This window comes from Robertmurraya sp. GLU-23 (assembly GCF_052983275.1).
This window is the reverse complement of sequence record NZ_JBRKCV010000020.1, coordinates 1-57,671: the sequence shown is the minus strand read 5'-3', so window position 1 is coordinate 57,671 and position 57,671 is coordinate 1. Positions and strand designations below refer to the sequence as shown.

General features: G+C 39.2%; 54 protein-coding genes, 11 tRNA genes and 1 riboswitch (1 of these 66 running past the window's edge). Of the genes, 51 read left to right on the top strand and 14 right to left on the bottom strand.

Going from position 1 to position 57,671, the window contains the following annotated elements; translation table 11 throughout:
- Positions 1 to 602: the 5' end (the start) of an ATP-binding protein gene (locus ACVBAX_RS22105; RefSeq protein WP_447118876.1), read on the bottom strand. 670 nt of this gene lie to the left of the window's left edge; 602 of the gene's 1,272 nt are visible here — the first part of the coding sequence; it begins with the start codon at positions 600 to 602; its stop codon lies off the left edge, out of view.
- A gap of 707 nt (positions 603 to 1,309) precedes the next feature.
- Between ACVBAX_RS22105 and ACVBAX_RS22100 the strand changes: the two genes are divergently transcribed.
- The 6 genes from ACVBAX_RS22100 (at position 1,310) to ACVBAX_RS22075 (ending at position 8,005) form a co-directional block, all read left to right on the top strand.
- Entirely contained in the window at positions 1,310 to 2,722 is a 1,413-nt protein-coding gene (locus ACVBAX_RS22100; protein WP_447118874.1) for a PTS mannitol transporter subunit IICB, read from the top strand.
- Between the two features lie 142 nt (positions 2,723 to 2,864).
- Positions 2,865 to 3,875, top strand: coding sequence for a DUF1646 family protein (locus ACVBAX_RS22095; RefSeq protein WP_447118872.1), 1,011 nt, complete (start codon positions 2,865 to 2,867; stop codon positions 3,873 to 3,875).
- 189 nt (positions 3,876 to 4,064) lie between these two features.
- Positions 4,065 to 6,158, top strand: a complete 2,094-nt coding sequence (locus tag ACVBAX_RS22090) for a BglG family transcription antiterminator (RefSeq protein WP_447118870.1) — start codon at positions 4,065 to 4,067, stop codon at positions 6,156 to 6,158.
- A gap of 12 nt (positions 6,159 to 6,170) precedes the next feature.
- A complete protein-coding gene (locus tag ACVBAX_RS22085; RefSeq protein WP_447118868.1) occupies positions 6,171 to 6,608 on the top strand; it encodes a PTS sugar transporter subunit IIA in 438 nt (145 codons plus the stop codon).
- 1 nt (position 6,609) lies between these two features.
- Entirely contained in the window at positions 6,610 to 7,770 is a 1,161-nt protein-coding gene (locus tag ACVBAX_RS22080; protein WP_447118866.1) for a mannitol-1-phosphate 5-dehydrogenase, read from the top strand.
- A gap of 79 nt (positions 7,771 to 7,849) precedes the next feature.
- Positions 7,850 to 8,005, top strand: coding sequence for a YpzG family protein (locus ACVBAX_RS22075; RefSeq protein ID WP_430776712.1), 156 nt, complete (start codon positions 7,850 to 7,852; stop codon positions 8,003 to 8,005).
- Between the two features lie 199 nt (positions 8,006 to 8,204).
- On the opposite strand, the gene adhE is transcribed toward ACVBAX_RS22075, so the two are convergent.
- The 7 genes from adhE to ACVBAX_RS22040 all read right to left on the bottom strand — a co-directional run bounded on the left by adhE (position 8,205) and on the right by ACVBAX_RS22040 (position 16,266).
- The gene (gene adhE / locus ACVBAX_RS22070; RefSeq protein WP_447118864.1) at positions 8,205 to 10,808 is read right to left on the bottom strand and encodes a bifunctional acetaldehyde-CoA/alcohol dehydrogenase; all 2,604 of its coding nucleotides are present in this window, start codon (positions 10,806 to 10,808) and stop codon (positions 8,205 to 8,207) included.
- Positions 10,809 to 10,918: 110 nt separating this feature from the next.
- Positions 10,919 to 11,146 carry a hypothetical protein gene (locus tag ACVBAX_RS22065; RefSeq protein WP_430776714.1) on the bottom strand — a complete coding sequence of 76 codons (228 nt, stop codon included), beginning with the start codon at positions 11,144 to 11,146 and terminating at the stop codon, positions 10,919 to 10,921.
- A gap of 278 nt (positions 11,147 to 11,424) precedes the next feature.
- Positions 11,425 to 11,859 (bottom strand): Dps family protein, encoded by a 435-nt coding sequence (locus ACVBAX_RS22060; RefSeq protein WP_447118862.1) that lies wholly within the window; start codon positions 11,857 to 11,859, stop codon positions 11,425 to 11,427.
- Positions 11,860 to 12,018: 159 nt separating this feature from the next.
- Positions 12,019 to 13,800, bottom strand: coding sequence for an ABC transporter ATP-binding protein (locus tag ACVBAX_RS22055; protein ID WP_447118860.1), 1,782 nt, complete (start codon positions 13,798 to 13,800; stop codon positions 12,019 to 12,021).
- Positions 13,801 to 14,051: 251 nt separating this feature from the next.
- Positions 14,052 to 14,513 carry a hypothetical protein gene (locus ACVBAX_RS22050; RefSeq protein ID WP_447118858.1) on the bottom strand — a complete coding sequence of 154 codons (462 nt, stop codon included), beginning with the start codon at positions 14,511 to 14,513 and terminating at the stop codon, positions 14,052 to 14,054.
- Positions 14,514 to 14,735: 222 nt separating this feature from the next.
- On the bottom strand, positions 14,736 to 15,914 hold the full coding sequence (gene rodA / locus ACVBAX_RS22045) for a rod shape-determining protein RodA (RefSeq protein ID WP_447118856.1): 1,179 nt from the start codon (positions 15,912 to 15,914) through the stop codon (positions 14,736 to 14,738).
- Between the two features lie 154 nt (positions 15,915 to 16,068).
- A complete protein-coding gene (locus ACVBAX_RS22040) occupies positions 16,069 to 16,266 on the bottom strand; it encodes a hypothetical protein (RefSeq protein ID WP_430776719.1) in 198 nt (65 codons plus the stop codon).
- Between the two features lie 152 nt (positions 16,267 to 16,418).
- Here ACVBAX_RS22040 and ACVBAX_RS22035 point away from each other — a divergent pair, with 152 nt between their 5' ends.
- From ACVBAX_RS22035 to ACVBAX_RS22025, 3 genes are read left to right on the top strand one after another with little or no spacing between them, the layout of a single operon-like run.
- Entirely contained in the window at positions 16,419 to 18,050 is a 1,632-nt protein-coding gene (locus ACVBAX_RS22035; protein WP_447118854.1) for a spore germination protein, read from the top strand.
- Positions 18,047 to 19,261, top strand: a complete 1,215-nt coding sequence (locus ACVBAX_RS22030; RefSeq protein WP_447118852.1) for a Ger(x)C family spore germination protein — start codon at positions 18,047 to 18,049, stop codon at positions 19,259 to 19,261. The genes ACVBAX_RS22035 and ACVBAX_RS22030 overlap by 4 nt, the downstream gene beginning before the upstream one ends.
- Positions 19,261 to 20,376 (top strand): GerAB/ArcD/ProY family transporter, encoded by a 1,116-nt coding sequence (locus ACVBAX_RS22025; protein ID WP_430776722.1) that lies wholly within the window; start codon positions 19,261 to 19,263, stop codon positions 20,374 to 20,376. The genes ACVBAX_RS22030 and ACVBAX_RS22025 overlap by 1 nt, the downstream gene beginning before the upstream one ends.
- A gap of 29 nt (positions 20,377 to 20,405) precedes the next feature.
- Here the strand turns inward: ACVBAX_RS22025 and mgtE are convergent, their stop codons facing one another.
- Entirely contained in the window at positions 20,406 to 21,764 is a 1,359-nt protein-coding gene (mgtE, locus tag ACVBAX_RS22020; RefSeq protein WP_447118850.1) for a magnesium transporter, read from the bottom strand.
- 251 nt (positions 21,765 to 22,015) lie between these two features.
- Between mgtE and ACVBAX_RS22015 the strand changes: the two genes are divergently transcribed.
- The gene (locus tag ACVBAX_RS22015; protein WP_430776724.1) at positions 22,016 to 22,780 is read left to right on the top strand and encodes a hypothetical protein; all 765 of its coding nucleotides are present in this window, start codon (positions 22,016 to 22,018) and stop codon (positions 22,778 to 22,780) included.
- Between the two features lie 68 nt (positions 22,781 to 22,848).
- Here ACVBAX_RS22015 and ACVBAX_RS22010 read toward each other — a convergent pair whose 3' ends face one another.
- On the bottom strand, positions 22,849 to 24,426 hold the full coding sequence (locus tag ACVBAX_RS22010; protein ID WP_447118848.1) for an aminotransferase class V-fold PLP-dependent enzyme: 1,578 nt from the start codon (positions 24,424 to 24,426) through the stop codon (positions 22,849 to 22,851).
- A gap of 207 nt (positions 24,427 to 24,633) precedes the next feature.
- Complete coding sequence (locus ACVBAX_RS22005; RefSeq protein ID WP_447118846.1) at positions 24,634 to 25,191, bottom strand: glycerol-3-phosphate acyltransferase; 558 nt, start codon at positions 25,189 to 25,191, stop codon at positions 24,634 to 24,636.
- A 246-nt stretch (positions 25,192 to 25,437) separates the two neighbouring features.
- Positions 25,438 to 25,625, top strand: a riboswitch (cobalamin riboswitch).
- A 143-nt stretch (positions 25,626 to 25,768) separates the two neighbouring features.
- Between ACVBAX_RS22005 and ACVBAX_RS22000 the strand changes: the two genes are divergently transcribed.
- The 10 genes from ACVBAX_RS22000 to ACVBAX_RS21955 all read left to right on the top strand — a co-directional run bounded on the left by ACVBAX_RS22000 (position 25,769) and on the right by ACVBAX_RS21955 (position 35,618).
- Positions 25,769 to 26,746: a helical backbone metal receptor gene (locus ACVBAX_RS22000; protein ID WP_447118844.1), complete on the top strand. Its 978-nt coding sequence runs from the start codon at positions 25,769 to 25,771 to the stop codon at positions 26,744 to 26,746.
- Complete coding sequence (locus ACVBAX_RS21995) at positions 26,709 to 27,770, top strand: FecCD family ABC transporter permease (RefSeq protein ID WP_447118842.1); 1,062 nt, start codon at positions 26,709 to 26,711, stop codon at positions 27,768 to 27,770. Before ACVBAX_RS22000 ends, ACVBAX_RS21995 begins: the two co-directional genes overlap by 38 nt.
- Before the next feature lies 1 nt (position 27,771).
- Positions 27,772 to 29,250, top strand: a complete 1,479-nt coding sequence (locus ACVBAX_RS21990; RefSeq protein ID WP_447118840.1) for an adenosylcobinamide amidohydrolase — start codon at positions 27,772 to 27,774, stop codon at positions 29,248 to 29,250.
- Positions 29,196 to 30,074, top strand: a complete 879-nt coding sequence (gene cobS / locus ACVBAX_RS21985; protein WP_447118838.1) for an adenosylcobinamide-GDP ribazoletransferase — start codon at positions 29,196 to 29,198, stop codon at positions 30,072 to 30,074. The genes ACVBAX_RS21990 and cobS overlap by 55 nt, the downstream gene beginning before the upstream one ends.
- Positions 30,023 to 30,619, top strand: a complete 597-nt coding sequence (locus ACVBAX_RS21980; RefSeq protein ID WP_447118836.1) for a histidine phosphatase family protein — start codon at positions 30,023 to 30,025, stop codon at positions 30,617 to 30,619. The genes cobS and ACVBAX_RS21980 overlap by 52 nt, the downstream gene beginning before the upstream one ends.
- 13 nt (positions 30,620 to 30,632) lie before the next feature.
- The gene (locus ACVBAX_RS21975; protein WP_447118835.1) at positions 30,633 to 31,196 is read left to right on the top strand and encodes a cob(I)yrinic acid a,c-diamide adenosyltransferase; all 564 of its coding nucleotides are present in this window, start codon (positions 30,633 to 30,635) and stop codon (positions 31,194 to 31,196) included.
- A gap of 26 nt (positions 31,197 to 31,222) precedes the next feature.
- Positions 31,223 to 31,606 carry a VOC family protein gene (locus tag ACVBAX_RS21970; RefSeq protein ID WP_447118834.1) on the top strand — a complete coding sequence of 128 codons (384 nt, stop codon included), beginning with the start codon at positions 31,223 to 31,225 and terminating at the stop codon, positions 31,604 to 31,606.
- Positions 31,607 to 31,730: 124 nt separating this feature from the next.
- Complete coding sequence (locus ACVBAX_RS21965) at positions 31,731 to 32,819, top strand: D-alanyl-D-alanine carboxypeptidase family protein (RefSeq protein WP_447118833.1); 1,089 nt, start codon at positions 31,731 to 31,733, stop codon at positions 32,817 to 32,819.
- Positions 32,820 to 33,104: 285 nt separating this feature from the next.
- Positions 33,105 to 34,178 carry a D-alanine--D-alanine ligase gene (locus ACVBAX_RS21960; RefSeq protein WP_447118832.1) on the top strand — a complete coding sequence of 358 codons (1,074 nt, stop codon included), beginning with the start codon at positions 33,105 to 33,107 and terminating at the stop codon, positions 34,176 to 34,178.
- Between the two features lie 63 nt (positions 34,179 to 34,241).
- Positions 34,242 to 35,618, top strand: a complete 1,377-nt coding sequence (locus tag ACVBAX_RS21955) for a UDP-N-acetylmuramoyl-tripeptide--D-alanyl-D-alanine ligase (protein ID WP_447118831.1) — start codon at positions 34,242 to 34,244, stop codon at positions 35,616 to 35,618.
- Between the two features lie 43 nt (positions 35,619 to 35,661).
- On the opposite strand, the gene ACVBAX_RS21950 is transcribed toward ACVBAX_RS21955, so the two are convergent.
- Positions 35,662 to 36,495 carry a Cof-type HAD-IIB family hydrolase gene (locus ACVBAX_RS21950; protein WP_447118830.1) on the bottom strand — a complete coding sequence of 278 codons (834 nt, stop codon included), beginning with the start codon at positions 36,493 to 36,495 and terminating at the stop codon, positions 35,662 to 35,664.
- Between the two features lie 209 nt (positions 36,496 to 36,704).
- On the opposite strand from ACVBAX_RS21950, the gene ACVBAX_RS21945 reads away from it, so the two are divergent.
- From ACVBAX_RS21945 to ACVBAX_RS21925, 5 genes are all read left to right on the top strand, one after another.
- Positions 36,705 to 37,397 (top strand): alpha/beta hydrolase, encoded by a 693-nt coding sequence (locus tag ACVBAX_RS21945; RefSeq protein ID WP_430776738.1) that lies wholly within the window; start codon positions 36,705 to 36,707, stop codon positions 37,395 to 37,397.
- Positions 37,398 to 37,738: 341 nt separating this feature from the next.
- Positions 37,739 to 39,223 carry a DEAD/DEAH box helicase gene (locus tag ACVBAX_RS21940; RefSeq protein ID WP_430776739.1) on the top strand — a complete coding sequence of 495 codons (1,485 nt, stop codon included), beginning with the start codon at positions 37,739 to 37,741 and terminating at the stop codon, positions 39,221 to 39,223.
- A 722-nt stretch (positions 39,224 to 39,945) separates the two neighbouring features.
- Positions 39,946 to 40,908 carry a UV DNA damage repair endonuclease UvsE gene (gene uvsE / locus ACVBAX_RS21935; RefSeq protein WP_447118829.1) on the top strand — a complete coding sequence of 321 codons (963 nt, stop codon included), beginning with the start codon at positions 39,946 to 39,948 and terminating at the stop codon, positions 40,906 to 40,908.
- Between the two features lie 71 nt (positions 40,909 to 40,979).
- Positions 40,980 to 41,456: a PH domain-containing protein gene (locus ACVBAX_RS21930; RefSeq protein WP_430776741.1), complete on the top strand. Its 477-nt coding sequence runs from the start codon at positions 40,980 to 40,982 to the stop codon at positions 41,454 to 41,456.
- A complete protein-coding gene (locus tag ACVBAX_RS21925) occupies positions 41,449 to 42,903 on the top strand; it encodes a PH domain-containing protein (protein WP_447118828.1) in 1,455 nt (484 codons plus the stop codon). The genes ACVBAX_RS21930 and ACVBAX_RS21925 overlap by 8 nt, the downstream gene beginning before the upstream one ends.
- A gap of 8 nt (positions 42,904 to 42,911) precedes the next feature.
- Here the strand turns inward: ACVBAX_RS21925 and ACVBAX_RS21920 are convergent, their stop codons facing one another.
- A complete protein-coding gene (locus ACVBAX_RS21920) occupies positions 42,912 to 43,634 on the bottom strand; it encodes a rhomboid family intramembrane serine protease (protein ID WP_447118827.1) in 723 nt (240 codons plus the stop codon).
- Positions 43,635 to 43,759: 125 nt separating this feature from the next.
- Here ACVBAX_RS21920 and acpS point away from each other — a divergent pair, with 125 nt between their 5' ends.
- From acpS to ACVBAX_RS21850, 14 genes are all read left to right on the top strand, one after another.
- On the top strand, positions 43,760 to 44,116 hold the full coding sequence (acpS, locus tag ACVBAX_RS21915) for a holo-ACP synthase (protein WP_430776744.1): 357 nt from the start codon (positions 43,760 to 43,762) through the stop codon (positions 44,114 to 44,116).
- A gap of 172 nt (positions 44,117 to 44,288) precedes the next feature.
- Complete coding sequence (locus ACVBAX_RS21910) at positions 44,289 to 45,305, top strand: LolA family protein (protein WP_447118826.1); 1,017 nt, start codon at positions 44,289 to 44,291, stop codon at positions 45,303 to 45,305.
- 124 nt (positions 45,306 to 45,429) lie between these two features.
- Positions 45,430 to 46,590 (top strand): alanine racemase, encoded by a 1,161-nt coding sequence (alr, locus tag ACVBAX_RS21905; protein ID WP_447118825.1) that lies wholly within the window; start codon positions 45,430 to 45,432, stop codon positions 46,588 to 46,590.
- A gap of 200 nt (positions 46,591 to 46,790) precedes the next feature.
- Positions 46,791 to 47,072 carry a CopG family ribbon-helix-helix protein gene (locus tag ACVBAX_RS21900; RefSeq protein WP_066060032.1) on the top strand — a complete coding sequence of 94 codons (282 nt, stop codon included), beginning with the start codon at positions 46,791 to 46,793 and terminating at the stop codon, positions 47,070 to 47,072.
- 4 nt (positions 47,073 to 47,076) lie between these two features.
- Entirely contained in the window at positions 47,077 to 47,427 is a 351-nt protein-coding gene (gene ndoA / locus ACVBAX_RS21895) for a type II toxin-antitoxin system endoribonuclease NdoA (protein WP_019156408.1), read from the top strand.
- 311 nt (positions 47,428 to 47,738) lie between these two features.
- Positions 47,739 to 48,572 carry an RsbT co-antagonist protein RsbRA gene (locus ACVBAX_RS21890; protein ID WP_430776747.1) on the top strand — a complete coding sequence of 278 codons (834 nt, stop codon included), beginning with the start codon at positions 47,739 to 47,741 and terminating at the stop codon, positions 48,570 to 48,572.
- On the top strand, positions 48,569 to 48,925 hold the full coding sequence (locus ACVBAX_RS21885; protein ID WP_066060023.1) for an STAS domain-containing protein: 357 nt from the start codon (positions 48,569 to 48,571) through the stop codon (positions 48,923 to 48,925). The genes ACVBAX_RS21890 and ACVBAX_RS21885 overlap by 4 nt, the downstream gene beginning before the upstream one ends.
- A gap of 4 nt (positions 48,926 to 48,929) precedes the next feature.
- A complete protein-coding gene (locus ACVBAX_RS21880; protein WP_430776748.1) occupies positions 48,930 to 49,331 on the top strand; it encodes an anti-sigma regulatory factor in 402 nt (133 codons plus the stop codon).
- An 11-nt stretch (positions 49,332 to 49,342) separates the two neighbouring features.
- Positions 49,343 to 50,353 carry a PP2C family protein-serine/threonine phosphatase gene (locus ACVBAX_RS21875; protein ID WP_430776749.1) on the top strand — a complete coding sequence of 337 codons (1,011 nt, stop codon included), beginning with the start codon at positions 49,343 to 49,345 and terminating at the stop codon, positions 50,351 to 50,353.
- 57 nt (positions 50,354 to 50,410) lie between these two features.
- Positions 50,411 to 50,740 (top strand): anti-sigma factor antagonist, encoded by a 330-nt coding sequence (locus ACVBAX_RS21870; RefSeq protein ID WP_447118824.1) that lies wholly within the window; start codon positions 50,411 to 50,413, stop codon positions 50,738 to 50,740.
- The gene (rsbW, locus tag ACVBAX_RS21865; protein ID WP_447118823.1) at positions 50,737 to 51,210 is read left to right on the top strand and encodes an anti-sigma B factor RsbW; all 474 of its coding nucleotides are present in this window, start codon (positions 50,737 to 50,739) and stop codon (positions 51,208 to 51,210) included. The genes ACVBAX_RS21870 and rsbW overlap by 4 nt, the downstream gene beginning before the upstream one ends.
- On the top strand, positions 51,188 to 51,982 hold the full coding sequence (gene sigB / locus ACVBAX_RS21860; RefSeq protein ID WP_447118822.1) for an RNA polymerase sigma factor SigB: 795 nt from the start codon (positions 51,188 to 51,190) through the stop codon (positions 51,980 to 51,982). Before rsbW ends, sigB begins: the two co-directional genes overlap by 23 nt.
- On the top strand, positions 51,976 to 52,563 hold the full coding sequence (locus ACVBAX_RS21855; RefSeq protein ID WP_447118927.1) for a PP2C family serine/threonine-protein phosphatase: 588 nt from the start codon (positions 51,976 to 51,978) through the stop codon (positions 52,561 to 52,563). Before sigB ends, ACVBAX_RS21855 begins: the two co-directional genes overlap by 7 nt.
- A gap of 113 nt (positions 52,564 to 52,676) precedes the next feature.
- Complete coding sequence (locus ACVBAX_RS21850; protein WP_447118821.1) at positions 52,677 to 54,848, top strand: Tex family protein; 2,172 nt, start codon at positions 52,677 to 52,679, stop codon at positions 54,846 to 54,848.
- A 703-nt stretch (positions 54,849 to 55,551) separates the two neighbouring features.
- On the opposite strand, the gene cmpA is transcribed toward ACVBAX_RS21850, so the two are convergent.
- Positions 55,552 to 55,668 (bottom strand): cortex morphogenetic protein CmpA, encoded by a 117-nt coding sequence (cmpA, locus tag ACVBAX_RS21845; RefSeq protein WP_119706371.1) that lies wholly within the window; start codon positions 55,666 to 55,668, stop codon positions 55,552 to 55,554.
- A 103-nt stretch (positions 55,669 to 55,771) separates the two neighbouring features.
- Between cmpA and ACVBAX_RS21840 the strand changes: the two genes are divergently transcribed.
- The 12 genes from ACVBAX_RS21840 to ACVBAX_RS21785 all read left to right on the top strand — a co-directional run bounded on the left by ACVBAX_RS21840 (position 55,772) and on the right by ACVBAX_RS21785 (position 57,540).
- Positions 55,772 to 56,233, top strand: coding sequence for a SprT family protein (locus tag ACVBAX_RS21840; RefSeq protein WP_430776754.1), 462 nt, complete (start codon positions 55,772 to 55,774; stop codon positions 56,231 to 56,233).
- A 140-nt stretch (positions 56,234 to 56,373) separates the two neighbouring features.
- Positions 56,374 to 56,449: transfer RNA gene (locus ACVBAX_RS21835), tRNA-Asn, on the top strand.
- A gap of 4 nt (positions 56,450 to 56,453) precedes the next feature.
- A tRNA-Ser gene (locus tag ACVBAX_RS21830) sits at positions 56,454 to 56,544 on the top strand.
- Positions 56,545 to 56,576: 32 nt separating this feature from the next.
- Positions 56,577 to 56,648 (top strand) — tRNA-Glu (locus tag ACVBAX_RS21825).
- A 27-nt stretch (positions 56,649 to 56,675) separates the two neighbouring features.
- A tRNA-Asp gene (locus ACVBAX_RS21820) sits at positions 56,676 to 56,751 on the top strand.
- 6 nt (positions 56,752 to 56,757) lie between these two features.
- Positions 56,758 to 56,832: transfer RNA gene (locus ACVBAX_RS21815), tRNA-Gln, on the top strand.
- 32 nt (positions 56,833 to 56,864) lie between these two features.
- Positions 56,865 to 56,940: transfer RNA gene (locus ACVBAX_RS21810), tRNA-Lys, on the top strand.
- 35 nt (positions 56,941 to 56,975) lie between these two features.
- A tRNA-Leu gene (locus ACVBAX_RS21805) sits at positions 56,976 to 57,060 on the top strand.
- A gap of 61 nt (positions 57,061 to 57,121) precedes the next feature.
- Positions 57,122 to 57,207, top strand: a tRNA-Leu gene (locus tag ACVBAX_RS21800).
- Positions 57,208 to 57,282: 75 nt separating this feature from the next.
- Positions 57,283 to 57,359 (top strand) — tRNA-Arg (locus ACVBAX_RS21795).
- 10 nt (positions 57,360 to 57,369) lie between these two features.
- Positions 57,370 to 57,446, top strand: a tRNA-Pro gene (locus ACVBAX_RS21790).
- A gap of 20 nt (positions 57,447 to 57,466) precedes the next feature.
- Positions 57,467 to 57,540 (top strand) — tRNA-Gly (locus tag ACVBAX_RS21785).
- Positions 57,541 to 57,671 lie beyond the last annotated feature (131 nt).

Below are 57,671 nucleotides of genomic sequence, written 5' to 3'. Positions count from 1 at the left end.
TCTGCCTTTTCACTTCGTATTAATCTTAATAATAATAAATGTTGATTTTTTATATGTTCTGCCATATAGATAGCCAGTCCCATCCCAGCAGCTTGAATGCCTGTATACGCTACGGTAAACGAAAGGGTAATGGGTGAATGAAACAAGAGTTTCGATCCTGCCAATACCCAAATAGACATAACAATAAATAGTGAAACTTGAAGGGTGAGCTTTTTAGCTAATGAGTAATACTTGAATTTCTCTCTTATTGAAAAAAATATAAAGAAGAAAAGAATGGCATTACCTATAGCAAACCATGAATGGTCAAATCCATGAATAGCTATTCGTAAGACAACAATGAGTATCAATAGCCACACACCTGTGTATTTGTTTGCATAAAGACAACCAAGAACCAGAGGAATGAATCTAAGGTCGAAAGGAATTCCACCTGGAAGTGTTAATGGATATAACATGCAAAGGGAAACAGATGCAGTAAGGGTAATAAACATAAATATCTCTAATTGGTTTTTTTTAAGGTGATGCTTAATAACGAAGCCCTGAAAAAAGAGTAACGAGACTAATATAATTAATAAATTTATAAGAAAATGTGTCATACTCTCCATGATAGCCTCCGAAAAATTATCTTTCTAATATTATAAAGGGTAGAAAGGGAAAAAGGGTTACAATTAACATAAATTAGGGATTATTACCTAGGTATAAAGAGAGTGGTAAAATCATTGGGGAAAATTGTTACATTTGTATAATAGTACTTGCTGAGGCTAACAGTGTGAGCTGTTGGTGAACTAAGTTGGTAACAAGGGAGTAAAGCCCTGTTCTTATCTTTATTAAGATACGGACAGGGCTTTTTTTTAAAGGAGAAGTCTTTTTTCACGACAATCTAAGAGCCACCTATTATGGTTACGGGTTCAACAAAACAAGCGGAGATTTTCCGGTTATCTTTCAGAGTAGAGCTCTGTTCGGGGTTTATAAGCGGAGGTTTTCCGGTTAAGCAAAAAAAAATTGCCTATTTTCACGTTTTTTGAATAAATAGACGGAATCACTCCGTCTATTCGAGCTATTTTCGGTGCTATTTTTTTATTAAGGGAAAATTCTCCGCTTAATGATCAAACCGTCGCTCATCTGGATCCTTGAGGGGCCGCTCTTTTATGGTTGGGGAGGGAGTGTGTCTCTTATTGACAATTCAATTATGACAACATGGTTCATGACAAAATGCATTTTAGTTTGAATTGAATAGGTGTTGAAAACGCTTTATCATAAAGTTAGAAACAAGGACAAAAGAATTATATTTCTGAAAGGGGAATTATACTATATGTCTAATCAAGTAGCGCAAAAGTCGGATATTCGTGTGAAAATCCAACGCTTTGGTAGTCATTTAAGTGGCATGATTATGCCGAATATTGGTGCATTTATCGCATGGGGGATTATTACTGCTTTATTTATTCCCACAGGTTGGTATCCGAATGAGGATTTTGCCAAGCTAGTTGGACCGATGATCACGTATCTTCTTCCATTATTAATCGGTTACACTGGCGGTAAGATCGTTTATGATACTCGTGGAGGAGTAGTCGGTGCCACAGCAACCATGGGTGTGATCGTTGGTGCAGAGATTCCCATGTTCCTAGGTGCCATGATTATGGGGCCACTTGGAGGATATCTAATCAAGAAGCTTGATGCTGTAATCGTTCCGAAGATCAGACAAGGTTTTGAAATGTTGGTAAACAACTTTACAGCTGGTATTTTAGGTGGAGTGTTAACTTTAATCGCATTTAAAGTAATTGGTCCAGTGGTAGAAGGTTTAAATAAAGTGTTAGCATCAGGAGTAGAAGCAATCGTTGATGCAGGGCTTCTTCCATTAGCAAATATTCTAATTGAACCTGCTAAGGTATTATTCTTAAACAATGCGATCAATCACGGGATTTTAAGCCCACTTGGTGTAGAGCAAGCAGCAGACGCTGGAAAATCGATTATGTTCCTATTAGAATCAAACCCTGGTCCTGGACTTGGTATTCTTTTAGCCATTATGTTGTTTGGAAAAGGTTCAGCAAAAAGAACAGCTCCAGGTGCAGTGATTATTCACTTCTTAGGAGGAATCCATGAGATTTACTTCCCTTACATCTTAATGAAGCCTATGTTAATTCTTGCTGCAATCGCAGGGGGCGTGAGTGGAGTATTCACATTATCCATATTTAACGCAGGTCTTGTAGCTCCTCCATCACCAGGAAGTATCTTTGCTTTAATGGCAATGACTCCAAAAGGTGGTCACTTAGGAGTACTACTAGGTGTAATTGTTGCAGCAGCTGTATCATTCGCAGTAGCATCATTTATTCTTAAGGTTAGCAAAAACAACGAAGAAGAAGATTTAGAAGCAGCTACAGAAAAAATGCATGAAATGAAAGGAAAGAAAAGTTCAGTAGCAGAAGCATTAGAAAGCATGGTGGACTATAAAAAGGTAAATAAAATTATCTTTGCTTGTGATGCTGGAATGGGCTCTAGTGCGATGGGAGCTTCGATTTTACGAAACAAAGTAAAAAAGGCAGAAGTAGAAGGGGTAGAGGTAGCGAACACATCTATCAATAATCTTCCAGCGGATGCAGACATCGTTGTAACGCATAAAGACTTAACTGACCGTGCGAAAGCTAAGCTTCCAAATGCCCATCATGTGTCAGTGGAAAACTTCTTAAATAGTCCTAGATATGATGAAATTGTAAATAACTTAAAATAATAAACGAAAATCAACACCTCTAAATCACTTTAAGATTTAGGGGTGTTTTATGTTTGAATGAAATGGCAAGTTTGTCCCAGATAGAGCATATATATATAAATCCTTACAAAAGGAAATATGCTATTGGAGATGAGATGAAACAATGGTTTTGTGGTTGATAATCATCTTTTTGTTAGTATTACTTTTACCCTTAAGAGTAAGAGTTGTAGAGAATAATATTGAATTATTTATTTTTATTATGGGTGTGATTACTGCGCTTACTAGTGGAAGTTGGAGCAGAGATTTATTTTTAAAAGCCGCGAGTAATCCAATTGGGATCACCATCGCTGTATTAATGGCATCATTACTATTAAAGTGGTTTCACCGCAGTATCGACAAATTCATCAATCGGTTGTTACGTGCGTTATCCTTTAGATGGTGCGTAGCTATAACCGTGATTACCTTGGGTTTAGTTTCAAGCATTATAACAGCGATTATTTCTTCTCTCCTCTTGGTAGCGATTGTCACTTCTATGAGGTTAGATACAAAATCAACCGTCCGTTATGTGGTCCTTTCTTGTTTTAGTATTGGATTAGGGGCAAGTTTAACACCTGTAGGTGAACCTGTGGCTACTATAGCCATCAACAAATTGGGGGAAGATTTTTTCTATCTTATCCATTTATTAGGACCGATTATTATTCCATTAATCATTTTATTGGGTATATTGGCTGCTATATTAGTCAAAAAGCCAAAGTATTTACACGAATTCAGAGAGTCGCATATTAACAATGAAACGTATGAAGAGGTTTTGTACAGAGGAATCAAAATATATTTGTTTGTTATGGGCTTAACATTACTTGGATCGGGATTTAAATCCGTGATTGATCTCTATATTATTCATCTAAACACACCATTGCTGTACTGGATTAATACAGTTTCTGCTGTTTTAGATAATGCGACACTCGCAGCTGCTGAAATGAGTCCTCAGATGGGAGAAGAAAAAGTAAGAGCGGTTCTATTAGGATTGCTCGTTAGCGGAGGGATGTTGATTCCTGGGAATATTCCTAATATCATAGCTGCAAATAAACTGGGCATCTCAAGTAAGGAATGGGCTCATTTTGGGGTGCCTGTTGGATTAGTCATAATGGTTATTATTTATGTTTTCTTATTATAAGTTCAAGAGGGGTCTAGAATAAATCTGGGCTCCTTTTTTGATACATTTATTTAATTTTGTCAACAAATACTATGACGAATGTGTATTTGTAAACGGTTGTTAACCACTATTTGCAAGAGTATCATTAGATATGTAAATATCTTTATTTTAAAATTGTCAGTAAGTTGGACTCTTTAGGAGTTGATGGTCTTGTATATTACAGCGAGAGAAAGAAAAATTCTCGAGGTGATACTTCTTAGTGAAGAGGAAACGACCGTGAGTAGTATTGCCAAAATACTTAATGTGAGTTCTCGGACGGTACACCGTGATTTAAAAGGAGTAGAAGAAATATTAAAGTCCTACGATTTGTCGCTTTCAAAGCAATCTGGGGTTGGAATTCTCGTCAAAGGGAGTAGTGAAAACAAAGAGAAGCTAAAGTTATTCCTGTTTAGTGCTTCCCATAACGAATACAGTCCTGATGAAAGACAAACCATTATTCTCTCTAGTTTGCTGGAGAGCTTAGAACCGGTGAAACTGGTTGTCTTAGCTAATGACCTCAATGTCACGATTGCGACAGTAAGTAATGATCTAAATAAAATTGAAGAAAAAATCAAACCGTATGGTCTATCACTTATTCGGAAAAGAGGATATGGAGTAGAACTGTCGGGATTAGAAACAGCTAAGAGAAAAGTCATGAGCAGTCTGATTTTAGATCACTTGGATGAGTTTGAATTTATTTCTTTTATCAGGGAAAATATCCGAAAGCGTTCCGCTATGGATATGGACACAGCAACCGATCGTTTACTTGGATTGGTGGATAAAAAGAAGCTGATTATCATTGAAAGTATCATTGATGACGTAAAAAAGGAACTGACTTACCCAATAGCTGATAGTGCTTATATCGGTTTGGTTGTCCATCTAGCTTTAGCCACAGAAAGGATTCAACAAGGTGTGGAGATCGTGTTAGATGACAGATTCCCCGATCAGCTATTGGCAACAAAGGAGTATAAAATTGCTGAAAAAATTGTATCAGGATTAGAGAAGGCCTTTCAAATATCTGTTTCTCAAGGTGAAGCAAGTTATATTACGATGCATCTTTTAGGAGCAAAGCTGAGGAATGAACAAGGAGATGTTTTCGAAGAAACGGCTGTACAAGTCGGATATACCGCTCAAAAGCTCATCCAGTATGTGGGGAACAGAATGGGATATCAATTTGAAAATAATATTGATCTATACCAAGGTCTAATTGCTCACTTGCGTCCTGCTATCTATCGGATGAAGCAACATATGAAGATTAGTAATCCATTGCTTGAGCGGATTATGGAAGATTACGAAGAATTATTTAGCATTATTCAGGATGGGGTTGAAATTGTTTTTCCAGACTTCATCGTTCCAAAAGAAGAGATAGGATTTCTAGTCATGCATTTTGCTTCTGCGATGCTAAAGGGAGAAGTAAATAAGCAAATGAATGGACTAGTCGTATGTTCGAGTGGAATAGGAACATCAAAGATTCTTGCGACAAAAATTCAAAAAGAACTGCCGTGGTTAAAAACAAAAAATGTTTCACTATTTGATTTTGAGCAGATCAATCCTGAGGAGTATTCGATTATTATTTCGACAGTCCCTTTAAAGGATTATCAAGGTCAGTATGTTCTTGTAAGCCCTATCCTTTCTCAGGCTGAAATTGAAAGAATAAAACAGTCGGTTCGAGTTGATTATCCGGATCAGCCGAAAAATGATCTCCACTCAGTCCTAAAAAAAGATACGGGGAAAGATTTTTTTTCCAAAATCCAACGAAACAATCGTTTTACATCAGCAGCCATTGACATACTTTCCGGTTATAATATCGAAAAACTACGAGGAGATTGGTCGATTGAATCAGTCTTATTGGACGCGTGTGAAACACTTCGAAAACAAGATGTCATTAACGATGTAAAAAAAGTCGTAAATCACTTAGCGGAAAGAGCAGCATTAGGTGGACTTGGAATACCTGAAACCACTCTCTCGCTTTACCATACAAGAAGCACTGGGGTGAATAAACCCTCTTTCACGATGTATGAACTGGAAAAACCTGTGAAAGTGAGTGCGATGGATGGGACAGAGATTTTTAATAAACGAATTCTCCTGATGCTATCACCACAAGATTCAACTGAGGAGGCACTCGAGATACTAAGTCAAATCAGTGCTTCAATTATCCGAAATGATGATTCGATACACCTGTATGAGAAGGGAGAAAAGGATGCCCTTTTTGATTTTCTATGCAACGAGATAAGAGACATTTTTGAAACAAAAAATATTCACTAAGGAGTGGACAATATGTCAGTACAAATATTAACAGCAGAAAATATCCAATTAAATGTAGCTTTATCAACAAAAGAGGAAGCGATAAGAAAGACGGGACAAATTCTTGTTGAAAAAGGGTACGTTGAAGCATCATATATCGAGAAAATGCTTGCTAGAGAAGAGTTAACTTCCACATACATGGGGAATTATGTGGCTATTCCACATGGTACAGAAGACGCAAAGGACATGGTTAAGCACTCAGGAATCTCAATCATTCAAGCTCCAGAGGGAGTGGATTTTGGTGGTGGAAATATGGTGAAGGTTCTTATTGGAATTGCAGGGAAAAATAACGAACACTTAGATATTTTATCAAATATCGCCATCGTTTGTTCGGAGGAAGAAAATATCGAGAAGCTCGTTCAGGCTAGAACAGAAGAAGAAATTTTAAGTTTATTTGCTGAGGTGAACTAATATGTTTGCTCTACATTTTGGTGCGGGGAATATTGGTCGTGGTTTTATAGGCTTGTTATTACAACAATCAGGCTATGAGGTTTGCTTTGCCGATGTGAATGCAGAAATCGTTGATTTACTTAATGAGCGTAAAGAATACAAAGTGGTATTAGCAAATAAGGAACAAACCGAGACAACGGTAACGAACATATCGGCTATTAACAGTGCAAAAAATGGTGAATTAGTTGAAGAGGCAATTGTTCAGGCAGATCTTATTACCACTGCAGTGGGGCCAAATATTTTAGCCATTATTGCACCGATGATTGCTAAGGGGTTGAAAAAAAGAGCCGCTATTTCTGATAAACCATTAAATATTATTGCCTGTGAAAATATGATCGGCGGGAGTGCTTTTTTAAAAGAGAAGGTATATGAACATCTGACTGGGGAAGAAAGAAATATGTTTGATTCCCTATATGGATTTCCAAACTCTGCGGTCGACAGAATTGTTCCGAATCAATCGAATGACGACAAGCTCTTAGTAAAAGTAGAGCCGTTCTTCGAATGGGTCATTGAGCAAACGGCTTGGGTAGGAGAAAAGCCATCTATTGAGGGAGCAACACTGGTGGATGATTTGGCACCATTTATAGAGAGAAAGTTGTTTACAGTTAATACAGGGCACGCCGCTATTGCTTATGTAGGTTCTGTATACGGGTTTCATCCAATAGCAGAAGCAATACAAAATGATCAAGTTAATCAGATTGTTTCGGGAGCGTTACAAGAATCAGGAAGAGTGCTTGTGAAAAAGTATGGATTTTCCAATGACCAGCACCAAGCATATATTCAAAAGATTATTGGCCGATTCAAAAATGAATACATTATTGATGATGTGAAAAGAGTGGGAAGGTCACCTCTTCGAAAGCTAGGCATTCACGACCGATTATTTGCTCCAGCTGTAGAATATTTCAGCGTGTTTCAGGAAGCACCAGTTAATCTATGTAAAGTCATTGCAGCTGCGTTATTATTTACATCAAATGATGATCAAGAAGCGGTGGACCTTCAAAAAAGCTTGGAGAACGATGGGGTTCTAGTGGTATTAACGAGGTTAACAAATTTAGATTCAAGTCATTCTATTGTCCAGACAGTTGTAGAGGAATATAAACATTTCCAAAATCAGCTATCATAATTATTGGGTAAAAGTGAAAAGCTATTATAGATATTCCTCCGAATATCAGCACGTATCCTGACCAATGAGGTGATTAGAGATGAGTTTTAGAGATCATTTGGATCAACATTCTCAACTTTTTTGTCACACGTGGACGAGACGAAAGCATGCAAGTAGTTCTCAAGTGAATGGGCAAACAAGAAAATCCCAATCAGAAATCATTCTGTTTAGGAACGCGAAAGCCCATCGCTGGTAAGGGATAGTTTGATGATATGAGGAAAAAGGAATAGTGGTTAGTGTTGCTAACCAAAAGAGGGAGAGCCGTTTAGGCTCTCCCTCTTTCCATTTGGAAAGAGTGTATCAAAAATAACCCATCCCCGGGGAAAGGGATGGGTCACTATTATGAATGGGAGATAGGGGAATCTCCTAATGGAAAACACTCTTGGATTTAACGGTTATACACCTTTGAATGCTTCACGGTAAATTTCTGCTAATTCTGTTACTAGCGGTAATTTTGGGTTAGCTGTTGTACATTGATCTTCAAAGGCGCGCTCAGCAAGGTAATCAACTTTTGCTTCAAATGCTTCTTTTGTGACTCCATTAGCTTCAATACTCATAGGGATTTCTAGCTCTTTAGCAAGCTTGATAACCGCTTGGATTAAGCTTTCAACACCTTCTTCAGTTGTACGAGCAGGAAGACCTAATGTTCTTGCGATTTCAGCGTAACGCTGGTCAGCAATAAAGTTCTCGTATTTAGGGAATGCAGCAAACTTTGTTGGTTTTGTTGCATTATAACGAATAACATGTGGCATTAAGATGGTATTAGAACGTCCGTGAGCAATGTGGAATTCTGCACCAAGCTTATGTGCCAAGCTGTGGTTAATTCCAAGGAATGCGTTAGCAAATGCCATACCAGCAATTGTTGAAGCATTATGCATTTTTTCACGCGCTACTGCATCGCTGCCATCACGGTATGCTTTTGGCAGATATTCGAATACAAGCTGAATGGCTTTCATTGCTAATCCATCCGTATAGTCGTTAGCCATAATAGATACATAAGCTTCGAACGCATGAGTTAATACGTCCATACCTGTATCAGCAGTAATGACCTTAGGAACAGTCATAACAAACTGTGGATCGATGATTGCGACATCCGGAGTTAACTCATAATCTGCTAATGGATACTTAATATTGTTTACCTTGTCTGTGATAACAGAGAAAGATGTTACCTCAGAACCAGTTCCAGATGTTGTTGGAATCGCAACAAACTGAGTTTTTTCACCTAACTTAGGATACTTAACAACACGCTTACGAATATCTAAGAATTTTTGTTTTAATCCAAAGAAGTCTGCATCTGGGTGTTCGTAGAATAACCACATACCTTTTGCAGCATCCATTGCAGAACCACCACCAAGTGCAATAATGACATCTGGTTGGAATGCTGCCATAGCTTCTGCACCAGCCATAACTGTGTCGATAGATGGATCTGGCTCAACTGCTGAAAATACTTCAACATGAACTAGACTTGGACGTTGACGAAGGTAACGAGTCACGGTGTCAACATATCCTAGTTTTACCATTCCAGGGTCAGTAACGATAAATGCTCTTGAAATATTAGGCATCTTAGCTAGGTATTGAGTAGAATTCTTTTCGAAATAGATTTTAGGTGGAACCTTAAACCATTGCATATTATTATTCCTCTTCGCTAACTTTTTAATATTTACAAGATGGATAGCTCCTACGTTTTGAGATACAGAGTTACCACCGAATGTACCGCAACCAAGTGTTAATGAAGGCATAAATGCGTTATAGATGTCGCCAATTGCACCTTGAGAAGAAGGAGCATTAACGATGATACGACCAGCCTTCATACGAAGTCCAAATTCCTTCATTACTTCTTCATTTGTTGAGTGAAGAACAGCTGAGTGACCAAGTCCACCGAATTCAAGCATTTCTTCAGCACGTGTTAATCCTTCTTCTAAGCTGTTTACCTTGAAGCAAGCAAGAACTGGGCTTAGTTTTTCACGAGAAAGTGGAGATTCAGGTCCAACTGTCTTAAGTTCAGCAATAAGAATCTTTGTATCTTCAGGCACTTCTACTCCAGCAAGCTTTGCAATTTTAGCAGCAGGCATCCCTACGATAGTTGGGTTAACAGCACATGTATTTTCATTAATAACCAATGCCTCAACCTTTTTCTTTTCTGCATCGTTTAGGAAGTAACACTTATTAGAAATTAGTTCTTTCTTCACTTCATTGTAGATTTCTTTATCGATAATAACCGCTTGTTCAGATGCACAAATCATACCATTATCGAATGTTTTAGATAAGATTAAGTCGTTTACTGCACGCTTAATTTTTGCTGACTTTTCGATATAACAAGGAACGTTACCAGCACCAACACCTAGAGCAGGCTTACCAGAGCTATAAGCTGATTTAACCATTCCAGGTCCACCAGTTGCTAAAATAAGTGAGATTCCAGGATGCTTCATTAATGCTTGAGTAGCTTGAACAGATGGCTTTTCAACCCACTGGATACAGTTTTCAGGAGCACCCGCTTTAACTGCTGCATCACGTACGACACGTGCTGCTTCACTGCTACATTTTTGTGCAGATGGGTGGAAAGCAAAGATGATTGGGTTTCTTGTTTTGATAGCAATTAATGATTTGAACATTGTAGTTGATGTTGGGTTGGTTACAGGTGTTACCCCAGCAACCACTCCAACTGGATCAGCGATTGTATAAACACCTTCATATTGGTTGTCATCGATAATTCCAACGGTTTTGTTATTCTTAATATTGTTGTAAACATATTCTGTTGCAAATATGTTTTTGATCATTTTATCTTCAAAAACTCCACGGCCTGTTTCTTCTACCGCTAGTTTCGCTAGAGGCATATGTTGGTCAAGTCCAGCAAGAGCCATTTCTTTTACAATGTCATCAATCATTTCTTGTGTGAAACCTTGGAATTCTTTCAACGCTTTTTGACCTTTTGCCACTAACTCATCAATCATTTTGGCTACTTCTTGATTTTCAGTTAGTACTTTTTCTTCAACTGCCATGTTAAAGACCTCCGTTTAAACAATTTAGTTTGTGAAACACTTCACATTCGGTAGTAAAAAAAATTAACTTGAAGTATTGCAAGATGTATAGGTAAACGCCTAAATGGACGTTACGCGCAAACTGGATTTCTAGGGATCTTCTCGAAAGAAATATCTGAAATATATTTAGAACAGCTCTTTACGATGACTACGTAGTTAACTGTCCAAATGAATGCTGGAAGGCTTTCATTTTCTTTAAACATCATTGACTCGAATTCATCTCCAATAACTTCCTCAAAAACTTCTATTGTATAAGTCTCAGTGTCTGTAGAAAAGTTCTTCCATTCGCATACCATCATGTTTATCACCCCTAATGTTTTTCTTGAATTAAATATAACATATAAAAACAATAATAGTTTGTGAAATATTGAACAAAGTATGAACAATGATTTTACCCTTGAAGTGATAAAAAAAGACTGTAATTACAAGGATTTTTAGAAAGTGTTTATAAAATAATCGCTATTTATTGAAAACGCTTACAATAAAAACGATATATTAATATAATTTAATTCAGCTGAGCTTATTGGAAAAAAAGAAAGTCAGCGACATTTGTCACTGACTTTCTCTTCTATTAATATTATTCTCCTAAGTAAGCGGTCAACATCCAAATATGTGTATCAAGTGATTCGATGAGTCCTGTTGCCATATCGTTTGTGATGATGTCATGGTTTTCTTCAGCTAGATTAGCTAATGAAGAAAGTTCATCTTTGATTTGTTTGTAATCTGCAACGAGGGCAGCAACCATTTCGCTAGCTTTTGTTTCATTATTTGTCTCAATTAGAGTAGCTGTTTCTAAGTATTGCTTCATGGTAGCAACTGGTTGTCCACCGATGGCTAATAATCGTTCTGCCAATTGATCAACTACTAAACCTGCTTCGTTATATAATTCCTCGAACTTGGCGTGTAGGGTAAAGAATAAAGGACCCTTAACGTACCAATGGAAACGGTGAAGTTTCGTATATAAAACATTCCAGTTTGCGATTTGTTGATTTAATTGAGCTTGTAATTCCATAATATTATTCCTCCTCAGTTATCTTATGAATAAATTATAACATATCTAATATTATAATCAATACTAAATTATAATTATTATAAATAAAGGTATATTATTCATCTAAAATAAAAAAAGTATAGAGAGATCAATCGACCTTTCTATACCTTCATTTAATAGTTAATTAGCCTCTAACTGTTTATTTAAGAAACTACGAAATATCCCTTTCTTATCGTTTGCTAACTGTATATATTCTCCTTTTTGTACAATTCTCCCTTTATCTAATACGATTACTTGATCAGCATTGTGGATAGTAGACAGGCGATGGGCAATGACAATGACGGTCATTTTTCCTTTCAGTCGTTCCAATGCCATTTGTATTTTTGACTCATTATCAGTATCCAAGGAGCTTGTTGCTTCATCAAGAATTAAAATAGAAGGATTTCGTAATATAGCTCTAGCTAAAACAATACGTTGTCTTTCTCCACCTGATAATCTTATTCCTCTATCACCAAGGGGGGTATCTAAGCCGTTTGGAAGTTCTTTTACAAAATCAGCGGCAGCAAATTCTAAGGCAGCCCACAAATGTTCCTCAGGTGCCGTTGGATTCATTAATAGAAGGTTTTGTCTAATGCTTGCGTTAAAAAGGAAGGGGTCCTGTGGAACAAAGCTAATGGTTTTCCTTAAGGCTAGCAATTTATCATCTGTTAAAGGCATATCATCTATTAATACTTCACCAGTTTCCGGACGCTGTAATCCCATTAATATATCAACTAAAGTGCTTTTACCAGCACCTGATTGTCCGACAATAGCGGTCATATGATTTGCTGGAATTTGTAAATTGATATTTTGAAGTGCATAGGACGTATGGTCTCCATTGTATTTAAAGCATACGTTTTTACATTCAATCATCTTATTCATATACAGAATCTCTTCATTATCATCTGATACTTCAATCAAATGTTTAGTTTCATTTTGTAAAGCTAATAACACTTTAAATGCTGGAATGGTTAATGCTAATTGCTGTAAATTTGACTGTATGGTAACAAAACGGGGCCATAATCTAGAAAAGATAATAATGACAATTAATAATTTCTCTGGTTGAGTATAGAACAAATTAGCTGAAAAAAAGATAAAACAAGAAAGAATTAATGCGAAAGCGGTTTTGTAAGACAACTGAGAGCTAGTCTGTAACTCAACAAATTTCACTTGTTCATCAAGCATTTTTATATTTAGCGATTTTAACCAAGTCATCCTCGATTTTTCCAGTCGGTTCGTTTTAATGTCTTTTAAACCATTTAGATGATCAGTTATACCTGCTAGATAGGCTCTCGAAATATCAGTTGACTCTTTCCCGAGATTTTTTGCTTGTCGAACAAATTTCCATGAAAAAAATGCAAGCCCTAACCCACAAACTAGAACAAGGCTCGCTATTTGAGGAGAGAGCCAAAAAGCAATTCCAATTTGAATCAATGTAAATATAAAGTTTGTAATAAACTGCATAAACATTTTAATTCCAGTACTAACTCGATTAATATCTTTTGTTAAAGAATTTATTAAATTGGATTTTCTCGTCCTTATAATAAACTCCCACTTAACATGTAATAAACTCTGATAGATTTCCTCTTTCAGGTGATTAATAAAGCCCTGATGAATCTTAATGTCACGAATGGACAGGTTTCTCTGTAGGAGGTTTTGTCCTAATACCAATATAACGTAAAATCCTAATATAAAAGGTAAACCAATCCCAGTAGGAAGATCCTTCAACAAATCTGAAAACACCCACATTAAAGAAGATTCATTAGCTGAATTTATAATTCCACTTATACTTAATATCGGAATCAATAATAGAATGGCTACACCATCAAGAAAACTGACTATTACCATTCCAAGAAAATTGATATACATAATGTTTCCGGTGTATTGATACAATTGTTTAAAATAGTGCATGAATTCTTTCACTTAAGATCCTCCGTTAGTTTACTTTAATAAATACCAGTAAGGTAGGAAAAGTTTTAATAGTAAAATGGAGAGGGATTACTTAGAGGGATACTCTGAAGGTAATACAGGAAGAGTGTAAAGAATCTTACAATGAATCTCAAACTTCAGAATTGTAGTACAAATAAAATATTCTAATTTTTGGATTATAAGGGATTCTCTACTCAGCCCTTATAATCCAAAATCAAATTAATGTTTATTTTCCATTACCTTTATCATTTCTTCCCAACAATATTAACGTCACTCGAACTTACAAAGTTTTCTCCGTTAATTTTGCCACTGAGATATCCTGTATTATCATCAGGATCTAGCTTAGTATCTTGGAATGGAAAATGATAGACTTTATCCATATATCCATCATTATTAACATCTTCTGTACCAACATTAGGAGAAGCTACTGCCCCTCCGGTTGGACTATCGCCAAACCGAACCGTACTATTATCAACTTTAGAAACATCAAAGTTTGCTGAACCTAATAGAGCTACAGGAATATTTCCTTTTGAGTTAGCCCCGAAGCTACTTGGGTCACTGCCAGGTTTGATATCAATTAGTGGGATGATAGGTTCACCTGGTTCAGTTGGCTCTTCAGGCTCTTCAGGTGGTCCACTTATTAATGTTTCAAATTTAATCACTTGATGACTAATTACCTTTGGACTTGTGTACATTTTTTTAGTCATATTTTATACACCTCTTCAATTAATTTATAAACAGTTCTTAAAAAAGAACGGAGATCCAACTCTTCATGGTATTCTTCATTTGCATATGCTATCCATCCTATTGTACTACCGGTACTGTTCGTTTTAAAGAAAATATTTTCGACAAAATACTAGATAATAGCAAATGCCCCGTTCCTATAAAAGAACGAGGCTTTGTAGTATGAATCTTTAATATTCGTAACATCATTGCTTTCCTTCCGATCCAAACATATAAGTTTTTTTATGGTAATGAATACTGAATATTAAACCCATCGCAAACATATTGCCCATTAACGAACTTCCTCCATAACTGACGAAAGGGAGGGGAATTCCCGTAATTGGCAGAACTTGAATCGTCATTCCGACATTTTGGAAGACATGAAAGGTAATCATTGAGATGACTCCTGCACAAATATAGGTGTTAAACGGATCATTCGCATCTAAGGCAGTTTTTGTTAAATGATAGATTAGTATAAAGAATAGACCAATAACGATGCTTGCTCCTACAAATCCATATTCCTCACCAATCACACTGAAAATAAAATCGGTATGACTCTCGGGTATGTATACTTGTCTCTCCCCAAAGCCCTTTCCGGTTAATAATCCGGAACCAATTGCTCTTAACGAATTATAAAGATGATATCCGGACCCTGCTTGGTAGTTGTCAGGGTCAATCCAGGAGTAAATTCTATTAAACTGGTATGTTTGGACGTTTAAGTATTTTACAAGAACCTCTGGTGCCCAAACCACGTAGTAAATAATGGTTGCTCCAAGTAGCGAGCCAAGTCCATAAATGGTTAGAATAATCTTCCATGTAATGCCTGATACGAAAATAAGTCCAGTAAATATGGCTACAATAACAAGGCTAGTTCCTAAATCAGGTTGCTGCATGATTAACGCTAATGGTAGAGCCGTAGATAAGCTCATTTTAGTGAAAAGCCAAAAATCAGACTGAAAGGTTTTCTTTATGTATTTTTCGTGGTGAGAGGTTATGACCTTACTAAGGGAAAGGATGAGAAAGGCTTTCATAAATTCCGAAGGCTGAATTGTACCAAAACCCGGAATTTGAAACCAACTATGTGCTCCATTTCTTTCAGGCGCAATGCTTTCGGGCGCGATAATCAGAGCGAACAGCAGAAATATGCCGAATCCATATAGATACCAGGAAAGTTTTTTATATTGATCACTATCAAAAAACATAACGACCGCAACAATGATACTTCCTACTACATACCAAAATACTTGCCTAACAAAATAATTTTCGTTGTACTGTCCTGTCGTTTGAGCACTATAGATAGATAAGCAGCTTACTAGAAACAATAAAAACAAAATAAGACTTAAGGTCCAATCAAACTTTTCTGTCGGTTTTTTAACAACTTCCATTCATCTGCACCTAATTCCCTCTACTATTTACAATTTTATCCTATCAAACAAAAATTCCTCATTCAAGATATGCACAAAAGATTATGTTCATTCATTATCATAGTTCTTTTTATATAGACGAAGAAGACTAGGTAATAGTTTCAATTTTGGAGTGTTAAGAGCCATTCAGTTCCTTGTCTTTTTTGTTTTTCATCTTTTTCTTTAATACCTTGGTAATTGGGGTTCCATTCATAATCATCCATATAAAGATCGGAGCAAGAAGGTTTAAAGCCATAATCAAGACAACAAAAGTCCAAATGGCCCATTCCGCATTCAGGATATTCCGGTAGACCCAAGTGCTATAAAACTCCATAAAATCACCCGCCTTTCTCGTAGCCTATTTGGCTACATGTTTGCCAAACCCTTCAGGAAATAAACTAATTTCTGACTAGAATCTGTTTTTGTTGGAAAAATAAAGGAAAGGGTAATGAACGTGGAAATAATCATCTTAGGAGTTTTCAATTTATGACTGAAGTGGAAGAAAAGGATTATTTTTTTAGAGATTTGAAAGATAATGAAGAGTTGATGAATGAGATTTTGGGAACCAGTGTTGACTTAGTCAAACGGCGTATTACCTTTCATGAACATAAAAATGTTCAAGCAATTTGTTATTACACGGATGGGTTAGTTGATGTTATACAAATAGAACTATTTATTAGTGACCTACTTTATAAGGGGAATCTGTTGCTGCAACATTCGACCTTACCTACGGGACCTCCATTCACCTTGCTGAAGGACCATATGCTTTCAAATGCTTCATTTCAGGTAATCAAGGAGGTTAGTCAAGCGGTAGATGGAATCCTTTCTGGAGTCGCAGTCTTGATTCTTGATGGAAGCGATGAAGTGTTTGTTATACAAACAAAAGGATGGGAAAAAAGAGGGGTTGATGAACCGCAAACAGAGCAAGTGGTTCGTGGTCCAAGAGATGGTTTTACAGAAAGCATCCGAACCAATACGGCGCTTGTAAGACGAAGAATTAGAGATCCAAAGCTTCGGATTGAGCAAATGAATATCGGGAAGCGCTCAAAGACAGATGTCAATATAGCCTATATAGAAGACATCGTGAAGGAAGGTTTGGTTGAGGAGGTAAAGAAAAGGTTACGTGATATAAAAATCGATGCCATTTTAGAAAGCGGATATATCGAAGAATTAATTGAAGATGCACCTCGATCTCCTTTTACTACCGTACAAAGTACAGAAAGACCGGATAAAGTAGCATCGTCTTTACTTGAAGGAAGAGTAGCTATTTTTGTTGACAATACTCCTTTTGTATTGGTAGTCCCCAGTTTCTTTTGGCAGTTTTTACAGGCAAGTGATGACTATTATTCAAGATTTATGACGGGTAGTTTTTTCCGTGCGATACGATATTTGGCCTTTGTACTGAGCTTAACTCTTACCTCCATTTATGTGATGCTCGTAAGCTTTCATCAAGAGATGATTCCTACCCAACTGATCCTAACCATCGCCTCCGGACGCGAGGTGGTTCCTTTTCCGGTTTTACTAGAAGCGTTATTGATGGAAATCTCCTTCGAATTGATGAGGGAAGCAGGGCTTCGGATGCCTAAGCCTGTTGGTCAGGCTGTTAGTATTGTGGGGTCTCTTGTCATTGGGCAAGCAGCTGTTCAAGCGGGGATCGTGTCTCCATTTATGGTTATTATCGTTGCCTTAACGGGTATTTCGTCGTTTGCCATACCTAATTATGCTGCATCATTCTCGATTCGTCTTATTCGGTTTCCTTTGCTACTAGGAGCTGGGACGCTTGGATTGCTTGGTTTTTCTGCGATGTTCACCTTATTAGCCATTCATGCTCTTACTCTGCGCTCTTTCGGGGAGTCATACTTAGCACCAGCAACCCCTTTCCAACCAAATGATCAGAAGGATTCGATCATTCGCTTTCCTTGGTGGAAAATGCAGGCGAGGCCTGAAGGGGTTACGGGGGATGAGAAGCGTGTAGGAGATCATCAATTTCCAGAACCTCCTAATACAGATCCTTATTCTAAAGAAGGAGGTAAGGGAAAAGAAGAAGATCAAAAAGAGGGGTCACGGAAGAAGAAAACCCGTCGTATCATCAAGCTTAAGGGGGAGGATGAAGAATGAAAAGACACCTGGCATGGTCTCTTTTATTAATAATAATTCTCCTATTAGCGGGATGTGCAGGGAAGAGAGAGTTAAATGACCTAGCCTTGGTGATGGCTGTAGGTATTGATAAAGGAGAGGAAGAGAACTCCTTTAAAGTGACGGCACAGATAGCCAGACCAGCAGATGCTAGGGGACAGACAGGTGCTCCTTCTGGGCAGACGGGGGAGCCTATTCTCACCATTGTCGGACAAGGTGAATCTTTGTTTGATGCGATACGGGATCTTTCTTCCTTTACCACAAGAAATGTTTTTTGGGCCCACAATCAAGTCATTGTTATCAATGAGGATTTGGCCAAGGAAGGAATTGCGCAGGTGATTGATTTTTTCACAAGAAACCCAGAACTTCGGATGAGAACTTGGGTTGTTATCACTCCAGAAAAGGCTAGCACCTTAGTATCAACCGTTACGGGGTTGGAGCTCATACCGGGGGAGGCAGTAAATAAACTCTTTCGATATGGGGAAATCTCAAATGTCGCTCCAAATTCACAAATCATGGATGTTCAGGCGGCCTACTTAAGTCAAAGCTCACAACCGATCATCGCTAGAGTTTCCTTAAAAGAAGTGATGGTCTCTAACAAAAAACCAGAAAAAGGTCCTACGATCAAACAAGTGGACTTGGCCGGTGCAGGAGTGTTTCAGGAAGATCGTTTGGTTGGAATTTTAAAACCAGAAGAAATAAGGGCATTAATGCTTTTTACAGAAAGATTAAAGTCTGGTGTCGTTACCACTCCATGTAAAAGTAAACCTGAACGAACCGTAAGTGTAGAGCTTAGGGATCAGATGTTTCAGGTTACACCTCATTTAAAGGGTAACCAAATCAGTTTTACTGCTGAGTTTGATGCTTTTGCTAGGGTGGTTGAAGCGGGTTGTCCATTTTCTATTGATAATCAAGAGAAAGTAACAGAATTAGAAAAAGCAGTTGAGAAAAAGTTGGAAAAGGAAATAAAAATGACTGTAGATAAGGTGCAAACGGAGTATAAAACAGATGTAATCGAGCTCGGGAAAGTGTTTCACAATGAGTATCCCGGGTACTGGAGGCAAATTGCGGATGATTGGGAGGAAGTATTCCCTACGGTTGATATCGAAGTCTCTGTAAATGTGGAGGTGAAGGATTCAGTTCTACTATGGGAGGAAACAAACTCCGGTAAAAAGGAGAATAGTGCAAACTAATGAAGGTACAAATCTCAAATGGTATGTTTATGGCATTAATAATTAATATGATCTATGCAAAGGCAATCGGTGTAACGCAAGGATCAATGGCCAGAGAAGTAGGTGGGGATATATGGATTTCGACCCTGATTGCGACCATCCAAGGTGGGGTGATTATGTTCTTGGTGATCTTTGTCATCCGTCGAATGCCTGAGGGGGACTTAATTGACCAAGCGGGAAGGTTACTTGGCAAATGGGTTGGGAAATTTGTCGCGCTCATCACCTTTTTATTTTTTCTAGCTGCATATGGGCCTGTGATGTCCACCTTTGTTTTTCACTTAAAGGATTACTTCCTACCAGAGGCACCGATCTTATTGTTTATCCTTTCAGCTTTTTTAATAGGTACTTATGCGATTTACTTTGGAGTAGAAGTGATAGCTAGGATGGCTTTAATCGGTGTGTTTTCAATTATCGCTTTAAATATATTGCTCATGCTTGGCTCTCTGTCCGAGTTTGATATTAGAGAATTACGTCCAACGTTTCAAATGGGGTTTTTAAAAACCGTTTGGGCAAGTAGACATCATAATACGGACTGGGCTATGGCAACAATTATGGCGGGAATTATTTTGCCGATGGTTGCCAATAAGGAGACTTGGGGGAAAATGGGGTTTGCTGGGATTGGTTACGGAATGGTATTCATTATTATGTGGCCGATTCTAGAGGCAGGTGTTCTGTCCCCTGAGACAGCTGCACAGTATATCGTTTCTTGTATGCAAATGGCTAGAAGTGCACAAATTGGTTATTTTGTTCATCGATATGAAATGATTATGATTGCTTTCTTTGCTTTATCGATTCTTACACAGATTATGATGAGCTTGTTATGTGCTTCGGTTGCTATGCAAAAAATGCTTGGTTTAAAGGATTATCGGAAAGTGATTATTCCTACTGCTATCATTCTCAGTGCATTTGGTTATTGGATCAACTTTGATAAAAATCGTGCCGTTGATTTTTTAGAAGGTTGGTGGGTGTATATTAGCATAGGGGTTGCGGTAGGTTTACCTTCGATGATTCTCGTAATGGGATTCTTTTTTAAGAAAAAGTTGAAAAAAGAAAGAGTAGCTGAGGAGGCAAAATAAAAGCACGAAGCGCTATGCTTCGTGCCTCTTTACTGTATATGATGTAGGAAAAGTGTAGCGATCCCAAAATAAGTTAAGAGCGAAAAAATATCATTTAACGTTGTAATAAGAGGTCCAGAAGCAATGGCTGGATCGATTTGCAGTCGATAAAGAACCAATGGGATTACTGTTCCTGCTAAGGTACCGATAATAAGAGTAAGTAGCAAGGAGATGCCGACTACAAGGCCAATCATTAAATTACCCTGCCAAATAAATGCGATAAGTGAAATAAGGATGCCACAGGTAATACCAATAATGACACCAACACCAAGCTCTCTCAGGACAAGTTTCGTAATGACACGTTTATTAATATCATTCGATACAAGTCCACGAACCACCACAGCTAGAGACTGTGTGCCGGTATTTCCGGTCATTCCGGATATCATGGGAATGAAAAAAGCGAGTGCTACAATTTCTTTGAGTGTTTCTTGATACGTACTGATGATACTTCCTGATAAAATGCCGATTAGTAATAGAAGGATGAGCCATGGCAGTCTTCTATATGCAGCTACATAGGCACTTGTATCAAAATCAATGGATTTACCTGAAGCGGATAGTTTTTCGATATCTTCGTTCGCTTCTTGAATCACAACATCAATAATATCATCTACGGTAATAATACCCATAAGTACATTTTCTTCGTTTACAGCAGGAATGGCCATGAAATCATAACGTTGAATAAGCATGGCCACTTCTTCTTGGTCCGTATCGACCGAAACAGAAATGACCCGTTCGTACATAATATTACGAACAACGGCGTCAGCTTCTGCCATTAGAATATCACGGTAGGAAACCACTCCAACTAGTTTGCGGTATTGATCAATCACGTAAAGATAATTTATGGTTTCTGCATAATCGGTGAACGATTTAAGCTTGGTTACAGCTTCCTTAACGATATAGTAATCTCTTATCCATACAAAACGATTCGTCATCAATCGTCCAGCTGTTTCTGGAGGATAGTTCATGATATCCTGAACGGCTTTGGATTCCTCTTTTTTCATTCCAGATAAGAGCTGGCTGATTTTTTCAGGTGACAGGTCATCAAGCAATGAGGCGAGGTCATCGTTATCCATTTCATCGAGGACTTCACCCGAACGTTCAATACCCAGTCGATTTAGAACATCCAGCTGTTCGGTTTTGCTTAATTCCTCGATGAGGTCTGCAAGCATGTCTATATTTAAGTACAATAAAAATCTTTTTTTGTGTTTTTCGGGTAATTCCCCATATATTCTAGCGACATCATAAGGCTGTAGTTCATCTAATATCGCATCAAATTCTTTTCGTTTTGATTCTTTTAACGCTTTAATAATGTATAGGGTAATTTGATTTTCTGTCATATTTGTAATCATACGTATCACCTCTTTGGTGGGGAAGTTCAGTTTTAAAAGCAACATGCTAATTATAGAGAAAAACAAGTTATTTTAAAATGGAAGTTTCATAAAAGTTTGTGAATTGTTAAGAATGTGCTTGAATTATATAGTGCTTATACAATAGTATAGTTTTATTTAGAAGAACAGTGCGGGAAATTCTTCGAAACTTTTTTATACGTTCATTCGTCATAAGTAAGGGAGATATTACTATTATTGTGGGGGTTTACTAGGTGAAAAAAAGCAATCAGGAGAAACGCGATCTTCTCTACATATTCCTTAATGAAGGTGAACAATATGTTCTGACACACGGGATTGAATTTAAAGAGTTTGCTCGGTCTCTTTCCGATTCTTTGAATCATCTTTTGTTGATTAAACATGCTTACGAATCGGGAGAGTTTAATCGTCACACTTTACTAGAATATGTACCTAAAGAGAAATTGCACCGGCTAATGGGTGATGATGTACATGGTTATGGTGATTTTTGCTGGGTAGATTTCGAGGAGCTTGAAGGAGTAAATGCCTTATCAGGCGAGGAGATTGCCGAATTGCTTTATATGGGACATATGAAGGAGCACCTAAAGCAGCCATTTAACCGACATCTGAGAAATAGATATGGTTATTTTGCTCACGATGATGGCTGGTGGAATAAGGTTTATTACCGGACGTTAACCGATTTTTATCGGCTATTATCTGATCTCGTGCCTGAGAAGTTAAATGAGTTCAAACCAGAAAAAGGAGTTTTAGGGTTAAAAAAGAGGAGGGAGTACCCTCCGATGGATATTGATATTTCTCTTTCGTTAAAACCGTTGATGAAAGAGGGGATATTAATATCATTTAAAGATGCGGTCCAAAGTAGAACGAAAATTGAAGTACCTATTTGGGTTATTGGCGACTACATGAATATGGACGATATGTTCGAAGAATACGAAAAACTGTCTAAAACCAAGTCAGACGCAACCCTCACCTTCGACAAGAAAACAAAGCAATGGCAGTAAAAAGGTGTCAGACACCTTTCGTGGACAAATTGGGTTGATTTGTCCACGTGGGGTGGACACTTATAATTTTATTGCGATTGATAGTATGTTATTAGTTCATTAAACTGGGCTAGCATGCGTTGGGTCTCCTTTTCTTCAATATGACTAATAGGAGAGATTTGAACCCAGTTATTGTGTTTCAAATACGCACTTTCATAGTGTAGTAAATAGCCATTCATCTCCATATCCTCTCCGATAAAGGTAGAGGGTATTTTTGTTGGAAATGGAATGGTCATAATGGTCGGACAAGAATGCTCTAACTTAGATAGTACCTGGTTGTTATGAGATTCGAGAAACTCTCGAATATACAGGTATTGACGACCAATTCTTTCAAAGGGCTGGTCATTTTCATAGGCTTCTAGTGCCTGATGAAGAGCGGAGATGAGATTTGAAGAGTGTGTAAATGGGACTCCGTCGTTCTCTATGTACCATCCAAGATCAAGATAGCCGGGAATCCTCTCATCTTTTTTTATGTAATGCTGGTGAAACACAATGGAAAGACCTGAATACGAGCCCAGTGCTTTTCCGCTAACACCTGAGGCAAGATAGATATTTGAGAGATTTAATGGGCTAGCTCCAATAGAACTAATGGCATCAAGGCAGATTTTTATATCCTTTTCCATGCAGGCTTTATGCATATCTTCCAAAGAGTTTAAAACGCCAGTGGAAGTTTCGCAATGCGCAAACCAGATCCACTCAGGGTTATGTTTGTTAAGAACCTCTTTTATTTCTATAAGAGTAAATGGTGTGCCCCACGGTATTTCGTAACTTTCAAAAGTTAAGCCAGCACGGATGGCGTGACCTTGAAGTCGCTTTCCAAACTCCCCGTTAATAAAAATAACTCCGTTCGAAAGTTTTTTCAGTTGCATGGCGATGGCATCATTCGCCAGCGTTCCAGATCCAAGAAGAAGCTGGCAATTTGCCGCTTTAGTTAATCTCAGTAGTCTTTCTTTTACAGAGTTAAATAATGTTAGAAAGGCTTTGGAACGATGAGAAAGGGGTGGACTCATAAGTGCTTTGGTCACATCATCCGCTACCATAGTGGGTCCGGGTATAAACCGGCTCGAAGATATCCCGATGCGTGAAGAGACTTGTTTTTCAAAGGTGTCTCTAGTGATATACATAGGATGGAATTGTGCATCTTCTGTTCCGACTGGATCGTGAAATACAGTAAAACCAAGTTGTGTATACAGCTTTGTTTGTCTGGTGGTTCCTGAAATAACCGCTGCGTCGTATCCTTGTTTAATACAGTAGTTGGCTAATAATTGTGAAAGTCCTAGAAACACTCTGCCGTTACGATTCTTTGCATCAACCGCGAGGAGGCGAATTTCGCACAATAGATGTGCTAGAAAAGGAAGATGCTCTTCTACAGGACCAATCTTTTTATCAATGGAAAAAGGTCGCTTGTCTCGAACTGCAATCATTCCAATGAGTTGTTTATTCTTTAAGCAAATAAGGTACGTATTTTCAGCGTGAAAAGGGTCAACTCTTCTCTCTGTATCAGACTTTGGATGTTGTGGGATCTCTTCGACAAAGGTACGATAATTTAGTTTGTGTATTTGCTCCATTTCTTCTTCGCTTCTTGCAATCTTAAAAAGCAAGCCCATTTGGTTTCCCCCTATACTCTTTCTTTTATATTGGCTGTTTTCGTAAAGTTTGTTGTTTTGGAAAAATCCCAGAAGCCGGATTTTTCCCCGCATAACGCTGAGTTTATTGGTCTATTTGGAGAGTAGCTCTTTTCTAAGGAGGATAAAATCCTGATTGGCTGCTGAAACATATAGTTTAATTCTGACAAAGTGTATAGCAACAATGTTTTAGAAAAGAGCCTTTATATTTGTTCGATGAGCAAAAAGAATCGTGATTATTGTGAGTACGATTATTCCGACGGATGTGTATGTATAAGTTTCAATAAAGAAATAGATCGGAAGAATGCATAGGCTTAGTAGACCAGACATAGTAAAGCTGCGGAACAAGGGATATGTGAGGCCGAAGCTTACGAGAATGACAATGGTTACGGTCGGTTCAAAAGCAATGATTCCTCCGAGAAAACTAGAGATCCCTTTTCCTCCCTTAAAGGAAAGGGTGATGGGCCAAATATGTCCTATAAGCACCAATAGGAATCCAACTAATTGAATCTCCTCTGAAAAGCCTAGCATTCTGCCAAGAAGGATAACCGCCGCTCCTTTAGACGCGTCTCCTAAAAAGGTAGCGACAAAGGCCGTCTTATTTAAACTTCGCCCGATATTACGAGCACCTACGTTTCCACTACCTACCTCCCGAATATCAATCTTTCCAAACAGTCTTCCAATAATGTATCCAAACATGATGCATCCAATAAAGTAGGAAACGAAGAAATAAACCACTACTACCATAGAACATGACCTCCGCGCTCTGTTGTATATATTCCATATTATGCTAAGCAAAACCTCTTCACAATAAGAAGTTACTGTCCACCCCAGACGGACAAAACAACCCCAAGTGTCCACGAGCGGTGACAGACACCCTCCGTGGACATTTTGGCCATTTTGTCCACGAAGGGTGTCTGTCACCTTTTTGTTAAAAAGGGGTTGCGTTTTTGGGGTTTTGTTGGTGTATAATCAGACGTAGCAGAAAATTTCATAATTCGACTAGTAGTAGGTGTCTTCATAACTGAAGACTTAAAAAGGAAGTTGGTGAAATTCCAACGCGGTCCCGCCACTGTAAATGGGAGCAAGCTGCAAGTAATGCCACTGTACGTGAACGTATGGGAAGGTTGCAGCAAGCAATGACCATAAGCCAGGAGACTCGCCTATTGCTATGCACCGAATTTCCTACGAGGATAGGAGTGGTGTGGCAGACTGTTACCTATTATTTTATTTCCAATTAGTGTAAAACGTCTATCATACCAGCATCTTCCTGCCTCTGTAGGAAGATGCTTTTTATTTTGTACATATCACAGGGGGAAAGAACATGCGTCAAAAATTTTACGCACTATTTGCATTACTCGTACTATCACTAGGAATTCTTGCTGGTTGTGGGAGCACAACTGAAAACACAGAAGAAAACCAAAACACAGAAGGTCAAACGGAACAAAGTGAACAACAAGCCGCCTTCCCACTTACACTTACAGATGCTTTAGACAATAAAGTGGTAATAGAAGAAGAGCCAAAGACCATTGTTTCATTAATTCCAAGTAACACAGAAATCGTGTATGAGTTAGGTCTAGGTGAGAAAGTAGTTGGTCTCTCTGATTATGACAACTACCCAGAAGAAACGGCTAAAGTTGAAAAAGTCGGCGGCATGGAATTTAATGTGGAAAAAATTGTTTCATTAAATCCTGATATCGTCTTAGCACATGAATCTTCCGCTTTATCTGCAGAAGCGGGGCTTACTCAATTAAAAGATGCTGGAATCACCGTGTTTGTTGTGAACGACGCAGTGAATTTTGAGGAAGTGTACGAAACCATTAACCTCATCGGACAAATGACCGGAACAACAGAAGAAGCAGAAGCATTAACAACTGATATGAAAACCAAGCTTGAAGAAATTAAGGAAAAAGCGGCAACTGTTACTGAAAAGAAAAATGTATTTGTAGAAGTTTCACCAGCACCAGACATTTACACACCAGGGAAAAACACGTTCATGGATATTATGCTTCAAGTGATCAATGCAGAAAATGCAGCAGGAGATCTAGATGGCTGGGCGAGCATCGACCAAGAATCGATTGTTGAGAGAAATCCAGACGTGATCATCACTACGTACGGCTACTATTCAGAAGATCCTGTAGGTCAAGTAACTTCTAGAGAAGGCTGGACGGATGTGACTGCCGTGAAAAATAAGCAGGTTGTAGATGTTCATTCCGATCTTGTCACACGACCAGGGCCAAGGCTCGTTGAAGGGGTAGAGGAACTTGCAAAAGCCGTATATCCGGAAGTATTTAATAACTAATCGAATAGCAGCCTACTTAATGGGTGCCTCGTTTCTCCTATTGGCTATAGTACTAGGCATCTCACTAGGAACCGTGAAAGTTCCAGTTTTAAGTACGATTCAAATATTACTTTCACAACTTTTTCCGTTTGTTTCACTAGATGGAATTGACCAAATGCATGTCAACATTGTTTCGAATATTCGCCTGCCAAGAGTCATCTTAGCAGGACTTGTTGGAGCGGCTCTAGCTATTGCTGGAGCTGCCTTTCAAGGTTTACTCAGAAATCCACTGGCAGACCCTTATACATTAGGAGTTTCCTCGGGTGCTTCAGTTGGAGCAGTTGTTACATTGTTTTTTCAACTGTCCCTTCCAGTCATTGGGGCATTTACCCTTCCTGTTCTCAGTATTTTGTTCTCTTTTATCACTATTTTCCTCGTTTTAGGTTTTGCACAAAAAATAGAGCGATCGATGCGGGTGGAGACGATTATCTTAACAGGAATCATTTTTAGTTCCTTTCTCGGTGCCCTTATCTCATTAATGATTGCCTTAACAGGTGAGGAGTTGCGTCAAATTATTGGTTGGCTACTAGGAAGCGTTTCCATGAGAGGGTGGGTATACATAAAAATTATTCTCCCATTCTTCCTTATAGGATCAGCTATCTTAATTTTTAACGGTAAAGAATTAAATGCGATGTCGTTTGGAGAGGAAAGAGCTCATCATCTAGGAGTGAATGTCCAACGAAGAAAGCATATTATTTTGATGGCGGGCTCCATGTTAACTGGCAGCGCAGTAGCTGTTTCAGGTACGATTGGTTTTGTTGGATTGGTTATTCCTCATTTAGCAAGAATGCTTTGGGGACCAGATCATAAACATCTACTTCCGTTATCGGTTCTTACTGGTAGTGCCTTTTTAATTTTAGCTGACTTAGTGTCAAGAACCATCATTGCTCCTATTGAGCTTCCAATTGGAGTGATTACCGCTCTGATCGGGGCACCTGTCTTTGCTGTGATTCTCCTAAAAACAAAAGCAGAAAGAAGTGGTTAACATGCTACACATTCAGCATGTCAGTGGTGGATACGCTGGTAATTCTATCGTAAAGGATATATCCTTTGAAGTGAGAAAAGGCGAGATGCTCGGAATTCTTGGACCGAATGGAAGCGGTAAGACCACACTTTTAAAAATGATAAGTGGAATTTTGCCGGCTTCTGAAGGAACCATTTCCATTGATGGTACTAAGCTGTCCAATTATACTCCCAAGGAGCTTGCTAAGCTGATTGCGGTGTTGCCTCAGCATGCAGCAGATCCATTTTCCTACACGGTAAAAGAAACCGTATCACTTGGGCGTTATGCCCATCAAAGAGGCTGGTTTCATAGCTGGAGCACAGAAGATGAGGAAACGGTTTTAAGAGTCATGGAGCAAACGGGAACATTGAGCCTCCAACACCGAAATATTCAAGACTTATCTGGTGGAGAGAGACAAAGGGTTTACTTAGCTCAGGCACTTGCTCAGGAACCACGTATCCTTCTTCTTGATGAACCAACCAACCATTTAGATTTAAGCTATCAAAAAGAGTTGTTTGATCTGTTAAAAAAGTGGTCAAAGGAATGTGAACTAATGGTTGTTTCCATTTTCCATGATCTCAATTTAGCGGGCTTATACTGCGACAGACTTCTACTCCTTCACGAGGGGAAGATTGTAATAGAAGATACTCCGAACGAAGTGTTGAAACAAGATCGAATTCAAACCGTTTATCATACGAAAATTGCCAAACAGCCTCATCCAAAGGTTCCGGTTCCACAAATGGTGTTATTACCAGAGTGGGAAAATGACCAGATAGAAGATGTATATCAAATTGATCCATCAGTGATTCATGCTTCATCAGAAAGAATTGTAGTAAAAACGGAGCAACCCTTAAAAACGATGAGCTCTGGAGTAATTGGTTCTGGAACGGGTTGGTATCAGAACTTTGTTAATCGCCATGTAGACAAAACCTATAATTGTAGTGACCATAAAAAAGAAATGGCCCACTACTTAGAAAGAAATGGGTTCCTTCCAGGGGAAACGGTTGGAATGATGACCGCTGTTAAGCTTGAAGATGTCTCTTATAAGCTTTATATAGATGGCCAGGTTTCCATTTTTATTGTCGTGACGGCAGGTGTTGGAAATGCCATAGACGCATCTGTTATGGATCGAGAAGTGTTTGATTATACGCCCGGTACCATCAATACGTGGATCTTTGTAAACGGTGAATTGTCTGAGGAAGCATTTATCCAATCCATCATGACCGCAACAGAAGTAAAGGTGAAGGTTTTGCAAAATGAAGAAGTGCTTGATTTAAACACCGGGACAATTGCAACAGGTACTTCAACAGATAGCATCTTAATTGCAGCTACGCAAAAGGGGACATCCATTGAATATGCAGGCTCCTTTACTCAACTAGGTCGATTAATTAGCCGAGGAGTCCTCGAATGTACAACGGAAGCCATTCGGAAATCCCGATTGAGAAAAGAAGGCATGAGTTAATCTCGGTCAAAATTGTTCCTGGAGGAAAAGCTGTGAAAACGGTCCGTGCATTTCTATTAAACTTACAATTTTTTACATCAATTCCTGTTAACATGAACTTGCCAATGGATGCCATACATATGAAACGTGCGGTTGGCATGTTCCCATTATTAGGAATTTTACAAGGAGGCATGTATTCGGTCCTTCTTTTCACCTTAATAGAGTGGACCCCATTATCGACAGTCGCCATTGCTTTCATCTTATGGTTGGCTTGGATCTTCTTTACAGGAGGTCTTCATCTAGACGGTTGGATGGATGCAAGCGATGCGTTCTTTTCCTATCGCGACAAGGAAAAACGATTAGAAATTATGAGCGATCCCCGAACAGGAGCATTTGGTGTGTTATCTGCTATTGTGCTGTTAAGTGGTCGCTATTTGTTTTTATATGAAATCACGAGTTTTGCTCATTCTTACACTTACATCATCATCCTGTTCATTCCTTTTTTCAGTAGGGGAGTGATGGGTGCGTTATTAGTGCTTGCTCCACTGGCAAAGAATGAGGGACTTGCAGCGTTTTTTAGAGAACGGTTGAGCAAGATCTCTTTACTCAGTTATCCTTTCTATTGTATGGTCATGTTAATAGGATTAGCCCTGTTCTTTCCAGCGATTACTCCCGTGTTCCTCTTGTTATTAGCAAGTGCTTTTCTATGTTTTCTATTAATCCGAAAAAAAACAGTGCACTGGTTTGGCGGAATAACCGGAGATGTGTTAGGAGCATCTGCAGAAGGGACGGAATGGTTTTTATGGATGATTGTGTGGTTATGGCATTATGCAGGCATGGCCTAACAGAGGCAAATAAAAAAAGAGCCTATCTAGGCTGGACGGATTCCCCTTTATGCCATCAACCCTCACCATTAGTAACGACCTATGAAGGGTATTTTACGAGCGATTTAGGACGTTGTGTTGCCACGTTACAAGCATTCTTTCCTGAGGTAGAACCAATCCGAATGAATGAGCTAAGGGAGATGCATTTTGGTGACTTTGAGGGTTGTACCTTTGACGACTTAAAGGATAATGAAGAGTATAATCAATGGCTTGATCATTACAAAGAAGCAGCCACACCTAATGGCGAAAGCTTTCAGCAATTTGTAAGAAGAATTGATATGGGGTGGAACAAAATGATTTCGGAAGTGAAAAATAATCATTGGAAACGTTCGTTTGTAGTCACTCATGCAGGTGTGATCAGGCATTTATTAGCTAGATTTGCACCAGACGAACGAGCATACTGGGACTGGAGTGTGTCCCATGATTATTATTATGAATTACTATTTTCGAAAAGAGCCTTTGAAAAGGGAGAACGAGCCTTTTCACTAAATAAAGTATCCATTTAAAGGGGATGAGCAAATGAAGATTTACACAAAGACGGGAGATAAGGGGCAAACAAGTATCATCGGTGGAAGAGTGGATAAGGATGATATCCGAGTGGAAGCGTATGGGACGATTGACGAAGTGAATAGCTTTGTTGGACAAGCGGCATCTGAGCTCAATGAAGATGTGTTTGCGGATGTTCTTGCAGACTTGGAGAAAATTCAGCATGAGTTATTTGACTGCGGAGGAGATTTAGCTAATGTAACGGCTAAGCGTGTTCCGAAGCTTACTGAGGATGCAGTTCAGTACTTAGAGCAAAGAATTGATGTGTATACCGAGGAAGCGCCACCGCTTGAACGATTTATTTTACCAGGAGGAACAAAGGCTTCTGCTACGATTCATATTGCTCGTACCGTTGCTCGTCGCGCTGAGCGTCTAATTGTCAGTTTATCAAAGGCAGATTCGACCACCCCAACTGTGTGCTTACAGTATGTAAACCGCCTTTCAGATTACTTTTTTGCTTTGGCGAGAGTAATAAATTTCCGTTTAGGTGTCAAAGATGTGGAATATGTAAGAAGTGCGAAGGTGTTTCGAAATTAGATAATGTAGGGAAGAGGAGATTGTCGATGGAAGTTAAGCTTGGTTATGTCATTTTGTACGTGGACAGCTTAGAAAAAACAAAGCAATTTTATAGTGAACTACTCGGGTTAAAGCTTCGAAATGAGTTTGGTTCCTACATTGAATATGAAACAGGCTCGACGATCTTAAGCATGAATACAAGGGCGGGCGGAAGAGAAGTGACGGGATTGCCTATCCCAGATGGTATTCAAAGAAGTCATACGTTTGAGTTAGGTTTTGTGACAGAGAATGTCGAGGGGCTTGTAGACCGACTTCGTCAAGCGGGAGTACCTGTTTTGCTTGAGCCCACAGAGAAACCATGGGGCCAAAAGGTTGCTTATGTGGAAGATCCAGACGGGCATTATATTGAAATATGCACTCCTACTCCTTAAAAGAAAAATCGATCCTTTTGTTATGAAGGGTCGATTTTTTTATGCTTTTTTATTGGATTTAAGTATATAAAAACCATCAAATTCAAAAAATAATTCTTGCTACTGATGTTAGAAAGGGGATAGAATGAGACACTTAAAATGGATACTCGTATGTTTAGTACTTTTGTCAACGGTGATAGCTGTTCCAACCAGAAGCCATGCCATTGCTGCAAAAGGGGCTATATTAATGGAGCAAGAATCAGGACGAGTATTATTTGAAAGAGATGCTCACACGCCAATGCGTATTGCTAGTATCACGAAGATTATGACTGCGACATTAGCGATTGAATCTGGGAAAATGAATGAGATGGTGACCATCAGTAAAAAGGCATCCGTCACGGAAGGGTCCTCTCTCTATTTACAACCTGGTGATAAAATAAAACTAGAAGACCTTGTATATGGATTAATGCTACGTTCTGGAAATGATGCAGCTGTGGCTATAGCCGAACATGTGGGAGGAAGCCTAGAACATTTCGTGAAAATGATGAATAAAAAGGCGAAAGAAATTGGCATGACCAAAACGGTATTTGCGAACCCGCATGGCTTAGATGACCATGAAAATCATTATTCTACAGCCTACGACATGGCCTTGCTCACCAAATATGCGATGCAAAATGAAGAGTACCGTAAAATTTCAGGAACAAAGGAATATCATTGCAAAAGTTTAAATCGTTCAATCGGAACGTGGTTTAATAAAAATAAGCTTCTTACGATTCTATACCCATATTCAACAGGTGGAAAAACAGGCTATACTATTCGAGCGAAACGCACTCTTGTATCAACGGCAGAAAAAGATGATTTAAAATTGATTGTCGTCACGATCAATGACCGGCAAGATTGGAAAGACCATATGTCCCTATTTAACATGGCCTTTCAAAAATATGAGCGAGTAGAGGTAGTTAGCCAAGAGAAATTTGCCTCCTTCCAGGGCTCTTACTTAGGTGGGGTTGTACCAGAACATGAAATCGTCTATCCAATGACAAAAGAGGAAAAAGAAAGTGTTGAAGTCAAATTTAAGCCATCTAAACAAAAGGACATGCGAAAAGGAAAAGTAGGCGAGCTTAAAGTACTTGTTCTAGGGAAAGAGATTGGAAAGACAGATCTACTCGGAGAAGATCTTCCAAAACCAGAGAACGAAGACAATGACTCCTGGTTGAAGAGGCTTTTTAACTAGGTGCTTTGATATTAAAGAGTATCTAGTCGATTGGAGCTCGAGGCGCTTGACTCCTGGAAAGCAAGCGCCTGGAGCGGAAAACACCTTTAAAATTTGAGGCGCATAAATTTATGCGTCTTTTTATTTTGGTAATAGGAAAAAGGTTGTGAAGCAAGCTAGTTATGACATAGGTATAGAACGAAGGGCTTAGGGAAAAAAACTACATAAATGCACAGAAGTACGGTTCCTTTCTTAAAATAGATAGTGGTAAAATAGTAAAGGCAATGACTATATGGAGGTACGTTTATGAAAACGAAGTTAGGGTTATTATACGGTGGGAAATCTGCTGAACATAAAGTGTCGTTACAAACAGCATTAGCAGTCATTAATGCGCTTGATCATAGCAAATTTGAAATACATCCTATTTATATAACGGAAAGTGGTAGCTGGGTAAGTGGCGGGCTATTAACTGGCCCGGTTGAAACGGTAAAAGAATTAATTTTTACAGAAGGTGATGCTCTCCCGCCAACCTCTTTAACACCAGCGTTATCAAGCAAAGGGGAAGAAGCTGGCTATGATGTCATTTTCCCACTTCTTCATGGTCCGAACGGGGAAGATGGTACCGTCCAAGGATTACTAGAACTGTTAAACCTTCCGTATGTAGGAAATGGAGTTCTCTCTTCTTCTGTAGGAATGGATAAAGTATTAATGAAAAATGTATTTGCTCAAGCTGGTTTGCCACAGGTGAACTATGTATCTTTTATCCGCAGCAGTTTTGAACAAAACACAGAAGAAGCTTATAATCAGGTAGAGGCAGAGCTTGGCTATCCTTGTTTTGTTAAACCAGCAAACCTTGGATCTAGCGTTGGAATTAGCAAATGTTCCAACCGTGAGGATCTTGCACTAGCATGTAAAGAAGCTTTCCAATTTGATCGTAAAATCATTATCGAGCAAGGGGTGACAGCAAGAGAAGTCGAAATTGCTGTATTAGGAAATGATGACCCTGAATGCTCGGTTGCTGGAGAAATTGTACCTAAGGTTGAATTTTACGATTATAAAGCAAAATACGAAGATGGAAATACAGCTTTAATCATTCCAGCTGAAATTAGTGAGGAAGAGTACAGCCAGTTGAAGGAATTAGCGATAAAAGCATTCAAAGCACTGGATTGCTCAGGACTAGTTCGTGCGGATTTCTTTTTAACAAAAGACGGGAAGGCTTATATTAATGAAGTGAATACGATGCCAGGATTCACGCCGTTTAGCATGTTCCCTCTGCTATGGAAGCATACTGGCGTAGAATATCCAAAGTTAATTGAAAAGCTAGTGGACCTTGCCAAAGAGCGCCACGCGGAAAAGCAAAAAATCAAGTATACGTTTTAATGGAGGCACGGCAAGTAATTGCCGTGTTTTCCTTCATTATCGGAATGAGTAGGAGGAACGAGAGTGATAAAAAGAACCATTAAAAAACTATCGGAAATGATGACGGTCATAAATGAAGTGGGTCCGTTTGAACAGGTCGAGATTTCTGGAGTCTCGATTGATTCGAGGAAGATAGATAAGGGGAATTTATTTGTCCCTTTTAAAGGGGCCCATTCGGATGGTCACCAATTTGTAGAAGCGGCTATTCAAGATGGTGCGGCTGCCGCACTATGGCAAAAGGATGTGCCTAACCCACCTGTTGGACTTCCGATTCTAATCGTTGAAAATACATTAGAGGCCTTACAGCAGCTTTCACGTAGTTATCGAAATGAGCTTCATGTTAAAGTAGTAGGCATAACAGGTAGTAACGGGAAAACGACAACGAAGGATATGACCGCGAACCTCCTTTCTCTTTCCTATAAGGTACAAAAGACGGAAGGGAATTTTAATAATCATATTGGCTTGCCTTTAACATTGTTAAGACTTGAAGAGGACACGGATATTGCCGTTGTTGAAATGGGAATGAGTGCACTAGGGGAAATTGAGTTTTTGTCAAAGCTAGCAAAACCAGATGTGGTGATTGTGACAAATATCGGAGAATCCCACTTACAGGACTTAGGTAGCAGGGAAAATATTGCGAAAGCAAAGCTCGAGATCATTTCAGGAATCAATGAGAATGGCTTGATTGTTTATAATGGAGACGAGCCACTTCTACGTAAAGGACTATCACATTATGAGGGAAGTGCAAAGCTCCAAACATTTGGTCGTTCTAGTGAAAACACCTTATACCCGGTATCAATCGACCAAAAGGATGACGGCAGTACCTTTACGATGAATAAAGTGGATGGGGAGTTTCATTTGCCGGTTCTTGGTACCCATAATATTTTAAATGCTTTAGGGTCCATGCTCATTGCGAACTACTTTGATGTTCCATTTGAAAAGATGAATAAGGGCTTTGCTCAATTGAAACTGACAAGCATGCGAATGGAGCTTGTTCCTGGAGCGAAAGGTGAGAAAATCATCAATGATGCTTATAATGCGAGTCCAACTAGCATGAGGGCAGCAATCGATTTGGTAACCACTCTTTCTGGTTATGAGAAAAAGATTCTTGTTCTCGGTGATATGCTGGAGCTTGGCCCAAATGAAGAGAATTTCCATTATGAAATCGGGTCTGGTGTGAATAAGGCAGCAATCGACTATGTATTTACATATGGGAAGCTCGGTCAATTCATAGCAGAGGGAGCAAAGTCTATACTCCCAGAGGATCGAGTAAAAGCTTATGAAAGTAAACCGGATTTGATTTCCGAATTAAAGAAATACACGGACGATAAGACTCTTTTGCTTGTGAAAGCATCGAGAGGAATGCGTCTAGAAGAAGTAGTTCATGAGTTGCAGAAATAGATAGAACAAACGTCCCGGGGAAAAGTTCCGGGACGTTTGTTATTTACTTAGTTACGATTTCTACCTTCGAAAGAATAAAATCCTCAACCACTTGAGCCACACCATCATTGTTGTTTGTGTCGGTTACGTGATTAGCAATATCTTTAATCGCGTCTGGTGCGTTCCCCATCGCGACGCCAAGGCCGGCAAATTCAATCATCGTAATATCGTTGTAGCTATCACCGATCGCGATTACTTCTTCAGCCTTTATGCCAAGCTTTTGAGTTAATTGATGGAGGCTTGTTCCTTTTGTCACGTTCAGAGCGGTAAATTCTAAGAAGAAAGGCTTCGAACGGAACACACTTACTTCCTCTCCTACTTCCTTAATAAGTGTTTGTTCAACATTTACAAGAATATCTGGATGTGCAAGCATCATGGCTTTTACAACAGGCTCTGTGATGGTTGCCTTGAATTGATCAACGATTTGCATAGGAAGACCTGTAATTGTGGCTTCAATATCTGCATATTCGTTGGCCTCTTCAATGACAATGGATTCATCTTTATAAGATAAAATACCCACACCTTCGCGTTTGCTCAAGTCGTATAGACGGTGAGCCATTTCACTTGAGAGTGTAGAATTAAACATTTCTTCATGGGTTTTAGCGTTTATGATTTTTGAGCCGTTAAAGGAAAGTATATAGCTTCCGTATTGATCTAGTTGTAAATCCTTCGCAATCGAAACCATTCCGAATGTTGGTCGGCCAGAAGCCAGAACCACTTTCACCCCAAGCTCTTGCGCGGCCATTAAAGCTTCTTTGTTTCTTTTTGAAAGAGTATGTTCGTCATTGAGCAAAGTATCGTCTAAATCTAACACAATCATTTTGTATGGAAGAGTCATAATAACATCCTTTCTTTAAAGCGTTACTCTATCATCCTACTACATTATGACTCTCACGAATAGCAGAAATCATTGGAGAATAAATATAACCAATGGCTAATTAAACCCGAATCCTCTCTAAAAGTGTAAAATTACAATAATAAATCTTCCTTTTACAGAAATAGGGTGTAAAATAGAAATGTAAAGTAATTGGTAAAGGGGGAGAAAAGGTGATTGGTTGTCTATGTATCCATGGTTTTACCGGTGCACCTTTTGAGGTGGAGCCGTTAGTTTTATTTTTACAGAAACATACAGACTGGCGAATCGTTACACCAACTCTTCCAGGACATGGTGAAACCCTACAACTTAAGGGAGTCGCCTACCATGATTGGATTGATCACGCGGAAAGAGAATTACAGTCTCTTTTAGAAACATGTGATGAAGTGTATGTGATTGGTTTTTCAATGGGGGGAATGATCGCTAGCTATTTAGCGGTTCATTATCCGGTCGATAAGCTTGTTTTGTTGAGTGCGGCTGCCTATTATATGAATCCAAAGCAATTGGCATTAGATATAAAAGAAATGGTGAAAGATACGTTTAGAGGTGGATTATTAGAAAATGAAATGTTTCTCCGCTATAAACGAAAAATAAAAGAAACGCCATTAGCAGCGACGATGCAATTTAGACGATTGGTAACTAATGTTCGACCGTTGCTGCCTGAGATTCATATCCCAACCTTTATTGCACAAGGCAATGTGGATGGAATTGTTCCTCCAAAAAGTGCTCGTTTCCTTTTTGAAAGAATCAGTGCGACGGAAAAGAAAATCGTTTTTTATCAGAATGCGAAGCACCTGATTTGCCACTGCGAGGAAAGAAATGAGCTGTTTGAAGAAGTGTTATCGTTTCTTAAAGGGGAGGAATAGGAGGAGACCTATTTCATTGCATTCAGTTCCTTAAGATGGTAAGATAACTTCAAAGTGACAACGAGAAGGATAACTTTCGGACATACTCCACTTGGGGAATGTCTTTTTTCACTTTTATATACTTGTTCACTTTATAGTGATTAAGACGGTTGGGTGTGTTACCTGACTTATAGATGCTAAATTACCTTATACATAGTGAAACTTCTGATTGCTCTTATTTACCTAAAGAGCACTTTTCATAAGATGCCGTATGCAGAGAAAGTTTCACTTCGTCCCCCTTACGCCGGGGAAAGTGGACACGGGATAATATTTTTCGTTACAAAAGGAGATTGGTAACATTGATGACAAAGTTTCAAGATTTAGGTATTAGTCCAGCAACGATGAAGTCGTTAAAGAGAATGGGCTTTGAGGAAGCGACTCCGGTACAAGCACAAACCATTCCACTTAGCTTGGAAAACAAGGACTTGATCGGGCAAGCACAGACGGGAACAGGAAAAACAGCTGCCTTTGGAATTCCTTTAATCGATAAGATTGATGTTAACTCGAATGTAGTACAAGGAATTGTTATTGCACCAACAAGAGAGTTAGCGATCCAAGTATCTGAAGAGCTATACAAAATTGGCTACGGAAAACGAGCAAGAGTTCTATCTATTTACGGTGGGCAAGATATCAATAGACAAATTCGTGCTTTGAAAAAATTCCCTCAAATCATTGTAGGAACTCCAGGAAGAATTCTTGATCACATTAACAGAAAAACGCTTCGCCTTGAAAATGTACACACAGTGATATTGGATGAGGCAGATGAGATGTTAAACATGGGCTTTATTGAGGATATTGAGTCTATTCTTGCCCAAACTCCAGAGGAGCGTCAAACTCTATTATTCTCAGCAACGATGCCTGCACCGATCCAACGTATGGCTGAGAAGTTTATGAAGAATCCTGAAGTTGTTAAAGTAAAAGCGAAGGAAATGACAGTCCCTGCCATTGAACAATTTTACGTAGAAGTTCAGGAAAAGAGTAAGTTTGATATCTTAACGCGCCTATTGAATATTCAAGCGCCAGAGCTTGCGATTGTATTCGGTCGTACAAAGCGTAGAGTTGATGAGCTTTCAGAAGCCTTAAATTTACGCGGGTATATGGCTGAAGGAATTCATGGTGATTTAAGCCAAGCGAAACGTATGTCTGTTTTGAAAAAGTTTAAAGAAGGGTCGATTGATGTGCTAGTGGCAACAGATGTTGCTGCACGTGGACTTGATATTTCTGGTGTTACTCACGTGTACAATTTCGATATTCCACAAGACCCTGAAAGCTATGTACACCGTATTGGTCGTACAGGCCGAGCTGGTAAAACAGGTATGGCGATGACGTTAATTACGCCAAGAGAAAAATCATACCTATCAGTGGTAGAAAAAACGATCAAGAGAAAGATGGATAAAATGGTCCCTCCAACTTTAGATGAGGCATTAGAAGGACAGCAAAAAGCAGCCATCGAAAAAATTCTCCAATCGATCGAATCTGAGAACTTACAATATTACAAGCAGGCGGCGGATGAGCTTTTAGAACAACAAGATGCATCCACAATCGTGGCAGCGGTTCTCAAAATGCTAACGAAGGAGCCGGATTCAACACCGGTGACGTTAACGGAAGAGAAACCATTACCAATGAAAAAAGATTTCCGTAGCAATGACCGCCGTGGAAAGTATGATTCTAAGAATAGAAGCAAAGGTTCTTACAAGCCAAGACAGGGTCAAGGTCAAGGCAATCGCCGTTCGAACCACAGTGGCTCTAACAGAACGGATTCAAGATCGAATAGCTATAATCGTTAAATGTGTTTGAACCCCTAGCTGGAAAGCTAGGGGTTTTTTATATGACGTTTAAGGCAACTGTTTTCCTAGTTTACACGTCATAAGTGTGTTTTTATGACGTGTAAACGCATGCGAATTCCAGTTCGCGCGTCATAAGCGATTACTTATGACGTGAACGCACCTGTTTTTCCGTTCACAGGCGTCATAAGTGAGTTTTTATGACGTGTAAACGCATGCGAATTCCAGTTCGCGCGTCATAAACGATTACTTATAACGTGAACGCACCTGTTTTTCCGGTCACAGGCGTCATAAGTGAGTTTTTATGACGTGTAAACGCATTCGAATTCCAGCTCACGCGTCATAAACGATAACTATAACGTGAACGCACCTGTTTTTCCGTTCACAGGCGTCATAAGTGAGTTTTTATGACGTGTAAACGCAATCGAATTCCAGCTGGCGCGTCATAAACGATTACTTATAACGTGAACGCACCTGTTTTTCCGGTCACAGGCGTCATAAGTGTGTATTTATGACGTGTAAAAGCAACCGAATTCCAGCTCGCGCGTCCATAAAGGTTATTACAGGATATAATTTCTAAATTGACTTCAAGAAGGCAGACCTCCTGTGAAGATTCGTCTTATGCAAGTCGGGGCTAACCTTAGCGACTCCTCTTTATCTCATACATACTACAGCTCAATTGCCATAAACTATGCAAAAACATGATAACGAAGGTGATCTGAAAAATGATTGTTCGACTTGGGTATGTGGCGATGAGCATGGAGCTGCAAAATGCGTCTCCTTCACAGACGATGACGTATAAACAATTCTCGCAAATTTCTGACCGGGAAGCAGCGATTCAGAAGCTTGAGCGAATAGCAGTTAACAATCTAACAAACTGCCTACGACTTCTTAAGCATAATGTAGCAAATGAGATCCATTTTTTCCGCTTTAGTTCCAAGCTCATTCCGCTTGCTAATCATGAGGAATTGACCGACTGGAAGTATATGAGACCGTTAAAAGGTATCCTAAAAGAAATCGGGCAATATTTACAAGATCATCCGATGCGAGTGGATTTCCATCCTGATCATTTTGTCCTATTGAACTCCAAAAGCACCGACATATTAAATAATTCGATAAAAACCCTTGCGATGCATGAAGCCTTGCTCAAAGGAATGGGAATTGACCCTGAGCACCGTTGTGTTATGCATGTAGGTGGGGCCTATAAGGATAAAGAAAAAGCTCTTGAGCAGTTTATACATAACTGGGCATATGTTCCGACTTCTATTCAGCGGATGATTATGTTGGAAAATGATGATATCACCTTTCACCTCGAAGATACGTTGTATTTATGCGAAAAGCTAGGGATTCCTTTAGTATTCGACTATCACCACCATTTAGCGAATCATGAAAATCCAGACTGGGAAAAGGAATGGAATCGTGTTCTGTCGACTTGGAGTTTATCAAAGTTACCCATAAAAATGCATATCTCTAGCCCAAAGTCTGAGAAAGAATATCGTGCCCATGCGGATACCATTGACCCTGAAATGTTTTTGCGTTTTTTACATACGATTAAAGGATCTATTGGTGAGATACATTGTATGATTGAAGCGAAAAAAAAGGATGCCGCTCTATTTCAACTAGTGGAGGATTTAAAGGGAGAAAATAGCATAAGTTGGTTGGATCAATCAAGTTTTGAAATACAATAATGAAACTTATTTCCTGCTCAAACCGTATGAAAGTGAGAAGAGCTTATATGGAGTAGGGGGAACTTGCAAATATGAATGAACCACAGAAACGAATTTCAGACAAGGCCCTTTCGGTATGGCGAATGACAGGAGCCTTTTCCTCTGTCATTGTTGCGATTTTGGCAGGGGGAGTCATATCGCTTTCAAGTATATTCTCCTGGCCCATTTGGATCCCAATAGCTGGGATTGCAGTAGCCATTTTACATGTCTATTTATACGTGTATTTATTTCCTATGCTACGCTGGAAAAGGTGGCGCTATGAGGTAAGAGAGCAAGAAATCGAGCTCCAACAAGGGGTGTTTGTTGTAAAGAGAACGCTTGTCCCGATGATCAGGGTACAACATGTTGATACAAGGCAGGGACCTCTTTTGAAAAGGTATGGACTTGCTACCGTTGACGTGTCTACAGCGGCAACCGTGCACGAAATCCCTGCTCTTCCTATGGAGGAGGCAGAGGAGCTTCGTTTATTTATTTCAAGATTAGCTAGGGTGGCGGATGAAGATGTCTAATTCGAAACGACTTCATCCCATATCAGCAGTGACGAATTTTTTCAAACAGCTTAAAGAGCTTATTGTCCCTTTTGTTGCCTTCTTTGTTTTTGGATCAAGGGCATCAGAGGGAGACCTTTGGTTTTTTGTAGGTTCCATTGCTGTCGTGCTTGTGGTACTTGGACTGGGAGTATTAAATTGGCTCCGTTTCTCCTACCGATTGGAAGAGGAGGAGCTACGAATGGAGTATGGCTTACTAGTAAGAAAGAAGCGGTACATCCCATTTGATCGTATTCAAAGTCTTGATTTTTCTGAAGGAATCCTCCACCGGCCCTTTGGTCTGGTAAAAGTGAAGGTAGAAACAGCTGGATCGAGTGGTGCAGCGGATGCTGAGGCGGTTCTTACTGCCATTACAAAGGAAGAAGCGAATTGGATACAAGAAACGATTGCCCAGGCTAAGAACAAGCTTGCAGAAGAGGCTGTCGATACAAAAGTGGAAGATACAGTAGAAGAACATGTGATTTATAAAATTACCTCTAAAGAACTTCTGTTGTTAGCTACTACCTCTGGTGGGGTGGGAGTGGTTCTTTCAGCCATGGTGGCCTTTTTGTCTCAATTAGATGATCTGATCCCTTATGAGAGTGCCTATCGTGAAGTAGAGAAGATGATATCAAATGGTATCGTTATCGTTGCTGTACTCGTCTTTCTAGGGTTCTTACTTGCTTGGATAGTAGCATTAATTGGAACGATGGTGAAATTCGCTCAATTTACCGTTAAGAAAACAGAAAGTGAAATCATTATATCAAGGGGCTTGTTAGAAAAGAGACAAATCACCATTCCGTTGAATCGAATCCAAGCCGTTCGTATTTCAGAAAATATTCTAAGGCAGCCCTTTGGATTATGTTCGGTTTATATTATTAGTGCGGGTGGTTCTGTAAGAAACACAGAGGGGTCGAAGGTGCTTTTACTACCCGCTGTGAAAAAAGTGCAGGTTGCTCATATCCTGCAGCAGCATCTTCCGATTTCATTGACTTCACAGACATTTAATAAGCCGCCGAAGCGATCCCTTCCAAGGTATTTGCTCCGTGGATCATTGGTGGTTGTTCCATTGGTGATCGCTGCGATAACCATTTTTAAACTATGGGGTTTACTGTCGATTATGCTTTTCGTGTTCTCTAGTGCCTGGTCATATTTAATATATAAGGATGCGGGATGGAGTATTGAGGGTCAGCAGTTAAATATCCAATATCGAGGCTTAATTAAGCATACACTATTTATGAAAAAGCCTAATGTGCAATCACTGGACTACAAAGAAAGTATCTTTCAAAAAAGAAAGAATCTTGCCACGATGACAAGCCTCATTAAATCGGGGATGGGAGCAATCGGAGGAACGATTGTTGATATTGAAAAGGAGGATGCCAGAGAGATTTATCAATGGTATTCACATAGCCAAAAAGCGCCTTTTTGAGGCGCTTTTTATCTGCTTAATAATCCAATCAATGCTAAGAAAATAAGCAATGCAAGCAGAATGGACGTGGGACTCCACTTTCTGGGGCTGCCGGAAGAAGTGAGAGTTCTTTTGGTGATTCTTTGAAAGGAGGAGGTAAGCTCTCTTCCGCGATCGATGGCAAAGGAACCAAGAATAAGACCTGCAAGAAGACCGAAAATATGAGCCGTCACATTTACATTTGCATTAACGAATGTCATGATGACTCCAATTACGACAATGGCCAACACAACCTGTGTGTTCTCTCGAGAAAGCATTTCTTTTCGAAAAAAAATCATGGCTAAGTAGATACCGAACAATCCGAAGATGGCTCCACTTGACCCGACATGGGTGTAAGTTAATGGTTTTAACATCAAGGTGGCAATGTTTGCTAGGATTCCTGTGGATAAATAAAGGATGATAAACCTTTTCCTTCCGAGTATATGCTCGAGTCCAGGGCCAAACAAAACGAGAGAAAAGCTATTGAATAATAGATGTGCAAACCCACTATGTAGAAAGATAGGAGTCACAAGTCTCCAAAGCTCACCTTCCATTATATAAAGATTCACTCCCGCAAATCTTTCAAAAATCAACCCACCTGGAAAGAAGGGGAGAAACAGTAGTAAGTACAAAACAATATGAATAAAGACAATACCGGTTATAATGGGGTAATAACGGGTGAAATCTTTAAAGCTCTCCGTTCGGATAAACATAAGTACCCTCCAATATATTCATTATTTTTACTATCATAACTGTTTTGTATTTATAATACACGTGATTACTCTACAGTTTGTACACCATATGCATCTTAATAACTATTTAGAAGGAGTTGCTACGTTTGATTTCGGGAATAGGTGTTGATATCGTTGAGCTTTCTCGAATTGAGGAGCTAAGTGCAAGACAAAGTAAGTTCGTCGATCGAATACTAACACATAAAGAAAAAGACAAATATCATACATATAACGGTAAAAGGAAAACGGAATACTTAGCCGGGCGATTTGCTGCAAAGGAGGCCTTTTCTAAGGCAGTTGGAACGGGGATTGGTGAATCGTTATCATTTTTAGACATAGAAATTCAGTCGGATGAAAAAGGACAGCCAATGATTATAAAACCCTTTAGTGAGGGCGTCTTCCTCTCCATTTCACATAGTAAAGAGTATGCGGTTGCGCAGGTGGTCATTGAAAAAAATAAATAGCTTGTTCTAATCGTTGGACATATTCCCCAAGGTTGTCTCATATATTCATAGTGCAACAGAAGAGCGAGGGATGGCGGCGAGTTTCTTTAGCGGTTACTAAACAACCGTAAGAGTTCATATCCTTCCCTCACCCTTCTTACTACGAAGAAATGAAACTAAAGGGGTTGAAGGAATGAGGAAGAAATTATTATTGCTATTCGCCGGGCTAATGGCAGTACTTATGTTAGCCGCCTGTGGATCTAAATCACAAGAGGATGTGGTGAAGGATTTAAGCGGGAAGGTTGAAAGTTTGAAAGGGTATAAGGCAGATGCCACTATGACTTTGCAAATGGGAACTGAGCCACAAACGTATGATGTGCAAATTTGGCACAAAGCTCCTACGTACTATCGAGTAAATTTAAAGAATGCTCAAAAAGACCAAAGTCAAATGATTTTACGTAATGACGATGGAGTGTTTGTGTTAACACCAGCCCTTAACAAGAGCTTCCGCTTCCAAAGTGATTGGCCGGAAAATAGCAGCCAGGCGTATTTGTATGAATCTCTGATTGAAGATATTATTGCTGATAAGGAAGCAAAATTTAGTGCAACTAAGGATCATTATGTATTTGAAACAAAGACTAGATATCAAAACAACAAGATGCTTCCTTACCAAGAGATTACGTTTAAAAAGGATTTAACACCTGTAAGTGTAAAAGTAATGGATCCTGATCGAAAGGCATTAGTAACCGTCGAATTTACAAATGTTAAATTTGATGCTAGCTTTGATGCGAAGGATTTTGATATGGCTAAAAATATGACAGGTGCCCAGCTAGAAGTTCCTGTTATGTCAAATGTAAAAGATGCAGAGTTCACGGTAATGTATCCATCACAAGAGATTGCTGGTGTGGACTTAATCGAAGAAAAAGAAGTGAAAACTGAAAATGGTAAACGCGTGATTTTAACTTATGATGGTGAAAAGAGCTTCACGCTTGTACAGGAAAAAGCCATTGTCGCTGAAGCGTCAGTTACATCAACCACAGTTTCTGGGGAACCGATTGATCTTGGTTTTACAATTGGTGCTATGTCAGGAAATACGATTTCATGGACGTATCAAGGTGTAGATTACATGCTTGCCTCTAATGACTTATCCGAAGAAGAAATGGCCATGTTAGCCAGATCGGTAGAAGTACAAGGGGATGTAAGTAAATAAATAATCAACAGGCTTCCTTTTGTGGAGCCTGTTCTTTTGCATAGAGAAAGAAAGTTGACAATCGACGGTAAGGATTCGATAATCGTATGTATATGTAAGACCGGAAGTAGAAGGAAGTGTAGAAATGACTTTGTTTTATCGAGATACATGGGCAGAAGTTGATTTAGATAAAATTATGTATAATGTTACGCAGTTAAAAAAACATTTGCCAAATGACGTACAAATAATCGCGGTTGTTAAAGCTAATGCATACGGTCATGGAGATGTACAAGTAGCAAGAGCGGCTTTAGAAGCAGGGGCCACCCTTTTGGCCGTTGCGTTTTTAGATGAGGCGATTGCCCTTAGGAAAAAAGGAGTAACAGCTCCAATCCTTGTATTAGGAGCCAGTCGTCCGGAAGATTCATCAGTCGCAGTTAAAAATAATATTACATTAACTGTATTTCGATATGAATGGTTACAACAAGCAAAGGGAATGTTAGGTGAGGGAGAAAAATTATCTATTCATATAAAACTTGATACAGGTATGGGAAGAATTGGTGTCCGTTCAAGGGAAGAATTAACATTCATTGAAGAGCTACTAGAATCAAGTGAATGTTTTCTTTTTGAGGGAATCTATACTCACTTTGCTACGGCGGATGAGCTAGAGGAGGGCTATTTTCAAAAGCAGCTCTCGCGTTTTCATGAGCTTTTATCCTATTTAAGGGTGAAACCGGACATGATCCATGCGAGCAACAGTGCAGCATCCATTCGTTTTAGTGAAGCTTCATTTAACGCGATTCGGTTTGGCATTGGGATGTATGGGCTCACACCATCATTAGAAATGGAGTCATTGCTACCGTTTCCGTTACAACAGGCATTTTCTCTTCAAACAAAGCTTATTCATGTGAAAAAGTTAGAAAAAGGGGATTCGGTTAGCTATGGTGCCACGTATACGGCTCGTGAGCCTGAGTGGATAGGCACGTTGCCAATAGGTTATGCAGATGGTTGGATCCGAAAGCTACATGGACAAGAGGTGCTGATTGAAGGAGAACGAGTACCGATTGTCGGTCGGATCTGCATGGATCAATGCATGGTTAGATTACCTAAAGAACTTCCCGTTGGAACACTCGTTACGCTGATTGGCGAACAAGAAGCACTTAGCATTTCAATGAATGAAATTGCATCAAAACTAGAAACAATCAATTATGAAATTCCTTGTATGATTTCAAGTCGTGTGCCTAGAATTTATAAAAAATATGGAAAAATGATTGAGCAAAGAAATGATATTTTACATTCGTATGTATAGTTGAAACCCTTTTAGAATAAGGATTTATAGAAAAAGAACCATATTTATGAATCTTTGGAGACATCATGAATAAAAGGGTATTTTTTTGGTGGATAATATTGAAGTATGACTTATTGCCCCTTTGCATTGTTGTGGATTGGTGTTATTATAAAATATGGTAGAGATAAAATGGTGTGTAGTGATGGTGGAGGTGTATGTTTGTGTCTGAGTCCAGCGCAACAACAGAAATTATGGTGAAATTACCGCAACATCTTTTAACCGAATTGGATGGTTTTGTGAAACAGGAGAATGTGAACAGAAGCGAATTCATTTATCAAGCTACTAAAATGTACTTGCGTGAGCGGAAAAAGAGACAAATTCGTGAATCCATGCGAAGAGGCTACATGGAGATGGCGAAGATCAACTTAACAATTGCTTCAGAAGCGTTTCAAGCAGAGTATGAGGCAGAACACACAGTTGAACGTCTAGTAAGTGGGGGATAATCCTTTGATTGTCAAACGTGGTGACGTTTATTTTGCAGACCTATCCCCAGTTGTTGGTTCCGAGCAAGGTGGCGTTCGTCCAGTTCTTGTGATCCAAAACGATATCGGGAATCGGTTCAGTCCCACAGTGATTATTGCAGCCATTACAGCTCAAATTCAGAAAGCGAAACTGCCTACTCACGTTGAAATTGATGCGAAACGCTATGGTTTCGAACGAGATTCAGTTATCCTGTTGGAACAAATTCGTACAATTGATAAACAACGTCTGACCGATAAGATCACTCATCTCGATGACGAAATGATGGAGAAAGTGGACGAAGCTTTACAAATTAGCCTAGGTCTAATTGAATTCTAAAAAATACGCTCTACTAAGGGCGTTTTTTTATTGTATGAAAAAGAAATCATAATGTGCAAAAGAAGGATAGCCTATAGTGCTATCCTTTTTTTGATTCCGGTACATACGTTGCTATGGCGGGCTCTTCTATGTTTAGATACTCGAAAAAAAGGGTATATAACAAAGTCGCAATATTGTCATAATTAGTTTAAGCTTTCGCATAAAATTGATATCATTACTGATAGGTACAAAAATGGGGTTTTAAGCTTACGTTACAGTTTAAAGACAATCCGTTATGAAAGAACCTATCATGTTAAAATTGGGAGGATATAATGAACAAAGATATTGAACAGTATATTCAAACGAATCGGGAAGAAATACTTACAAAGTGGATCGAGAGCATGAAGGAAAAGTCAGATGAACGGGTTTTAAAGGTAGTTTCTGACCAAGTATTCGTAGGGACAAGCCGAGAGTTCATAGATCTAATTGTTTCAAATCTACAAGATTCTGATGAAAAGTATAGTGAAAAGCTTGTAGAGTTTGCTGAAAAAGTAGTTAGGCTTGCGTGGCCTTTAAGTTTTGTTACGGACGGATTACGAGATTTTGCAAGGATTGCTTTTGAAGGAATGAGTGCAACAGGCATTGTAAATGAAAAGAACCGAATGGAAATCATTTATGACTTTGATAACTGGATAAGTCCGATGACAAACGAAATTGTTAATGTATATTCTTCAACATGGGAGCGCACGGTATCACTTCAAAAAATCGCTCTTCAAGAATTGTCCGCTCCTTTAATTCCTGTGTTTGATGGCATTTCAGTTATGCCACTTGTTGGGACAATAGATACCGAGAGGGCAAAACAGATCATGGAAAACTTGTTAAATGGAGTGGTTAGAAATCGCTCAGAAGTGGTTCTTATAGATATTACGGGTGTTCCGGTCGTTGATACAATGGTCGCTCATCATATTATTCAAGCTGCCGATGCAGTTAGGCTAGTTGGGGCTAAATGTATGCTAGTCGGGATTCGTCCGGAAATAGCACAAACCATCGTCAATCTTGGGATTAATTTAAATCAGATTACAACAAAAAATACACTAAAAAAGGGAATCGAGTCAGCCCTTGAAATAATGAACAAGAAGATTATCAGCACGGGGGGAGAAAATTGAGGATACCAATTCTAAAATTACACAATTGCTTACTAGTATCGATTCAATGGGAATTGGACGATCAAACGGCCCTTCAATTTCAGGAAGATTTGCTACATAAAATACACGAAACAAGCGCAAATGGTGTAGTGATTGATATAACTTCAATTGATTTTATTGATTCATTCATCGCAAAGGTGCTTGGTGATGTAATTAATATGTCTAAACTTATGGGTGCTAAAGTTGTCATTACAGGTATTCAGCCAGCGGTGGCGATTACTCTTATAGAATTAGGAATTGGTTTAGATGATGTCCTAACAGCTTTGGATCTAGAAAAAGGTTTGGAGAAATTACATCAGGAATTGGGGGAATAACCGTATGGGAATCCAATCCTGCGTAAAAATCATTAATGAATGGGACATCGTTGCAGCTAGGCAGCTAGGCCGAAATGTGGCAAAAGAGCTTGGATTTGGAACTGTCGATCAGGCCAGAATCACGACTGCTATTAGTGAATTAGCGAGAAATATTTATTTATACGCTGGTCAGGGCCAAATCTGCATTGAAAAACTATATGAAAGCGGTAAAGCGGGATTGAAGGTAGTGGCGATAGACAATGGACCTGGTATAAAGGATATAAGGCAAGTAATGGAGGATGGATATTCTACCTCAGGTGGTTTAGGAGCTGGATTGCCAGGTGTCAAACGCTTGATGGATGAGTTTGGGATTAACTCAACGCCAGGTAATGGAACAGAGATAACGGCAACTAAGTGGGTACGTTAGGGGGAACATTTATGGATTTCCGAGAATTGATGGAGACAAAATATCGGCACATACTTGAGAAGTACATAAACGACCCTTCTGAACAAGTTCTATATCAGGGCCAAAAGTTCAGTAGAAAGTCTATCGAGCATCGAATCTCTCCTGAGGAAATCATCAGTTTACATAAAACACTTATGCATGAAATGGTTCCGGATTTACCAGAAGAAGTATCGCTCTCCTTTGATATGTTACTAGAAGTGATGTTAGGCTACGGTCTTGCTTATAGAGAGCATCAAAGCTTGCGCCATAAGCAGCAGGAACTAAGAACGGAAATGGAGATTGCGGCAAATGTTCAACAAACCTTATTAGAAACCAATGTCCCATCGGTTCCTTGGCTTGATATAGGTGCAATTAGTGTTCCTGCCAAGCATATGAATGGAGATTATTATCACTTTGTTCAAGATGAAACCAATAACATCAGTATTGCTATTGCCGATGTGATTGGGAAGGGAATTCCAGCGGCGTTGTGTATGTCCATGATCAAATATGCGATGGATAGTCAACCAGATAATCAACAAGAACCGAGTAAGGTGCTAGAAAATCTTAATCGGGTCGTTGAACAAAATGTCGATCCTAGTATGTTTATCACCATGTTCTACGGTGTGTATCATCCAAGAAAGCATACGTTTGCCTATTCTTCTGCTGGTCATGAGCCGGGTTTTCTATACCGAGCGCAATCGGGAGAATTTATTGAAATTGAGGCAAAGGGTTTGTTGTTAGGAGTAGAAAAACGGACGAAATATAAGCAGTATGAGCAAGCAATAAATGTGGGAGACATGATTATCTTGATGTCAGACGGTGTTACAGAATGTCGGTCAGAAGAAGGGTTTATCGAAAAAGAAACATTAATCTCTTATATAAAAAAATATATCCATTTACCAGCACAAGAGATTGTAACCAACATATATAAAGAGCTAGAAAAGCTCCAACACTTTCAATTGCGAGATGATTTTACGTTAATAATCTTGAAAAGAAATGTTTAAGTACTATTTTTTCAGGGTATCGAATAAGAGCAATTGACTTGTAAAGAGGTGGGGAATATGAACATAAAGTTAGATATCACGGAGAGTGATGGTCGTGTTGTTGTTCATGTAACAGGGGAAATTGATGTTTATACGGCACCGAAGCTAAGAGAAACACTATTTCCTCTGTCCGAGAGAAACGGAGTGGACATGATGATTGATCTTTCTGGAGTAGAATATATGGATAGCACAGGCTTAGGTGTGTTTGTGGGGACGTTTAAAAATGTGCGCTCAAGTAATGGGAAATTTCAGTTAGTTGGACTTTCTGATCGGTTAAAGAGACTTTTTGAGATCACCGGGCTAGCTGATATTATGAATATTAGCCAGATTGAGGGTGAACCAAAATGACGGAAGTTTGTGACTACATTGAAATGAAAATTCCTGCTAAACCGGAATACGTAGGTGTGATTCGGTTAACATTATCTGCCATTGCAAGTCGAATGGGCTTTTCGTTTGACGAAATTGAAGATTTGAAGATTGCTACAAGTGAAGCGATAACCAATGCTGTGCAGCATGCCTATAAAACAGGAAAGCTTGGAGAAGTTGCAATCGGATTTGGGTCATATGGCGATCGACTGGAAGTCATCGTGGCTGATAGCGGAAAGAGTTTCGATTTTCAATCGGCTCGAGAAAAAGTAGGTCCTTATCATGGGAATGAACCGGTTGAGTTTATGCGTGAAGGAGGCCTAGGGCTTTACTTGATAGAGACGCTGATGGATGAAGTTATTATTCATCAGAATGAAGGTGTGACGGTTTTTATGACCAAATACCTAGAAGGGGAGCAGGTGGAGAGGAATGCAGAACAAATCTCAACCTAATTCGCTATCAAAAGAAGAAATTCATCGATATATTAAAGCTTATCAGCAGAATCAGGATGATGAAGCCCAAAATCAGTTGGTTCTACATTATAAAAGCTTGGTTGAAACGATTGCCCGAAAGTACTCAAAAGGAAAATCCTATCATGAGGACATTGTCCAAGTGGGGAATATTGGTCTTTTAGGTGCTATTCGAAGGTACGATGAGGACTTTGGGAGAAGCTTTGAAGCTTTTGCAGTACCTACCATTGTGGGAGAAATCAAGCGGTTTTTAAGAGATAAAACTTGGAGTATCCATGTTCCAAGAAGAATCAAAGAACTGGGACCGAGAATTAAAGCAACGGTTGAAGAGTTAACAACTACCCTCCAGCGTTCGCCCAAAGTATGTGAAATTGCTGAAGCCTTGCAGGAAACTGAAGAGGATATACTTGAAGCAATGGAGATGGGAAGAAGTTATCAGGCATTGTCTGTGGACCATTCCATTGAGGCTGATTCGGATGGAGGAACGGTCACCTTATTGGACGTCGTAGGGAACATTGATGAGGGATATGAAAAAGTGAATCAAAAGCTCGTACTAGACAAGGTTCTACATGTTCTAACAGACAGAGAAAGGGAGATTATTCAATATACGTATTTGGATAATCTGAGTCAAAAAGATACTGGCGAAAAATTAGGTATTTCACAGATGCATGTTTCAAGATTGCAGAGAAAAGCGATTAAAAAGCTTCAAGATGCCATACGTTCAGATCATAACAGCTCGGAGTGCTTATCGTGACGCAGCCAATAGAAGTGATTGTTCAACAAACAACTAAGGAAGGTAAGTATGAATGCGGAGATAGCTATTATTACGTTCTCCAAGATGATTATTTTACCTGTGTCGTCGCGGATGGTCTGGGCAGTGGGAAACTTGCAAATGAGGCATCTTCAGCTGTGGTTGATGTGGTCCAACAATATCATCATGAAGATGTTGAAGAGTTAATGAAAAAATGCAATCAGGCTCTTTTTCAAAAAAGAGGAGCTGCGGTAGCTGTACTAAAGGTTTTTTTTCAAACAAAAGAATTTCACTATAGTTGTGTAGGGAATATTCGTTTCTTTTTATATTCTGATAAAGGTGAACTAACTTACCCCCTACCAGTCTCAGGATATTTATCTGGAAGACCGGTAAGATTTAATACAAAGAGATACTTTTATCAAGCAAACTCAAAATTTCTTATACATTCGGATGGCATCACCCCAAATGGAGTAAAATCCCTACTAAGTTCCGGGTTGTCGAATGAATGCATTGCGAACCAACTTAGGGAGCGGTTCACTTCGAAAATGGATGATTCTACATTTATTATAGGGACATTGCATTAGAGTTACCTGTACATAATGGGGTAACTCTTTTTTTGTGCATATCATTCATTTTGTTGCACTTGAAATTTTTGATAAAATAAGGAAAAAGACTTTCATGTTGGAGGAAACGTACATTGGATCAAACAATAGATAAGCGTAAGGAACTCTTACAAACGGTAGCCAAAGAGCAAAATTTAAATTTCAAACAAGTGAACAATGTTATTTCATTGCTTGAAGAAGGAAACACGTTACCGTTCATTGCAAGATACCGTAAAGAACAAACGGGAGCATTGGATGAGGTACAAATTCGTGACATTATGGAACGTTGGCAATACATACAAAACCTTGAGCAAAGAAAAGAAGAGGTTATTCGGATTATTGAAGAACAAGGGAAGCTGACGGTAGAGTTAAAAAGTCAGATAGAAAAGTCCATTAAGCTGCAAGAGGTTGAAGACTTATATCGTCCGTATAAACAAAAACGACGCACAAAGGCAACTGTCGCGAAGGAAAAAGGATTAGAGCCTTTTGCGGAATGGTTAGTAACCTTCCCCGTAAATGGGTCAATAGAAGAGAAAGCGAGTGAATTTTTGTCGGACGAACTCGAGGTCCAATCTATTGAAGAAGTCATAAATGGGGCGAAGGATATTATCGCTGAGTGGGTTTCAGACGATGCAGATTCACGAAAATGGGTTAGAAGTGAGACAGCTAAATCTGGATTTGTTGAAGCTACCGTTAAGGATACGGAAAAAGACGAGAAAAAAGTTTATGAGATGTATTACGAATATTCAGAGCCTATTAGCAAAGTAGTTCCCCATCGTACGCTTGCTCTCAACCGGGGAGAGAAAGAAGATGTTCTACGTGTTGCGATTAAGCCGAATGTTGAACGTAACATGGATTATTTAACGAAAAAATGGATTAAGAATTCTAATTCCTTTGTTGTTGAGACAGTTATTGAGGCCGTTGAAGATGGTTATAAGAGATTAATTCAACCTTCAATAGAAAGAGAAATTCGTAATGAGCTAACTGAAAAAGCAGAAGAAAGAGCGATCCATATATTCTCTGAAAATTTAAGAAATCTTCTGCTCCAACCACCTTTAAAAGGAAAAGTAGTTCTTGGTGTGGACCCAGCGTATCGAACAGGATGTAAGTTAGCTGTAGTGGATGAAACAGGGAAGGTCCTTCGAATAGATGTGATTTATCCTCATCCACCTGTATCGAAGAAACAAGAAGCTGAGAAAAAGTTTAAAGAAATCATTGAGACCTATGAAGTTGAGATGGTAGCAGTGGGAAATGGGACTGCTTCCCGGGAAACAGAGCAGTTTGTAGTAGATATGCTTAAAGAACAAAAGAGAGAGATTTATTATTTAATTGTGAACGAAGCGGGTGCCAGTGTTTATTCTGCTTCTGACTTAGCGCGTGAAGAATTCCCTGATTTTCAGGTTGAGGAACGAAGTGCAGTTTCCATTGCCCGACGCTTGCAAGATCCGTTAGCTGAATTAGTTAAAATAGATCCGAAATCGGTTGGTGTCGGACAGTATCAACATGACGTGTCTCAAAAGAGATTATCTGAGTCATTAACATTTGTCGTGGAAACCGCAGTTAACCAGGTAGGTGTGAACGTTAATACAGCTTCTGCTTCATTGCTTCAATATGTTGCTGGTCTTTCGAAAACAGTAGCAACCAACATCGTCAAGAAACGAGAAGAAGAAGGGAAGTTTGTCAATCGAACACAGTTAAAGAAAATCCCGAGGTTAGGTGCAAAAACATATGAGCAAGCCATCGGGTTTCTACGTGTAATCGATGGAAAAGAGCCGCTTGACCGCACAGGGATTCATCCGGAAAATTATCAAGCAGTTAAAAATCTCCTAAGTAAATTAGGTTTTACATCAGCTGACCTAGGTTCTGAAGCACTAAAAACAACATTATCAGCTGTTGATATAAAAGCTATTGCGGCAGAGCTTGAGATTGGAGAATTAACCCTTAAGGATATTCTCGATGCGTTAGTTAGACCGGAAAGAGATCCGCGTGACGAACTTCCAGCGCCACTATTAAAGAAAGATGTATTAAAACTTGAAGATTTAAAAGCGGGAATGGAACTTCAAGGAACCGTCCGAAACGTAGTGGACTTTGGAGCGTTTGTTGATATTGGAGTAAAGCAAGACGGGCTTGTTCATATTTCGAAACTAAGCAATCGCTTTGTTAAGCATCCGCTCGATATTGTTTCAGTTGGAGATGTAGTAACCGTGTGGGTGGATAGTGTTGATCAACAAAAAGGTAGAGTCGCTTTAACGATGCTACAGAATTAAAGGTAAAAGAAATAGCGTTCACGATGGTAACGGGTTTACTTGTGAGATACAAACGGTAAAAGTAGACCAAATCATTTACAGTATATTTCACAGTCAAAAAGGATTAGAGATGTAAATCTTTCTAATCCTTTTTTGGATTTCTTTATTTACTAAAGCACCCGAAAGTTAGTTAGCTGCTAAAGCGGGTTTGAAATAAGCGGAGATATTTCTCTTATTTAGGAAATTGCACTGGAAAAAGCTAAAATAGACGGAAAATTTCCGACTATTGACTTAAAAAACGTGAAATTGGATGATTTTCTTTTGCTTAGTCGGAAAAACTCCGCTTATATACCCCGAATCAAGCTCAATTCAGTAGTCTAACCGAAAAATCTCCGCTTATGTTTCTTATTACTGGTTACTATGTTCAAAAAATTAGATGTCTTATTTAAATGCGTTACAGGGAGCTTCGCCACTACGTGGTTCGCCCAGTCTGCTAAGTCTAAAGGAGTTTACGTGCCCATAAAAGCTTTGTAATCTCAGCATATTCCACGGACTAAATTACAAATGATTCACACACCAGCCAATAATTACTTCATACCTTGTGATTTCCTTTGTTAAAAAAGACAAAATAAGCAATAAAAAACGCACTGTGAATGATATCGTGAATTCAAGTGCGTTTTCATATGAGTTTTATAATGTTTGCACCACTAATCTAAATTCGTTATCAAGATGAACGGTGTTTTTTTCTGTAAAAAAACCAACATTGGTTAAGAAGTTTTATTTGATAGGCATTTTTCTCTAAAAATGCTTTCTGCATCTGATTTTGAAACCAAGTAGGCATAGACATACCTCCTAGCACAAATTTCAAGGGGTATATTCAATGTATGCTATAATGGGTTGTCATGTTCATATAATTTTATTTAGTTAGGAACGGAGGTGGGAGTATGGAGGATAAAGAGTTACAAAGATTAGTTGAGGAAATTTCCTTGCGGTTCTTTAACAAGCCATTTCGACATACTGCTTTTTTTAATTCCCGTCTTCGAACAACAGGTGGACGTTATATGTTAAGGTCTCATAATATTGAAATTAATCGAAGTTATCTAGAACAGCTTGGAGAGCAAGAATTAATTGGTATCATTAAGCATGAGTTATGTCATTATCATTTGCATTTAGAGGGAAAAGGCTATCAGCACAGAGATCATGACTTTAAAACACTTCTTAAAAAAGTGAATGCACCACGATTTTGTTCTACTCTCCCAAATCGCCCTGAAGTTAAATCAGCAAAGACTGTTCGGATATATCAGTGCTCTGGATGCGCTCTGCAATATAGGAGAAAAAGAAGGATCAATATATCAAAGTATGTTTGTGGAAAGTGCCAGGGGAAGTTAATTGAAATTCCTGTTTGACAGTTGGAGAAAATGATGTTAAATTATTATTCCGTGACTGATATGAGTGGAAATAAGTAATTGAAATTTCCCCTTGACTTTCACAGCTTGGCTCAATATAATATAAAGAGTCGAGATTACGACACGAACACTTTTCTTATTCCACAGTAGCTCAGTTGGTAGAGCATTCGGCTGTTAACCGAACGGTCGCAGGTTCGAGTCCTGCCTGTGGAGCCATTTTGGGGAAGTACTCAAGAGGCTGAAGAGGCGCCCCTGCTAAGGGTGTAGGTCGGGTGACCGGCGCGAGGGTTCAAATCCCTCCTTCTCCGCCAGTAACTTTCATCACTTTTTTTAAAAAAAATATGGCCCCTTGGTCAAGCGGTTAAGACACCGCCCTTTCACGGCGGTAACACGGGTTCGAATCCCGTAGGGGTCACTTTCAAATTATTATACTAGCAAAAATGGTCCCGTGGTGTAGCGGTTAACATGCCTGCCTGTCACGCAGGAGATCGCCGGTTCGACCCCGGTCGGGACCGCCATATTGTTGGGCTATAGCCAAGCGGTAAGGCAACGGACTTTGACTCCGTCATGCGTTGGTTCGAATCCAGCTAGCCCAGCCATTTTTTATTTTAAGGTATTTTTCAAATTGTACGAGCCATTAGCTCAGTCGGTAGAGCATCTGACTTTTAATCAGAGGGTCGAAGGTTCGAGTCCTTCATGGCTCACCAAAGTATTTTGCTTCAGCAAAATAACTTTCTATTATGCGGGTGTGGCGGAATTGGCAGACGCACTAGACTTAGGATCTAGCGCCGCAAGGCGTGGGGGTTCGACTCCCTTCACCCGCACCATTCATTTCCAGTTGAATAACTGTGAGAAATCATATATAATATATTCTATCGCTCTTAATGAGCGGTCGTGGCGGAATGGCAGACGCGCTAGGTTGAGGGCCTAGTGGGGGCAACCCCGTGGAGGTTCAAGTCCTCTCGGCCGCACCAAGAAATAACTACAGAAAAATGTTTGACATTAAAATGTGGTTATGATATTATATAAAAGTTGCTTCTTTAAAAAGAGCGCCCGTAGCTCAATTGGATAGAGCGTCTGACTACGGATCAGAAGGTTATGGGTTCGACTCCTTTCGGGCGCGCCATTTTGAATAACGGGGAGTAGCTCAGCTTGGTAGAGCACTTGGTTTGGGACCAAGGGGTCGCAGGTTCGAATCCTGTCTTCCCGACCATCTTAATAAAATATTAATATGCGGGTGTAGTTTAATGGTAAAACCTCAGCCTTCCAAGCTGATGTCGTGAGTTCGATTCTCATCACCCGCTCCAACAAATTTGTTCTTTGAAAACTAAACAAATCATACGTCAACAAAAAATGATTAGTGTTGAAAAATACACTAGCCAACGTTTTAACTTTAAGAGCTAATCTTACTCTTTATTGGAGAGTTTGATCCTGGCTC

Excerpts from the sequence above, each read along its gene's own strand:
- adhE (WP_447118864.1), bottom strand. The coding sequence starts at position 10,808 with ATGGCAGTTGAAGAAAAAGTACTAACTGAAAATCAAGAAGTAGCCAAA.
- ACVBAX_RS21950 (WP_447118830.1), bottom strand. The coding sequence starts at position 36,495 with ATGACTCTTCCATACAAAATGATTGTGTTAGATTTAGACGATACTTTG.
- ACVBAX_RS22050 (WP_447118858.1), bottom strand. The coding sequence starts at position 14,513 with ATGACTAAAAAAATGTACACAAGTCCAAAGGTAATTAGTCATCAAGTG.
- ACVBAX_RS22035 (WP_447118854.1), top strand. The coding sequence starts at position 16,419 with ATGACTGAAGTGGAAGAAAAGGATTATTTTTTTAGAGATTTGAAAGAT.
- ACVBAX_RS22095 (WP_447118872.1), top strand. The coding sequence starts at position 2,865 with ATGGTTTTGTGGTTGATAATCATCTTTTTGTTAGTATTACTTTTACCC.
- ACVBAX_RS21875 (WP_430776749.1), top strand. The coding sequence starts at position 49,343 with ATGGATTTCCGAGAATTGATGGAGACAAAATATCGGCACATACTTGAG.
- ACVBAX_RS21925 (WP_447118828.1), top strand. The coding sequence starts at position 41,449 with ATGTCTAATTCGAAACGACTTCATCCCATATCAGCAGTGACGAATTTT.
- uvsE (WP_447118829.1), top strand. The coding sequence starts at position 39,946 with ATGATTGTTCGACTTGGGTATGTGGCGATGAGCATGGAGCTGCAAAAT.
- ACVBAX_RS21910 (WP_447118826.1), top strand. The coding sequence starts at position 44,289 with ATGAGGAAGAAATTATTATTGCTATTCGCCGGGCTAATGGCAGTACTT.
- ACVBAX_RS22025 (WP_430776722.1), top strand. The coding sequence starts at position 19,261 with ATGAAGGTACAAATCTCAAATGGTATGTTTATGGCATTAATAATTAAT.
- ACVBAX_RS22010 (WP_447118848.1), bottom strand. The coding sequence starts at position 24,426 with ATGGGCTTGCTTTTTAAGATTGCAAGAAGCGAAGAAGAAATGGAGCAA.
- ACVBAX_RS21970 (WP_447118834.1), top strand. The coding sequence starts at position 31,223 with ATGGAAGTTAAGCTTGGTTATGTCATTTTGTACGTGGACAGCTTAGAA.
- ACVBAX_RS22005 (WP_447118846.1), bottom strand. The coding sequence starts at position 25,191 with ATGGTAGTAGTGGTTTATTTCTTCGTTTCCTACTTTATTGGATGCATC.
- rsbW (WP_447118823.1), top strand. The coding sequence starts at position 50,737 with ATGACGGAAGTTTGTGACTACATTGAAATGAAAATTCCTGCTAAACCG.
- cobS (WP_447118838.1), top strand. The coding sequence starts at position 29,196 with ATGTACAACGGAAGCCATTCGGAAATCCCGATTGAGAAAAGAAGGCAT.
- ACVBAX_RS21965 (WP_447118833.1), top strand. The coding sequence starts at position 31,731 with ATGAGACACTTAAAATGGATACTCGTATGTTTAGTACTTTTGTCAACG.
- ACVBAX_RS22080 (WP_447118866.1), top strand. The coding sequence starts at position 6,610 with ATGTTTGCTCTACATTTTGGTGCGGGGAATATTGGTCGTGGTTTTATA.
- ACVBAX_RS22040 (WP_430776719.1), bottom strand. The coding sequence starts at position 16,266 with ATGGAGTTTTATAGCACTTGGGTCTACCGGAATATCCTGAATGCGGAA.
- ACVBAX_RS21975 (WP_447118835.1), top strand. The coding sequence starts at position 30,633 with ATGAAGATTTACACAAAGACGGGAGATAAGGGGCAAACAAGTATCATC.
- ACVBAX_RS21890 (WP_430776747.1), top strand. The coding sequence starts at position 47,739 with ATGAACAAAGATATTGAACAGTATATTCAAACGAATCGGGAAGAAATA.
- ACVBAX_RS21930 (WP_430776741.1), top strand. The coding sequence starts at position 40,980 with ATGAATGAACCACAGAAACGAATTTCAGACAAGGCCCTTTCGGTATGG.
- ACVBAX_RS21920 (WP_447118827.1), bottom strand. The coding sequence starts at position 43,634 with ATGTTTATCCGAACGGAGAGCTTTAAAGATTTCACCCGTTATTACCCC.
- ACVBAX_RS22060 (WP_447118862.1), bottom strand. The coding sequence starts at position 11,859 with ATGGAATTACAAGCTCAATTAAATCAACAAATCGCAAACTGGAATGTT.
- ACVBAX_RS22030 (WP_447118852.1), top strand. The coding sequence starts at position 18,047 with ATGAAAAGACACCTGGCATGGTCTCTTTTATTAATAATAATTCTCCTA.
- ACVBAX_RS22085 (WP_447118868.1), top strand. The coding sequence starts at position 6,171 with ATGTCAGTACAAATATTAACAGCAGAAAATATCCAATTAAATGTAGCT.
- sigB (WP_447118822.1), top strand. The coding sequence starts at position 51,188 with ATGCAGAACAAATCTCAACCTAATTCGCTATCAAAAGAAGAAATTCAT.
- ACVBAX_RS21840 (WP_430776754.1), top strand. The coding sequence starts at position 55,772 with ATGGAGGATAAAGAGTTACAAAGATTAGTTGAGGAAATTTCCTTGCGG.
- alr (WP_447118825.1), top strand. The coding sequence starts at position 45,430 with ATGACTTTGTTTTATCGAGATACATGGGCAGAAGTTGATTTAGATAAA.
- rodA (WP_447118856.1), bottom strand. The coding sequence starts at position 15,914 with ATGGAAGTTGTTAAAAAACCGACAGAAAAGTTTGATTGGACCTTAAGT.
- ACVBAX_RS21880 (WP_430776748.1), top strand. The coding sequence starts at position 48,930 with ATGGGAATCCAATCCTGCGTAAAAATCATTAATGAATGGGACATCGTT.
- ACVBAX_RS21980 (WP_447118836.1), top strand. The coding sequence starts at position 30,023 with ATGGTTTTTATGGATGATTGTGTGGTTATGGCATTATGCAGGCATGGC.
- ACVBAX_RS22000 (WP_447118844.1), top strand. The coding sequence starts at position 25,769 with ATGCGTCAAAAATTTTACGCACTATTTGCATTACTCGTACTATCACTA.
- ACVBAX_RS21990 (WP_447118840.1), top strand. The coding sequence starts at position 27,772 with ATGCTACACATTCAGCATGTCAGTGGTGGATACGCTGGTAATTCTATC.
- mgtE (WP_447118850.1), bottom strand. The coding sequence starts at position 21,764 with ATGATTACAAATATGACAGAAAATCAAATTACCCTATACATTATTAAA.
- ACVBAX_RS21870 (WP_447118824.1), top strand. The coding sequence starts at position 50,411 with ATGAACATAAAGTTAGATATCACGGAGAGTGATGGTCGTGTTGTTGTT.
- ACVBAX_RS21960 (WP_447118832.1), top strand. The coding sequence starts at position 33,105 with ATGAAAACGAAGTTAGGGTTATTATACGGTGGGAAATCTGCTGAACAT.
- ACVBAX_RS22075 (WP_430776712.1), top strand. The coding sequence starts at position 7,850 with ATGAGTTTTAGAGATCATTTGGATCAACATTCTCAACTTTTTTGTCAC.
- ACVBAX_RS22100 (WP_447118874.1), top strand. The coding sequence starts at position 1,310 with ATGTCTAATCAAGTAGCGCAAAAGTCGGATATTCGTGTGAAAATCCAA.
- ACVBAX_RS21940 (WP_430776739.1), top strand. The coding sequence starts at position 37,739 with ATGACAAAGTTTCAAGATTTAGGTATTAGTCCAGCAACGATGAAGTCG.
- ACVBAX_RS22065 (WP_430776714.1), bottom strand. The coding sequence starts at position 11,146 with ATGATGGTATGCGAATGGAAGAACTTTTCTACAGACACTGAGACTTAT.
- cmpA (WP_119706371.1), bottom strand. The coding sequence starts at position 55,668 with ATGCCTACTTGGTTTCAAAATCAGATGCAGAAAGCATTTTTAGAGAAA.